General features: G+C 64.1%; 49 protein-coding genes, 2 tRNA genes and 1 riboswitch (2 of these 52 cut by a window edge). Of the genes, 38 read left to right on the forward strand and 13 right to left on the reverse strand.

The features are described from left to right. The 15 genes from rpoC to DVU_RS13830 form a co-directional block, all read left to right on the forward strand. Positions 1-2,616: the 3' portion of a DNA-directed RNA polymerase subunit beta' gene (gene rpoC / locus DVU_RS13760; RefSeq protein ID WP_010940189.1), read on the forward strand. The gene continues 1,542 nt to the left of window position 1, outside the view; 2,616 of the gene's 4,158 nt are visible here — the last part of the coding sequence; its start codon lies beyond the left edge, outside the window; it ends in the stop codon at positions 2,614-2,616. Between the two features lie 543 nt (positions 2,617-3,159). Beyond that, positions 3,160-3,765 (forward strand): DUF4390 domain-containing protein, encoded by a 606-nt coding sequence (locus DVU_RS13765; protein ID WP_011791612.1) that lies wholly within the window; start codon positions 3,160-3,162, stop codon positions 3,763-3,765. Between the two features lie 13 nt (positions 3,766-3,778). Then, positions 3,779-5,980 (forward strand): sensor histidine kinase, encoded by a 2,202-nt coding sequence (locus DVU_RS13770; RefSeq protein WP_010940191.1) that lies wholly within the window; start codon positions 3,779-3,781, stop codon positions 5,978-5,980. A 33-nt stretch (positions 5,981-6,013) separates the two neighbouring features. Continuing rightward, entirely contained in the window at positions 6,014-6,940 is a 927-nt protein-coding gene (locus DVU_RS13775) for a TIGR01777 family oxidoreductase (protein WP_010940192.1), read from the forward strand. Positions 6,941-6,951: 11 nt separating this feature from the next. Continuing rightward, positions 6,952-8,328 carry an HD domain-containing phosphohydrolase gene (locus tag DVU_RS13780; RefSeq protein ID WP_010940193.1) on the forward strand — a complete coding sequence of 459 codons (1,377 nt, stop codon included), beginning with the start codon at positions 6,952-6,954 and terminating at the stop codon, positions 8,326-8,328. A gap of 3 nt (positions 8,329-8,331) precedes the next feature. Next, on the forward strand, positions 8,332-9,750 hold the full coding sequence (locus DVU_RS13785; RefSeq protein ID WP_010940194.1) for a sigma-54-dependent transcriptional regulator: 1,419 nt from the start codon (positions 8,332-8,334) through the stop codon (positions 9,748-9,750). A 157-nt stretch (positions 9,751-9,907) separates the two neighbouring features. Continuing rightward, on the forward strand, positions 9,908-10,660 hold the full coding sequence (gpmA, locus tag DVU_RS13790) for a 2,3-diphosphoglycerate-dependent phosphoglycerate mutase (protein WP_010940195.1): 753 nt from the start codon (positions 9,908-9,910) through the stop codon (positions 10,658-10,660). Between the two features lie 200 nt (positions 10,661-10,860). Continuing rightward, positions 10,861-12,216: a response regulator gene (locus DVU_RS13795; RefSeq protein WP_010940197.1), complete on the forward strand. Its 1,356-nt coding sequence runs from the start codon at positions 10,861-10,863 to the stop codon at positions 12,214-12,216. Positions 12,217-12,461: 245 nt separating this feature from the next. Continuing rightward, positions 12,462-13,634, forward strand: a complete 1,173-nt coding sequence (locus DVU_RS13800) for a homocysteine biosynthesis protein (RefSeq protein WP_010940198.1) — start codon at positions 12,462-12,464, stop codon at positions 13,632-13,634. A 25-nt stretch (positions 13,635-13,659) separates the two neighbouring features. Further along, entirely contained in the window at positions 13,660-14,547 is an 888-nt protein-coding gene (locus tag DVU_RS13805) for an adenine nucleotide alpha-hydrolase family protein (RefSeq protein WP_010940199.1), read from the forward strand. Positions 14,548-15,075: 528 nt separating this feature from the next. After that, positions 15,076-15,375: an FmdB family zinc ribbon protein gene (locus DVU_RS13810; RefSeq protein WP_010940201.1), complete on the forward strand. Its 300-nt coding sequence runs from the start codon at positions 15,076-15,078 to the stop codon at positions 15,373-15,375. Positions 15,376-15,474: 99 nt separating this feature from the next. Next, positions 15,475-16,767 carry an adenylosuccinate lyase gene (gene purB, locus DVU_RS13815; protein ID WP_010940202.1) on the forward strand — a complete coding sequence of 431 codons (1,293 nt, stop codon included), beginning with the start codon at positions 15,475-15,477 and terminating at the stop codon, positions 16,765-16,767. Positions 16,768-16,778: 11 nt separating this feature from the next. Continuing rightward, positions 16,779-17,339: an orotate phosphoribosyltransferase gene (gene pyrE / locus DVU_RS13820; RefSeq protein WP_010940203.1), complete on the forward strand. Its 561-nt coding sequence runs from the start codon at positions 16,779-16,781 to the stop codon at positions 17,337-17,339. 59 nt (positions 17,340-17,398) lie between these two features. Beyond that, on the forward strand, positions 17,399-18,688 hold the full coding sequence (locus tag DVU_RS13825) for a L,D-transpeptidase family protein (protein ID WP_010940204.1): 1,290 nt from the start codon (positions 17,399-17,401) through the stop codon (positions 18,686-18,688). Then, positions 18,685-19,584 (forward strand): hypothetical protein, encoded by a 900-nt coding sequence (locus tag DVU_RS13830; protein ID WP_014524588.1) that lies wholly within the window; start codon positions 18,685-18,687, stop codon positions 19,582-19,584. Before DVU_RS13825 ends, DVU_RS13830 begins: the two co-directional genes overlap by 4 nt. Positions 19,585-19,974: 390 nt before the next feature. Here the strand turns inward: DVU_RS13830 and DVU_RS13835 are convergent, their stop codons facing one another. Both DVU_RS13835 and DVU_RS13840 read right to left on the reverse strand, forming a co-directional pair. Further along, on the reverse strand, positions 19,975-20,217 hold the full coding sequence (locus tag DVU_RS13835; RefSeq protein ID WP_010940206.1) for a hypothetical protein: 243 nt from the start codon (positions 20,215-20,217) through the stop codon (positions 19,975-19,977). 83 nt (positions 20,218-20,300) lie between these two features. Further along, the gene (locus tag DVU_RS13840; RefSeq protein ID WP_010940207.1) at positions 20,301-22,370 is read right to left on the reverse strand and encodes a ribonucleoside triphosphate reductase; all 2,070 of its coding nucleotides are present in this window, start codon (positions 22,368-22,370) and stop codon (positions 20,301-20,303) included. Positions 22,371-22,524: 154 nt separating this feature from the next. Continuing rightward, positions 22,525-22,698, reverse strand: a riboswitch (cobalamin riboswitch). Positions 22,699-23,039: 341 nt separating this feature from the next. Between DVU_RS13840 and DVU_RS13845 the strand changes: the two genes are divergently transcribed. Beyond that, a complete protein-coding gene (locus DVU_RS13845) occupies positions 23,040-23,888 on the forward strand; it encodes a flagellin (RefSeq protein WP_010940208.1) in 849 nt (282 codons plus the stop codon). A gap of 203 nt (positions 23,889-24,091) precedes the next feature. Beyond that, the gene (locus DVU_RS13850; protein WP_010940209.1) at positions 24,092-24,445 is read left to right on the forward strand and encodes a DMT family protein; all 354 of its coding nucleotides are present in this window, start codon (positions 24,092-24,094) and stop codon (positions 24,443-24,445) included. Here the strand turns inward: DVU_RS13850 and DVU_RS13855 are convergent. After that, entirely contained in the window at positions 24,432-25,733 is a 1,302-nt protein-coding gene (locus tag DVU_RS13855) for a sensor domain-containing diguanylate cyclase (protein WP_226987311.1), read from the reverse strand. The genes DVU_RS13850 and DVU_RS13855 overlap by 14 nt on opposite strands. Further along, the gene (locus DVU_RS16895; protein ID WP_226987312.1) at positions 25,628-26,149 is read right to left on the reverse strand and encodes a PAS domain-containing protein; all 522 of its coding nucleotides are present in this window, start codon (positions 26,147-26,149) and stop codon (positions 25,628-25,630) included. Before DVU_RS16895 ends, DVU_RS13855 begins: the two co-directional genes overlap by 106 nt. A gap of 176 nt (positions 26,150-26,325) precedes the next feature. Here DVU_RS16895 and DVU_RS13860 point away from each other — a divergent pair, with 176 nt between their 5' ends. Next, on the forward strand, positions 26,326-28,038 hold the full coding sequence (locus tag DVU_RS13860) for a glutamine--tRNA ligase/YqeY domain fusion protein (protein WP_010940210.1): 1,713 nt from the start codon (positions 26,326-26,328) through the stop codon (positions 28,036-28,038). Positions 28,039-28,297: 259 nt separating this feature from the next. On the opposite strand, the gene DVU_RS13865 is transcribed toward DVU_RS13860, so the two are convergent. After that, positions 28,298-29,335 (reverse strand): DMT family transporter, encoded by a 1,038-nt coding sequence (locus tag DVU_RS13865; protein WP_010940211.1) that lies wholly within the window; start codon positions 29,333-29,335, stop codon positions 28,298-28,300. A 325-nt stretch (positions 29,336-29,660) separates the two neighbouring features. Here DVU_RS13865 and pdxR point away from each other — a divergent pair, with 325 nt between their 5' ends. The 4 genes from pdxR (at position 29,661) to DVU_RS13885 (ending at position 33,296) form a co-directional block, all read left to right on the forward strand. Further along, entirely contained in the window at positions 29,661-31,223 is a 1,563-nt protein-coding gene (pdxR, locus tag DVU_RS13870) for a MocR-like pyridoxine biosynthesis transcription factor PdxR (protein ID WP_010940212.1), read from the forward strand. An 84-nt stretch (positions 31,224-31,307) separates the two neighbouring features. Then, positions 31,308-31,382, forward strand: a tRNA-Gln gene (locus DVU_RS13875). Positions 31,383-31,399: 17 nt separating this feature from the next. After that, a tRNA-Glu gene (locus DVU_RS13880) sits at positions 31,400-31,477 on the forward strand. 139 nt (positions 31,478-31,616) lie between these two features. Beyond that, positions 31,617-33,296 carry a GGDEF domain-containing protein gene (locus tag DVU_RS13885; RefSeq protein WP_010940213.1) on the forward strand — a complete coding sequence of 560 codons (1,680 nt, stop codon included), beginning with the start codon at positions 31,617-31,619 and terminating at the stop codon, positions 33,294-33,296. 419 nt (positions 33,297-33,715) lie between these two features. Here the strand turns inward: DVU_RS13885 and DVU_RS13890 are convergent, their stop codons facing one another. Further along, on the reverse strand, positions 33,716-34,753 hold the full coding sequence (locus DVU_RS13890) for a sigma-54 interaction domain-containing protein (protein ID WP_010940215.1): 1,038 nt from the start codon (positions 34,751-34,753) through the stop codon (positions 33,716-33,718). A 246-nt stretch (positions 34,754-34,999) separates the two neighbouring features. Here DVU_RS13890 and DVU_RS13895 point away from each other — a divergent pair, with 246 nt between their 5' ends. The 10 genes from DVU_RS13895 to DVU_RS13940 all read left to right on the forward strand — a co-directional run bounded on the left by DVU_RS13895 (position 35,000) and on the right by DVU_RS13940 (position 43,279). After that, positions 35,000-35,998, forward strand: a complete 999-nt coding sequence (locus tag DVU_RS13895) for a sulfite exporter TauE/SafE family protein (RefSeq protein ID WP_010940217.1) — start codon at positions 35,000-35,002, stop codon at positions 35,996-35,998. A gap of 12 nt (positions 35,999-36,010) precedes the next feature. After that, positions 36,011-36,427: a hypothetical protein gene (locus tag DVU_RS13900; RefSeq protein WP_010940218.1), complete on the forward strand. Its 417-nt coding sequence runs from the start codon at positions 36,011-36,013 to the stop codon at positions 36,425-36,427. 84 nt (positions 36,428-36,511) lie between these two features. After that, positions 36,512-37,936 carry a sigma-54 interaction domain-containing protein gene (locus DVU_RS13905; RefSeq protein WP_010940219.1) on the forward strand — a complete coding sequence of 475 codons (1,425 nt, stop codon included), beginning with the start codon at positions 36,512-36,514 and terminating at the stop codon, positions 37,934-37,936. A 3-nt stretch (positions 37,937-37,939) separates the two neighbouring features. Continuing rightward, a complete protein-coding gene (locus DVU_RS13910) occupies positions 37,940-38,287 on the forward strand; it encodes a NifB/NifX family molybdenum-iron cluster-binding protein (RefSeq protein WP_010940220.1) in 348 nt (115 codons plus the stop codon). After that, positions 38,284-40,017, forward strand: a complete 1,734-nt coding sequence (locus DVU_RS13915; protein WP_010940221.1) for an ATP-binding protein — start codon at positions 38,284-38,286, stop codon at positions 40,015-40,017. The genes DVU_RS13910 and DVU_RS13915 overlap by 4 nt, the downstream gene beginning before the upstream one ends. 3 nt (positions 40,018-40,020) lie before the next feature. Next, positions 40,021-40,407, forward strand: coding sequence for a response regulator (locus DVU_RS13920; RefSeq protein ID WP_010940222.1), 387 nt, complete (start codon positions 40,021-40,023; stop codon positions 40,405-40,407). A 1-nt stretch (position 40,408) separates the two neighbouring features. Beyond that, positions 40,409-41,068 (forward strand): sensor histidine kinase, encoded by a 660-nt coding sequence (locus DVU_RS13925; protein WP_010940223.1) that lies wholly within the window; start codon positions 40,409-40,411, stop codon positions 41,066-41,068. A 119-nt stretch (positions 41,069-41,187) separates the two neighbouring features. Next, entirely contained in the window at positions 41,188-41,487 is a 300-nt protein-coding gene (locus tag DVU_RS13930) for a hypothetical protein (protein ID WP_010940224.1), read from the forward strand. Between the two features lie 198 nt (positions 41,488-41,685). Beyond that, a complete protein-coding gene (locus DVU_RS13935) occupies positions 41,686-42,141 on the forward strand; it encodes a response regulator (protein ID WP_010940225.1) in 456 nt (151 codons plus the stop codon). Positions 42,142-42,154: 13 nt separating this feature from the next. Continuing rightward, a complete protein-coding gene (locus tag DVU_RS13940; RefSeq protein ID WP_010940226.1) occupies positions 42,155-43,279 on the forward strand; it encodes a sensor histidine kinase in 1,125 nt (374 codons plus the stop codon). 95 nt (positions 43,280-43,374) lie between these two features. Here DVU_RS13940 and DVU_RS13945 read toward each other — a convergent pair whose 3' ends face one another. Next, positions 43,375-44,571 (reverse strand): sensor histidine kinase, encoded by a 1,197-nt coding sequence (locus DVU_RS13945; RefSeq protein WP_010940227.1) that lies wholly within the window; start codon positions 44,569-44,571, stop codon positions 43,375-43,377. Between the two features lie 248 nt (positions 44,572-44,819). Next, positions 44,820-46,805 (reverse strand): acetate--CoA ligase, encoded by a 1,986-nt coding sequence (acs, locus tag DVU_RS13950; protein ID WP_010940228.1) that lies wholly within the window; start codon positions 46,803-46,805, stop codon positions 44,820-44,822. A gap of 224 nt (positions 46,806-47,029) precedes the next feature. On the opposite strand from acs, the gene DVU_RS13955 reads away from it, so the two are divergent. Further along, positions 47,030-49,726 carry a bifunctional acetate--CoA ligase family protein/GNAT family N-acetyltransferase gene (locus tag DVU_RS13955; protein ID WP_010940229.1) on the forward strand — a complete coding sequence of 899 codons (2,697 nt, stop codon included), beginning with the start codon at positions 47,030-47,032 and terminating at the stop codon, positions 49,724-49,726. Positions 49,727-50,067: 341 nt separating this feature from the next. Here DVU_RS13955 and DVU_RS13960 read toward each other — a convergent pair whose 3' ends face one another. The 5 genes from DVU_RS13960 to DVU_RS13985 form a co-directional block, all read right to left on the reverse strand. Continuing rightward, positions 50,068-50,907 carry a glycosyltransferase family 8 protein gene (locus tag DVU_RS13960; protein WP_014524591.1) on the reverse strand — a complete coding sequence of 280 codons (840 nt, stop codon included), beginning with the start codon at positions 50,905-50,907 and terminating at the stop codon, positions 50,068-50,070. A gap of 225 nt (positions 50,908-51,132) precedes the next feature. Next, a complete protein-coding gene (locus DVU_RS13965) occupies positions 51,133-51,684 on the reverse strand; it encodes a chemotaxis protein CheD (protein ID WP_014524592.1) in 552 nt (183 codons plus the stop codon). Between the two features lie 81 nt (positions 51,685-51,765). Then, positions 51,766-52,041 (reverse strand): HU family DNA-binding protein, encoded by a 276-nt coding sequence (locus DVU_RS13970; protein WP_010940232.1) that lies wholly within the window; start codon positions 52,039-52,041, stop codon positions 51,766-51,768. 265 nt (positions 52,042-52,306) lie between these two features. Next, positions 52,307-53,347 (reverse strand): metal-dependent hydrolase, encoded by a 1,041-nt coding sequence (locus DVU_RS13980; protein WP_010940234.1) that lies wholly within the window; start codon positions 53,345-53,347, stop codon positions 52,307-52,309. Positions 53,348-53,560: 213 nt separating this feature from the next. Further along, complete coding sequence (locus tag DVU_RS13985) at positions 53,561-54,673, reverse strand: YbgA family protein (RefSeq protein ID WP_010940235.1); 1,113 nt, start codon at positions 54,671-54,673, stop codon at positions 53,561-53,563. A gap of 31 nt (positions 54,674-54,704) precedes the next feature. Between DVU_RS13985 and DVU_RS13990 the strand changes: the two genes are divergently transcribed. The 5 genes from DVU_RS13990 to DVU_RS14010 form a co-directional block, all read left to right on the forward strand. Beyond that, the gene (locus tag DVU_RS13990; RefSeq protein WP_164928139.1) at positions 54,705-54,842 is read left to right on the forward strand and encodes a hypothetical protein; all 138 of its coding nucleotides are present in this window, start codon (positions 54,705-54,707) and stop codon (positions 54,840-54,842) included. 168 nt (positions 54,843-55,010) lie between these two features. Continuing rightward, positions 55,011-55,643, forward strand: coding sequence for an HAD family hydrolase (locus DVU_RS13995; protein WP_010940237.1), 633 nt, complete (start codon positions 55,011-55,013; stop codon positions 55,641-55,643). A 109-nt stretch (positions 55,644-55,752) separates the two neighbouring features. Further along, a complete protein-coding gene (locus tag DVU_RS14000) occupies positions 55,753-56,406 on the forward strand; it encodes a phosphatidylserine decarboxylase family protein (RefSeq protein WP_010940238.1) in 654 nt (217 codons plus the stop codon). Positions 56,407-56,468: 62 nt separating this feature from the next. After that, on the forward strand, positions 56,469-57,218 hold the full coding sequence (pssA, locus tag DVU_RS14005) for a CDP-diacylglycerol--serine O-phosphatidyltransferase (RefSeq protein WP_010940239.1): 750 nt from the start codon (positions 56,469-56,471) through the stop codon (positions 57,216-57,218). Positions 57,219-57,394: 176 nt separating this feature from the next. Further along, a protein-coding gene (locus tag DVU_RS14010) for a 2-isopropylmalate synthase (protein ID WP_010940240.1) crosses the window boundary here: on the forward strand, positions 57,395-57,671 show its start. It continues 1,253 nt past the right edge of the window; the window shows 277 of its 1,530 coding nt (coding positions 1-277); its start codon is at positions 57,395-57,397; its stop codon lies beyond the right edge, outside the window.

The following is a 57,671-nucleotide window of genomic DNA, read 5'->3' on the forward strand; positions in this document are numbered from 1 at the left end:
GGTCTGTACTACATGACCGTCGACCGTTCCTTCGAAAAGGGCGAGAACATGTCGTTCTGCGCCCCGTGGGAAGTGGTCGCCGCCTACGACGCCGGCGTGGTCGCCCTGCATGCCCGTATCAACGTGCGCATGGAGGACGGCAAGGTCGTCCGCACCACCGTGGGCCGCATCCTCGTGTGGGAGCTTCTGCCCCACTGCGTGCCCTTCAGCATGGTCAACACCACGCTGACCAAGAAGAACATCGCCCGCCTCGTGAGCACCGCCTACCGTGACGCCGGCACCAAGGCCACCGTCATCCTGTGCGACCGCCTCAAGGACGTGGGTTACGAATACGCCACCCGCGCCGGTGTCACCATCGCCGTGAAGGACCTCACCATCCCCTCCACCAAGAAGGGGCTGATCGAGACCGCACAGAACGAGGTGGACGACATCGAACGCCAGTACCGCGACGGTATCATCACCCGTACGGAAAAGTACAACAAGGTCGTCGACGTGTGGACGAAGGCCACGCAGGACGTCTCCAACGAGATGATCCGCGAGATCTCCTCCGACATCGTCGAAGACCCGCGCACCGGAGCGAAGGAAGCCAACAGCAGCTTCAACTCCATCTACATGATGTCCACCTCCGGCGCGCGAGGCAACCAGGACCAGATGCGCCAGCTTGCAGGCATGCGCGGTCTGATGGCCAAGCCCTCGGGCGAGATCATCGAGACCCCGATCACCTCGAGCTTCCGCGAAGGTCTCTCGGTGCTCCAGTACTTCACCTCGACACACGGTGCACGTAAGGGTCTCGCCGACACCGCACTCAAGACGGCGAACTCCGGTTACCTCACCCGTCGACTCGTCGACGTCGTGCAGGACGTGATCGTCAGCGAACACGACTGCGGCACCGTCGACGGCATCGAACTGACGCACATCAAGGAAGGCGGCGAGATCAAGATCCCGCTGGCCGACCGTGCCCTTGGTCGCGTGCTGCTGTACCCCGTGTACGACCCCGAGACCCGCGACCTGCTCTTCCCCGAGAACACCCTCGTCGACGAGAACGTCGCCAAGGTGCTCGTGGAACGTGAAGTCAGCTCGGTGATGATCCGCTCGGCCCTCACCTGCCAGAGCGACCGCGGCATCTGCACCCTGTGCTACGGCCGCGACCTCGCCCGCGGACACATCGTCAACATCGGCGAAACGGTCGGCATCATCGCCGCCCAGTCCATCGGCGAACCCGGCACGCAGCTCACCATGCGTACGTTCCACATCGGTGGTACGGCGTCCCGCGAGATCGAACGTTCGAGCTTCGAGGCGCAGCACCCCGGTCGCGTCATCCTGTCCCGCGTGAAGGCTGTCCGCAACCGTGACGGGCAGTACATGGTCATGGGCAAGAGCGGCCAGCTCGCCATCGTCGACGATCAGGGCCGTGAGCGTGAGAAGTACACGCTGCCCAACGGCTCGCGCCTGCTCGTGACGGAGGGTGAAGAGATTCGCAAGGGCCAGATTCTGGCCGAATGGGACCCCTTCAACGAACCCTTCGTCTCGGAAGTGGACGGTGTGATCAGGTTCTCGGACATCGTGGAAGGCAAGACCTTCCAGGAGAAGATGGACGAAGCCACACGCATGACCACGCAGACCATCATCGAGTACCGTACCACCAACTTCCGGCCCTCGATATCCATCTGCGACGAACACGGCGAAGTGAAGATGCGCGGCAACAACATCCCCGCCACGTACTCTCTGCCTGTCGGCGCCATCATCATGGTCAAGAACGGGCAGGACTTGCAGGCCGGTGACATCATCGCCCGTAAGCCCCGCGAGACCTCGAAGACCAAGGACATCGTCGGCGGTCTGCCGCGCGTCGCCGAACTCTTCGAAGTCCGCAAGCCCAAGGACATGGCCGTGGTCTCCGAAATCGCAGGTATCGTCACCTACGCCGGAGAGACCAAGGGCAAGCGCAAGCTCGTGGTCACCCCCGAAATCGGTGAGGCCAAGGAATACCTCGTGCCCAAGGGCAAGCACATCACCGTCACCGACGGCGACTTCGTGGAAGCGGGCGACCTGCTGACCGAAGGGCATCCCGAACTGCACGACATCCTGCGCACCCGCGGCGAGAAGTACCTCGCCCGCTACCTGACCGATGAAATCCAGGAAGTGTACCGCTTCCAGGGCGTTGCCATCGACGACAAGCACATCGAAGTCATCGTGCGCCAGATGCTGAAGAAGGTCACCGTCCTTGATCCGGGCGGAACGACCTTCCTCGTGGGCGAGCAGGTCGACAAGGGCGAATTCCGCGTCGAGAACACCCGCGCCATGGGCGAGGGACGCACCCCGGCTACGGCCGAACCGCTGGTTCTCGGTATCACGCAGGCATCGCTGACCACCTCGTCGTTCATCTCGGCAGCCTCCTTCCAGGAGACCACCAAGGTGCTCACCGAAGCCTCGCTGCGTGGCAAGATGGACTACCTGCGCGGTCTCAAGGAGAACGTCATCGTGGGTCGCCTCATCCCCGCCGGTACGGGTTACCGCGAGTATGTCAACACCGACATCCTCGTGCCCGAACAGCGTGAACGCCCCGACAAGTTCCTCGAAGACCTCGAAGAGAACCCCCTGCTGGTGGACATCTACTAGCAGCCTCATGGAGAACAGAACCCCCGCCGCAAGGCGGGGGTTCTTGCTGGCGACACCGTCGGCAGCACCGGCCTCGCGAGCAGGCAGGGTTCACGCCTGCCGACCAGCGAGCACAGGCCGCATCTTCCGCCCCGCGCCCGCGTACCCGCTTCATGCTACCGCAACACGCGGCGGCATCCTGTGGGCATCCCGCCGCAAGGCGGGGGGTCTTGCTGGCGACACCGTCGGCAGCACCGGCCTCGCGAGCAGGCAGGGTTCACCCCTGCCGACCAGCGAGCACAGGCCGTATCTTCAACCCCGCGCCCGCGTACCCGCTTCATGCTACCGCAACACGGGGCGGCGTCCTGTGGGCACCCCGCCGCAAGGCGGGGGTTCTTGCTGGCGACACCGTCGGCAGCACCGGCCTCGCGAACACGGGGGGTCACCCCGGCCGACCAGCGAGAAGCCCTTCCATACGGAAGACGCCCCACAGGGCTTCGCCTTGCTTTGCGAGACGCTCTATGCGAGAACCAGCTACGCACGAAATCGTAACAGGATGCACGCATGTCCCCTTCATGGTTCACCATACGTCAAAGGGCCTCTCTCTGCACGGCCCTGCCGCTGTTTCTTCTGGCCTTCATGTGCCTTATCGCGCCACTGCATGCCATCGCGGCCCAGCCTGAACGCCTGATACTGCGCGCCTTCTCTGTCGCCACCGAAGGGGAAACCATGGTTCTGCGGGTCGCGGTCGATATCGATGACCGTGAAGCGCTGCGAAACCTTCTGCGTGACGGGGCACAACTCAAGCTCACGCTCGCAGCGACCTTGAAACGCAGCCGCACACTGATGCCCGCCGAAGAAGTGGGGGTCGTCGTGGCGGAAATCCTGATGCGCCACGACCCGCTGACACGTGAATTCGAATTCTCCACATCACCCGACCTGCCCCACCGGCGCGACCGCAACTTCAATCGCCTGATGGATGCGACCCTCGAACGGTTGCGACTCCCCCTCGCCCCGGCTGCAAGCCTTGCACAGGGAGAAAGCTACACCGTCTCCCTCACGTGCGGCCTGCGTCACACGCAAGTTCCGCCATGGCTCGAGAAGACGCTCTTCTTCTGGTCATGGGATGTCGTCCCGGAATCCACCTACACGCAGTCGTTCACGTTCTGACAAGGCAATCTGCATGCCCACCGGCACCGAAGACGCCCAGCGAAGGCATGAGGAACTGACGCGCGAGCGCCGTCGCCGTCAGCGAGAACTCATCGCGGCGGGTGTCCTCGTCCTTGTGGTGCTGGTCGCCACATGGGTGGAACTGACCTTCTTCGGGGTCGACTCGTGGATGTTCCTCGCCCTGTTCAACGTGAACCTTCTGCTTTCGCTGGTGGTTCTCTTTCTCGTCGTCCGCAACAGCATCAAGCTGCTGGTCGAACGCAGGCGCAACGTGCCGGGGGCCAAGCTCCGTACACGGCTTGTGCTCATGTTCATGCTGCTCTCGCTGGCACCCACCGTCATCATGTTCCTCGCCTCGAACAGGGTCGTCGCCACGTCTGTCGACTACTGGTTCAAGAATCAGGCCGAGAACGCCATGGATGCGGCCCTTGATGTGGGCCAGAGCTTCTATACCGCCTCGGCATCACGCCTTCGCGCAAGGGCGGAACTCATCAGCCGCGAAGTGGCCGAACGCCGCACCCCGTGGGGCAGCCCCGCCGCCGATGCGCTTCTCGACCGCAGGGCGAGAGAGTATGGTCTCATCGCCGTGGGTTTCGTCACCCCCGCGCACGCAGAGCGCAACTGGCATGCGCCTTCAGAGTTCGCGCCCGTGTGGGATGAGGCGCGCAAGCGCATCGCGTGGGACCATGTGGCGGCACAGCGTTTCGGCTCGCTCCTGTGGGCTGGCGACACGGCGGACTATGTCATCGGTGCCCTCGCCATCGATGCCGGACGCACAGGCTACCTCGTCGTGGCCGAGAGCATCGGCCAGGGGCTCATGCTCAAACTCGACCGCATCTCCAAGGGGTTCGAGGAGTACAAGTCGCTCAAGAACCTCAAGCGGCCGCTCAAGGTCTCGTTCACGCTCATCCTCGGCATCCTCAGCCTGCTGGTCGTACTGGGCGCACTCTGGCTCGGATTGCGCCTGTCCCGCGAGTTGACGGCTCCCATTCTCGCTCTTGCGGACGGGGCCGACCGCATCGCGAAGGGCGACCTCGACGTGCGGCTTGAAGACTCGGCACAGGATGAAATCGGGCAACTGGTGCGCGCCTTCAACAAGATGGCGGGCGACCTTGCACACAACCGCCAGAGTCTGACCGAAGCCAACCGCCTGCTGGCCCAGAGCAACGCCGAGATAGCAGGGCGCAACGCCTACATCGAAGCCGTTCTCGACAACATCGCCGCGGGCGTCATCTCCCTTGATGCGTCGGGCCGCATACAGACCGTGAACAAGGCTGCGGCGTCCATTCTCGGCACGCCCTCGGAAAGGCTGAAAGGGAGGCGCCCTGCCGCGTTCCTCGACGGCCCCTACCTCGACATCATCGACGACATGCTCACCCAGTTGCACAGACGTCCCGAAATGCACTGGGAACGCCAGATGGACCTGTCGGGCAGCGACAGGGCACTGAAGCTGCTGGTCCATGCCGTGGCCCTGCGCGGGGTGGACGGCAGTGTGGATGGCATCGTCGCCGTGTTCGAGGACATCTCGGAACTGGAGCGGATGCAGCGCATGGCGGCATGGCGCGAGGTGGCACGGCGCATCGCCCACGAGATCAAGAATCCGCTGACCCCCATCAAGCTTTCGGCACAACGCCTCGAACGCAAGTTCGGCCCGCGCGTGGACGACCCCGTGTTCGGCCAGTGCACTGCGCTCATCGTCAAGCAGGTGGAGCACCTCCAGCAAATGGTGCAAGAGTTCTCGACATTCGCGAAGCTTCCGGAGGTAACGCCCCGTGCGGGTGACATCACTCCCCTGCTGGAGGAGGTAACCGGTCTTTTCAGGCATGGACATTCACGCATCGCGTGGCAAGTGGATATCGCCCCCGCGCTGCCCCCCGTGCGGATGGATGGTGAAGCCCTGCACCGGGCCTTCATCAACATCCTCACCAACGCCATCGAAGCCCTCGAGGGAACGGCGACACCGTCCATCAACGTACAGGCCTCGCATGACGCGGAAAGGGCGCGCGTACGCGTCGAGATTGCCGACAACGGGCCGGGGCTCACACCTGAAGAACGCTCGCGCATGTTCGAACCCTACTTCACCAGCAAGAAGGGGGGCACAGGTCTCGGCCTCTCCATCGTGCGCTCCATCGTCAACGACCATGGGGGGCATGTCAGGGCTGCCGGTGCCCCCGGCGGCGGTACCGTTGTCACAGTGGAACTGCCTGTGGCATAATGGTGGTTGGCCCAACACGTACGGAGACAGACCATGCGCATCGTCATAGCAGGCGGTTCAGGTTTTATCGGGAGAGCACTTGCCGACGCTCTCGTGGCACGCGGAGACGAAGTGACCGTGCCGACACGCAGCCCCGACCGGGCAGGGCGTGTCCTGCCGCCTGCCGTGACGGCAGCGGCATGGGACGGCCTCGACCCTGATGCGCTGGCCACCATCATCGACGGGGCCGACGCTGTCGTGAACCTCGTCGGTGCCAACATCGCCGAGGGACGCTGGACCCCCGCCGTCAAGAGGAGCATCGTCGAAAGCCGCGTTCAGGCAGGCAGGGCACTGGCCGAGGCGACACACCGCGCGACCACTGCGCCACATGTCGTCGTCCAGGGGTCTGCCGTCGGCTACTATGGCGGCTGGTCCGACATGCTGACTGCCCCCGTCAGCGCCGAAGACGCCCCGTGCGGTGCCGGATTCCTTGCCGAGACATGCCAGCAATGGGAGGCATCTTCGTCCGACGTGGCCGAAGGCGTCCGGCATTGCGTCTTCCGGACGGGTGTCGTCCTTGGCAAGGGAGGTGCGCTTGCCAAGATGCTGCCCCCCTTCCGCCTCTTTGCAGGGGGGCCACCCGGCACAGGACGCCAGCCCTTTGCATGGATACATCTTTCCGACGAGGTGCGTGCCATCGTGCACCTCATCGACCACGCCACCCTTTCAGGGCCCTTCAACCTCACTGCACCGGGGTGCATCTCCATGGCCGACTTCTGCCATGCGCTGGGCAAGGTGCTGCACAGGCCCTCTTTCACGCGCGTACCGGCCCCACTGCTACGACTGATGCTCGGTGAAATGGCCGAAGAGGTTCTCCTGCGCGGGCAGGTTGCCCCTCCCGAACGCCTGCTGGCCAGCGGCTTCTCCTTCACGCACACGGCCCCCATCCCGGCACTCGAAGACATCCTTCGCCGACGCTGACCGGAGTCTCCATGCGGTATGACATCCTGCTTGTGGAAGACGAGGCCGTCGTGGCCTGCGACGTGCGCCACAGGCTCGAACGGCTCGGCTACGCGCCCGCCCGGCTTGCCACCAACGGTGCAGAGGCCCTGCGCATGTTCAACGAGAGGACGCCCGATGTCGTTCTCATGGACATCGTTCTCGACGGCCCCATGGACGGCATCGAACTGGCCGGACACATCCGGGCCGAGGCCCACACCCCCATCATCTACCTGACCGGTCACGCCGCCCCGGACATCCTGCACCGGGCCAAGATCACAGAACCTTTCGGCTACATCCTCAAGCCGTTCGAAGACAGGGAACTGCACATCTGCATCGAGATGGCCATCTACAAGAGCAGGGTCGACAACGACCTGCGCGCCAAGGAACGCTGGTTCGCCAGCACCCTGCGCTCCATCCCGGACGCCGTGGTGACCGTCGACGGCGCAGGGCGCATCACCTACTGCAACGATTCGGCCGAACGGCTCACCCACCAGCCCCGCGCAGAACTCCTGGGCGCCAGATTCGGCCAGTCGATACCCCTTTGTGACGCCCTGCGCACGGACTATACCGACCCTGCAGCGCTGGTGGCGCCGGGTTACGGCCCGCTGCACTTCTCGGACGCGGCAACGCTCGGTACGCCTTCCGGAAGTGTTCCCGTTGAAATACGCATCTCCCCGCTGCATGACGCCAATGGAACCGATGCCGGGGCCGTGCTCGTCATGCGGGACGTGACGGAACGCCGACGAGCGGAAGAGACTCTGCACGCGACACTTGACGACCTGCAACGGGCCTTCCGCCAGACGGTATCCGCACTGGCTGCCACCTCGGAGAAGCGCGACCCCTATACCGCGGGGCATCAGGCACGAGTGGCGCAGCTGGCCTGTGCGCTGGCTTCACGGCTCGACCTCGGCGCACACGCCATCGAAGGCGTGCGTGTGGCCGCCATGCTCCATGACATCGGCAAAATCCATATCCCGTCAGAGATTCTGGCCAAACCGACGCGCCTTTCAGACCTCGAGATGAGCATCATGCGCATGCACAGCGAGGTGGGACACGACATCCTGCGCGAAATATCCTTTCCGTGGCCCGTGGCCGACATCGTGCTGCAACACCACGAACGGCTCGACGGTTCCGGCTACCCGCACGGGCTCGCAGGCGACGCCATCCTTCCGGCCGCCCGCATCATCGCCGTCGCGGACGTGGTCGAGGCCATGTCGTCGCACCGCCCCTACCGCCCCGCGCGCGGGTTGGGGCTCGCCTTCGACGAAATCATGTCCGGTCGCGGCGCGCGTTACGATGCCGCCGTGGTCGACGCCTGCCAGTCCCTCTTCGCCGAGGGCTTCACCTTCGACCAGCCCAACGGATAGACCATGCCCGCCCGCATCCTCATCATCGACGACGAAGACGACATCCGCTTCTCCCTGCGCGGCATCCTCGAAGACGAGGGGCACGAGGTGACGGAAGCCCCCGACGGAGAGGCCGGACTGCGCACCCTCGCCTCCGACACCCCCGACGTGGTCTTCCTCGACATCTGGATGCCCGGCATGGACGGCCTCACCGTGCTGGAGCACATACATGCCGCGGCCCCTTCGCTTCCGGTCATCATGATATCAGGGCACGGAACCATCGAAACCGCCGTCGCCGCCATCAAGAAGGGTGCGCACGACTTCATCGAGAAACCCCTCTCACTGGAGAAGGTGGTCATCGCCGCCGAACGCGCCCTCGAAATGCGCGAGTTGCGGCGCGAGAATCAGGCACTGCGCAGTTCACTGGGCGCAGGCAGCAAGGCGGACGAACTCATCGGCGAATCGGCCCCCATGCGACGCATCCGCGAACAGATTGCCCGCGTCGCCCCCACGGATGCGTGGGTGCTCATCACCGGTGAGAACGGCACAGGCAAGGAACTTGCCGCCCGCGCCGTACACGCCGGCAGTCAACGCGCCACGAGACCGCTGGTGGCGGTGAATTGCGCCGCCATTCCCGAAGAACTCATCGAGAGTGAACTGTTCGGCCATGAGAAAGGGGCCTTCACCGGTGCGGAAAGCGCCCGCACCGGCAAATTCGAGATGGCCCACAGGGGAACGCTGTTCCTCGACGAAATCGGCGACATGAGCCTCAAGACACAGGCCAAGATTCTGCGCATCCTGCAGGAACAGAGCTTCGAGAAGGTCGGGGGCACGCGCACCATCCGTGTCGATGTCCGGGTCGTGGCAGCCACCAACAAGAATCTCGAAGAGCAGATAGCGCAGGGTACGTTCCGCGAAGACCTCTACTACCGCCTGCGTGTCTTTCCACTTTCGCTGCCCGCCCTCCGCGAACGGGGCGACGACATCCTCCGGCTTCTGGACGCCTTCATGCTTCGCCTGTGCCGTGACCACGCCTTCGCCCCCCTGACCTTCACGGACGATGCGCAGGACGTGCTGCTACGATACCGCTGGCCCGGCAACGTGCGCGAACTGCGCAATTTCGTGGAGCGGATGCTCATCCTGCACGCCGGGGAATCGGTGGATGTGGAAGACCTGCCCCCCGAATGCCTGCGCGACCTGTCACCCTCGTCAGACAGCGCGACGGGCACGGCAGCGCAATCGGCTACCGCGACCTGCGGCACGGGTGTCGACGGCATCCTCGACTTCAAGGCCGCCCGCAACGCCTTCGAGACACGCTTCCTTGCCGAGCAGTTACAGGAGTGCGGCGGTAACGTGAGCCGCCTTGCCGAACGCATCGGCTTGGAACGCAGCCACCTCCACCGCAAGCTCAAGGGATACGGCATCATAGCCGGCGACCAGTAGCGTCTCCATGGCCCACCCGCCAGCTTCGGCGACACGGGCTAGCCGCCAACCTGCGTTTGGCGGTTCCACGTACCTACGAAATGCGCTATGCTTGCCGTAGCGCCGCAGACGGATGTCCCTTGCGGTGCCATCACACCATCGGCAGCACGGAGGCGGCATGGCGCGGCTCATCCTTCTCAGACACGGGCAGAGTGCATGGAACCTTGAAAACCGCTTCACCGGGTGGACGGACGTAGACCTCTCCCCGGCAGGCGAAGCCGAGGCACTGGCCGCGGCACGGCTCATCCGGGATGAAGGGCTCGACTTCTCCGTGTGCCACACCTCCATGCTGACCCGTGCCATACGCACGCTGCATCTTGTACAGCAAGAACTGGACAGGCTCTGGACGCCCGTACGCAAGCACTGGCGTCTCAATGAACGGCACTACGGGGCCCTGCAGGGGCTGGACAAACGCGAGACCGCGGCACGACACGGCGAAGACCAGGTCTTCGTCTGGCGGCGCAGCTACGATGTGCCGCCGCCCGTCATCGCCCCCGACGACCCGAAGCACCCCGTCCACGACCCCCGCTACGCCGATGTGCCCCCTGATGTCCTTCCCTGTGGCGAAAGCCTTGAAGCGACCGTGGCGCGGGTACTCCCCTACTGGTACGACGCCATCGCCCCCGACCTCATGGCGGGGCGCGATGTGCTGGTGGCGGCCCACGGCAACAGCCTGCGCGCCCTTGTCATGCATCTTGACGGGCTTGACCGCGAGGATGTTTCACGCCTCGACATCCCCACCGGGCTGCCCCGCCTGTACGAACTGGATGCCGCACTGCGCCCCGTGTCGTACCGCTATCTGGGAGACCCGGCAGAGGCTGAGGAACGGGCACGCGCCGTAGCCGCGCAGGGGCGGCTCGAAAAGAACTGACGGAACCGGGTTACGATCGCCCTCGGCCTTCACACAGGCCCGGCGTCTCCGAGCGACGCGCCCCGGAACGCCGCACCATTCAAGCCACGAATGGTGAGCATCCACTTCCATTGACTTGCGTCGGAAAGGCCTCATACTGATTGCGGCGCATCTGCAACGGCATGACGAAGCGCCGCCACAGACGACACACCGGGAGAACCATGGCATCGGATATCAACGCCAAGCTGCGGCAGAAGCAGTATGAGGCCGCCGTGCTCGAATTTGCGGGCGACAGGAAGGGCTATTTCGTAGTCGCCAGCGACGACCCGCAATTCGCCAGCCTGCTGCGTCAGACACTGACCAAGCATCTGGCCATCCCCGGTGACGCCATGAGCACCGTCGCCAACCCAGACCACATCCTGCGCGAACTCAAGAACGTGACCATGCGCCGCAAGACGGTGCTGCTGTTCCTCGAACGCATCCTCGAAGGGCGCGACACCAATCTTCTGGTACGACAGCTGAAGAGCGCCTACCCCGACCTCAAGATCATCGTCATCACCGGAGAGACCGAGAGAAACCGGCTTGTGCTGCTGCATGAGGTGGGGGCCGACAATTTCATCACCAAGCCGGTCTCGATGAACACCCTCATCGAGAAGATGGCCTTCACCATAAAGCCCCTCGGCAAACTGGGGCAGCTCATCGACCAGGCGCGCGAGTTCGTGCACCAGAACCTCCCCGAACAGGGCATCAAGCTGTGCCGTCAGATACTCGAACTCAAGCCGGGCAGTGCGGCGGGATATCTGGTCATGGGCGAGGCGTACCAGCACCTCGGCAAACTGGACAAGGCACGCGAATGCTACGAAGAGGCCAGCCGCAATGCCGAGTTGTATCTCGAACCGCTTCGCCGGCTGGCAGACATCCATGGCGAGATGGGCGAACCCACCGAACAGTTGCGCTACCTTGAACGACTCGACCAGCTTTCTCCGCTCAACGTGGAGCGCAAAGTAGACATGGGCGCCATCCACCTTGAACTGGGCAATCAGGAGAAGGCCGACGAACTGTTCGACACGGCCGTGCAGCAGGCCACCCGTGAGGCCCTGAGTTACATAGCGGACATATCCGGACGCATCGCAGGCATCTACAACGGGCGCGACCCGCAACGGGCCGAGCATTTCCTGCGCCGTGCCCTCGACGCCAAGGGCGACATGCTCGACGCCTCCGACCTCGACACCTTCAACCGTCTCGGCATCGCCCTGCGGCGGCAGGGGAAGTGGCAGGAGGCCCTCACCGAATACCACAAGGCCCTGCGCGTGGCACCGGAGGACGAGAACCTCTTCTACAACATGGGCATGGCCTGTGCCGAAGGACGCGACTTCCGCGAAGCACGCGCCAACATGCTGAAAGCACTCACCATCAATCCAGAGCTACCCCGCCGCGACCCGGTCATGGCCTACAACATCGGTCTCGTCTTCATGCGGGCAGGGGGGCGTGAGTATGCCGAACGCTGCCTGAACATCGCCCTTGAACTCGACCCGGGCTTCACCAAGGCCCGAGAGGCCCTCGAACGACTCGGGTAGGCTGAGGGCTGTCTCCATCCCGACGACGCTACGGGCATGGCCTTCGCGCTTCTCGCATCTTGCATCGGGAATACAGGATGTTGCAGGCTCGAGTGCTCATTTCCAGCCCCCCGGCACACCTCGAGTCCCCTCTCTACGACCTCACGCCGACGGCCGCGTCGCCCCGGTGTTGTGGGACGTTGCATCTTGTCCTATAGTCCCGGTTCATCCTGCGGCAACGCGCCGCGAAGACATACGGAGGCACCGTGGCACACTTCAAGGTCAACAAGACCATCGCCGAGATCAACGAGCGGATCAAACAAGGCAAGGCCGTCGTCCTCAACGCAGAGGAGATGACCGAGGCCGTCCGCCGCATGGGTAAGGAAAAGGCAGCCCGTGAGGTGGACGTCGTCACCACAGGGACCTTCTCCCCCATGTGCTCCTCGGGCCTTCTCTTCAACATCGGCCAGCAGGAACCGCCCACCATCAAGACGTCGAAGGTATGGCTCAACAATGTGCCGGCCTATGCGGGTCTGGCTGCCGTCGACGCTTACATCGGAGCCACTGAACCGACCGAGGACGACCCCCTGAACAAGGTCTACCCCGGACGCTTCAAGTACGGCGGCGGGCACGTCATCGAAGACCTCGTGCGCGGCAAGTCCGTGCACCTTCGCGCCGAGGCCTACGGCACGGACTGCTACCCCAGAAGGTCGCTCGACAAGCAGATAACGCTGGCGGAGATGCCCTTCGCCCAGTTGTGGAACCCCCGCAACTGCTACCAGAACTACAATGCGGCGGTGAACCTCACCAGTCGCATCATCTACACGTACATGGGCCCGCTCAAGCCCAACATGCGTAACATCAACTTCGCCACGGCGGGCAGGCTCTCCCCGCTGTTCAACGACCCCTATTTCCGCACCATCGGCCTGGGCACGCGCATCTTCCTCGGCGGCAGCACGGGCTATGTCACCGGGGCAGGTACACAGCACGTCGCCGCGCCCAAGCGCACCGACAGGGGGCTTCCCCTCACCGGGGCGGGCACGCTCATGGTGCAGGGCGACCTGAAGGGCATGGACGCCCGCTACCTGCGAGGCCTCTCCTTCCTCGGCTACGGCTGCACGCTGGCGGTGGGCATCGGCATCCCCATTCCGGTGCTCAACGAGGAAATCGCGTGGTTCACCGGTGTCGACGATTCCGACATCCTGATGCCGGTTCGCGACTACGGGCACGACTACCCCAACTGCCTGCCCCGCATCATCCAGCACGTCAGCTACGAAGACCTCAAGAGCGGCGAGGTGGAGGTGATGGGCAAGAAGGTTGAGAGCGTACCGCTCACCAGCTACTCCATCTCTCTGGAGATTGCCGACAAGCTCAAGTCGTGGATCGAGAAGGGCACGTTCACCCTCACCCAGCCCGTCGAGCTTCTGCCGTCCGCCTAGGGCGAAGCGAAGCCGCACGGCGACCATGACCGCAACGACGCACCACAAGGCCCTCGAGGACATCCTCGGGGGCCTTCCTGTTCTGGCTGTCGCCCTTTCCGGCGGCGTGGACAGTCGCTTCCTCGTCCATATGGCGCTCCGGGCGGGGTGCCGGGTCGTGGCGCTGCATGCCACCGGGCCGCATGTGGCCCCGAGAGAGACCCTGTGGGCCAGAGACTGGGCACAGCGGACGGAGGTTCGCCTCATGCTGGTCGAGTTCGACCCGCTGCCCATTCCCGCCGTGACATCGGGTTCACCCGACAGGTGCTACCACTGCAAACGCGCCCTCATGCAGGCCTTGCGCCGGGCGCTGCCGGAAGACGCAGCCTGTGCGCCCCTCTGCGACGGAACCAACGCCGACGACCTCGCCGCGCACCGTCCGGGACTGCGTGCGCTCCATGAATGCGGGGTGCGCTCGCCCCTCGCCGAAGCGGGAATCCACAAGGCCCACATCCGCACTCTAGGGGCCGCCACGGGGCTTGCTGCGCCGGAACAGGCGGCGCGCCCCTGCCTGCTGACGAGGCTGCCCTACGGCATGCGCCCCTCCGCCCCCCTGCTACGCCGCCTGTCCCGCGCCGAGGCTGCGCTCGAAGACATGGGACTGCGCGACTTCAGGCTGCGCGTCCGGCCCGGCGCTCCGGTACTGTTGCAGCTGGGGCCAAGCGAAGCGGTGGCCGAATCAGGCGGTACGTCCCCACATCCCGGCGATATGCTCCTGACGGGTACTGCAGGACACCTGCGCCGGGGTATCGATGCGGCAGTGCTGCGCGCTGCGCTCAACGACGCGGGATTCCCGGATGCGGACATCGCCAGCACGGATGGTGTCAGCGGCTATTTCGACAGGACCACAGGCGGGACTCCGGTGACAACGTGACCCGCTCGCATGAAAAGCGATGGCCGTAGACGGGCGAGAGTCATGCCCGAGGGACTTCCCGGCTACTCTGACGACAGGACGCATCCCCAGGATGCCCCCACGTGGTGACGAGGCGTGGTGACGAGGCGTGGCGCCCGATGCGATGGACAAGGTGAAGCCTCGCCATGACCAGATATCCGGCCTGATACGGACAGGCGGTCATGGCGCGGGCTGTGCGGCTGGACAAACGCCTTTTTTCGGTATACGCACTTTTTTTGCCCAGACGCAATTTCAGAGGAGATACCCCATGGCTCACAAGAAGATCGAACGCAAGAAGGAAATCGACCGTCGTCGTCAGCGCCGCGAACAGCGCCTCAAGCAGCGCATCCGCGAAGCCAAGGCTGCCGCCAAGGCATAGAACGGTTTTCCGGTCGTCCGTCCCTCGCGCCGGGGCGGAACGTCTGCATTTTTCCAAGCAGCGGTTTCGTGTTTGACAACGCGAAATCCGCTGTTTACTTTCGCGCATCATTCCGTTCCAAGGAGGATGGCATGCCCATCTACGAGTATCGTTGCAACGACTGTGAGCAGGTCTTCGAGGAGTGGCTCAGGACGTTCGACGAGACCGAGCACACCTGCCCGGTGTGCGGTGGCCACGCCGAACGCATCATGTCCAACACCACCTTCGTCCTGAAGGGCGGTGGCTGGTATGTGTCCGAATACGGAAAGCAGTCCGCCTCCACGGCGGGTGCATCCTCCGACGTCGGCAAGCCTGCCGCATCCACCACCGATGCGGGCACTGCCTCCGCGTCGGCGGGGTCTGGTACCGCGTCAGCTGGCGCTTCCTCGTAGCACTCCCCAAGGGCGGCCCTCGGCTGCCCTTTTTTTCGTTTCCGGCCACCACGGGCGCACGCCCTCCCCAAGCAATCGCAAGCCTGCCAAGGATTTTCCATGATCGACCGCTATACCCGCCCCGAGATGGGCAACATCTGGACACTGGACAACCGGTTCCGCGCCTGGCTCGAGGTGGAGATCGCCGTCTGTGAGGCGTGGCATCGCCTCGGCGTCATCGATGCAGAGAGCATGCAGACCATCCGCGACAAGGCCGACTTCGAGACCGACCGTATCCTTGAGATTGAGCAGGTCACGCGACACGACGTCATCGCCTTCCTGACCGCCGTCGAAGAGAAGGTCGGCCCCGCCGCCCGCTTCATCCACCTCGGCTGCACGTCATCGGACATCGTCGACACCGCCAACGGCCTGCTCCTCGTCAGGGCCGGCGAGCTCATCGTCAAGGGCTTCGAGCGGCTGCTCGACGTCATCGGCAAGGTCGCCCACGCCAACAAGGGCCGCCTGTGCATGGGCCGCACCCACGGCATCCACGCCGAACCCACGAGCTTCGGCCTCAAGATGGCCTGCTTCCATGCCGAGTTCCAGCGCCACCTCGCCCGCTTCAAGGACGCCCTCGAAGGCATCCGCGTTGGCAAGATATCCGGCGCGGTGGGCACCTATGCCTTCCTTTCCCCCGAGATGGAAGCCATCGCCCTCGACCTCATCGGCCTCAAGGTCGACCCCGTCTCGACGCAGATCATCCAGCGCGACCGCCACGCCCACTACTTCACCTCGCTGGCGCTGGCCGCAGGCGGCGTCGAAAGGCTGTGCGTCGAACTGCGCCACCTGCAACGCACCGAAGTGCTTGAAGCCGAAGAAGGGTTCGCCAAGGGGCAGAAGGGTTCGTCCGCCATGCCCCACAAGAAGAACCCCATCTCCGCCGAGAACATGACGGGCCTTGCGCGGCTCATCCGCACCAACGCCCTCGCGTCCATGGAGAACATGGCGCTGTGGCACGAACGCGACATCAGCCATTCGTCCGTCGAGCGCGTCATCATGCCCGACTCGACCATCCTCATGGACTACGTGCTGCATCGCCTCGCCAACCTCGTCGAGAACCTGCGCATCATCCCCGAGAACATGGACCGCAACCTCGCCATGTCGTACGGGCTGTTCTACTCGCAGCGCGTGCTGCTGACCCTCGTGGAAAGCGGCATGGCACGGCAGGAGGCCTATGTCATGGTGCAGCGCTGCGCCATGCAAAGCTGGGAGACGCACCGCCCCTTCCCCGACATCGTGCGGGCAGACGCGGACATCTCGTCGCGCATCGACGCCGCGACCCTCGATGCCCTGTTCGACCCCTCGTACTATCTGCGCCACGAAGACACCATCTTCCGTCGCGTCTTCGCCTAAAGGAGCCCCTCATGCAGGAACTCAAGAAACGCCTCGCCCGTCTGCTGGTCGAGAAATCGTACCGTGAAGGCGACTTCACCCTCACTTCGGGCCGCAAGAGCACCTACTACTTCGACTGCAAGCAGACTGCCCTGCACGCCGAAGGCTCGTGGCTCATCGGCACCCTGTTCAACGAACTGCTCAAGGATGTGGACATCGTGGGCGTGGGCGGCATGACGCTGGGTGCAGACCCGCTCATCTCCGCCACCACGGTCATCTCCCACGAGAAGGGACGCCCGCTGGCCGGGTTCATCGTCCGCAAGCAGCCCAAGGGCCATGGCACCGACCAGTACGTGGAGGGACTCGCCAACTTCAAGCCCGGCGACAAGGTTGCCATGCTCGAAGACGTTGTCACCACCGGGGGTTCCCTGTTAAAAGCATGTGAGAGGGTCAAGGCCGCCGGACTCGATATCGTGGCGGTATGCACCGTCCTCGATCGTGAAGAAGGGGGCAGGCAGGCGATACTGGACGCCGGGTACGAACTCATCTCCGTGTTCACCCGCGACGAACTCGTCGCCGCAGCCCGCTCGTAGAACATAACGACACCGCGCCCCCGCCCGCCGGGGGCGCGACAAAAAAACTTGCGGACCTGATGCACCCAGCCCTCATCCGACGTATCCCCATCCTCGCGCTGCTCTTCGTCCTTTTCGCAGCAGCCACCTCGTCAGCCTCGGACAAGGGCTGGAACACCGCCATCGCAGACAGCGACCTCACCCCGCGCCGTATTCTCGCTGTCGACAAGAACCACCAGCGCTTTCTCATCTTCGAACGGCACAGCCCGCTTGCGCTGCGTGGCACCTTTCCCTGCACCACAGGGCAGGCCGATGGCGACAAGGTCGCCGAAGGCGACCTGCGCACCCCCGAGGGCATCTATTTCATCGAAGGCAAGCGTACCAGCGGCCTCGACTACGGGCTGTACGGCGGCATAGCCTACACGCTGAACTACCCCAACCCCGTGGACAGGCTGCGCCACAAGAGCGGTTACGGCATCTGGATACATAGCAAGGGGCGCGACATCACGCCGCGCGAGACACGCGGGTGCATCGCCCTCAATCGTGGCGACATCGACGCACTTGCGGGCACACTCGCCCCCGGGACCCCCGTCGCGGTGGCGGATTCCGTCGCCTCTGACGCCTCGTTCAGCAAGCAGGACATAGAGACCGCCCGCAACCTGCGCGACCGTGTGTACGCATGGGCGCGCGCATGGTCGGCGCGGTCGCAGGAGATGTTCTCCTTCTACGACCCCGACGCCTACAGCCTCGCGCAAGACGCCCCTTTCCATGCCTTCAAGGGCCAGAAGGAACGTCTCTTCAAGACCCTGCCGTGGATACACACGACCGTGCACGACGTTAAGGTGTTGCAGGGCCCCGGCTACTGGGTGACATGGTTCGACCAGTACTACCGCGCCCCCAACCACACCAGCGAAGGGGTGCGCCGCCTCTACTGGCAGCCCGGAAAGGATGGCGTGATGCGCATCGTGGGCATGGAGTGGGTTCCGGCAGACCTTGGCATGGAAGACGACTATCTTGAGGATGTGAGCCCCCGCGTCGCCGAACTCATCGAACAGTGGCGCAAGGCGTGGGAGACCTGCGATGTGGAAGGCTACGCCTCGTGGTATGCCGAAGACGCCCGACAGGGCGACCGCGTCGGCGTTGCCGCCATCGCCGAACACAAGCGCACCTTGTGGGCGACCATCCGCCCTGTGAAGGTCGCCCTCGAAGGCGTACGCGTCGCCATCACCCCCGATGGCGTCACCGCCGACATGACACAAGACTACAAGGACACGCGCGGTTACCGGGACAAGGGCGTCAAGACCATCTACCTCAAGCCGTACGGTGCCTCTTGGCGCATCGTCCGCGAAGACTGGGCACCGCTGCCGTGAGTGCGCCCCGCCCTGCGAAGCACTACAGCCTGCTGCTCATGCGGGACGATGGCAATGTCCGCAGGCTGCGCGTCTCACCGCTGGCACTCCGCCTGCTGGTGACCACGCTCTTCATCGTGCCCGCCCTTGCCGTCCTCGGCATATGGGCTGCCGCGACCTTCTGGAAAGGCAATACGGCACTTGTGGATGCCAACCGCGACCTTACGCGTGAAATCAAGGAGATGCGCGTCGAACTAGAACGCCTCTCCAACCTGGAAATCCTTCTCGAACGCGAAGACCCCGTGCGATTGCACGCACTGGTGGCCCCTCGCAAGACACCAGCCCCCACAGCCTCCGCCCCGGGCGAGAGTGCGTCACCCCTCTCTGCACACGGTGACGGGGCGACGGCGACGCCTGATGCGACGTCATCCGGTGCCCCCGCCGGAGATACCCCCCCCGGCCTCACGACGGACCAGCCGGACGACGCAACCACCGGGACACCTTCCGATGCTTCGGAGGCCGCAACCGTTGCCCCCCTCTTTCAGGATGCACCAGCGTCCGCCCCGAAACGCGACATCTCGCCCATCAACAACGGGCAGGCACGCGTCGACGATGTGCAGGTGCAGATTTCGCCGCAAGGGAAAATCCGTGTGACGTTCAGCCTCTCCAACGGTGACACGTCCCGGCAACTGGCAGGGCATGTGGTCTTCGTGGCCATCGACGGCAAAGGAACGGGACACGACCTTGCCATCCCGGCAGAGGCTGCCGACTTCCGCATCTCGCGCTTCAAGAAGATTGTCGCTTCGGCGCGCCTGCCGCAGGGCCTTTCCAGCGGCGACATCGCCCTCGTCGCCATCGAGATACGTAGCGGGGACACCATCGTCTTCCGCGACGCCTTCCCCTTCCGGCGCAACTAGGGCCCTCTCTGTCCATTGTCGCGTCGCGGCGTCACAACCACGGGGCATCCTTCACCGGCACCGTGCCACGGCCGCCCGAGACAGTGAAGGCGACGCCCGTCATAGTCCGAAGCCCCTCTTCCGCTGTATCGAACGGTACCAGACCTGATGACCCGCCTGACCTTCCGACCTGATGCCCCGCCCGACCTGCCCGACCTCCCGACCTGCCCGGCCTGATGGCCCGCCAGCCTTTCAATCCCGGTGCACAAGAAGCAGGAACACCCATACGCGAAATGCCCGGCGGTACCAGACCTTCCGGGCATTGCTGTATGCTGATGCAGGCGGTGAACGTAGCGACGCATCGGGGGAGATGGTCATACACCGTCCCCCCTTCGCGCAGGGACAGAGGGCCTATTCGCTGCCGTCACCGGGGAGATGCACACGCGACACCACCGCACGCACGGCTTCAAGCGCCTGCCCGCGTTCCTGCGCCGTGCGCTGCCACTTCTTCTTCTCCTTCTTCAGTGCCTCGATGGTCTGGAGAAGGTCGCGGATGGTTCCCGCCGGATAGCCCGGCGTTCCCTGCCCGTTACGGTGCAACTCCTCGTCGTTGCGCTGGCGAAGGGCCTCAAGCTGGCTGGAATTGAGTATCACGGAGCCTCCGGGCGTCTGATGCGCGAACGGGGCGGCGGCAAAGACCGTCCGCCCCGTGTGACCATGCTGTCCGACGCGGCGCGCTAGCCGTTGCCGCAGCCGCAGAAGCTGTTGGCGCTGTATTCCTTGCGTTCCTTGTACTCCTGCTGCTTGCCGAGGTTCCAGCGGTTGACGGGCCTGTAGTAGCCCACCACGCGGGTGTAGACCTCGGCCTCGTCACCGCACTGCGGGCAGTTGAAATGCTCGCCGTGCAGATAGCCGTGATTCTGGCAGATGGAGAACGTGGGCGTGACCGAGATGTAGGGGATGCGCGTCTTGCTCATGGCCTTCATGAGGTAGTTGCGCACAGAGTCCTCATCCGGTGCCGCTTCGCCGAGGAACGAGTGGAACACCGTGCCCCCGTTGTACAGGGTCTGGAGTTCGTTCTGATGCTCCAGCGCGGAGAACACGTCATCGGTGATGCCCACGGGCAGAAGCGTCGAGTTCGTATAGTAGGGCACGTCACCACCGGAGACGGCGATGTCCTCGTACAATTCGCGGTCGACCTTGGCAAGGCGGTAGCAGGTGCCTTCGCCGGGGGTCGCCTCAAGGTTGTACATGTGGCCCGTCTCTTCCTGGAAACGCACCGTGAGGTCGCGCAGGTGGTTCAGGGTGCGCTTCATGAGCCGCAGCCCCGCCTCGCTCTCGATGCCCTTGCCAAGCAGGTTGAGGCACGCCTCGTGCCCGCCGATGAGACCGATGGTGGAGAAGTGCCCGTTGTAGCCGTTCTTGAGGTAGCGGCGCGAGAACGGGAACATGCCCGCCTCGAGCAGCTTGGTGCACAGCTTGCGCTTGTATTCGAGGGCGTCGCGCGCCATCTCGGCATACTCCGTCACCATGTCGAGGAAGTCTTCCTCTCCCTGTGCGAGGTAGGCGAGTTTGGGCAGGTTGAGCGTGACCACGCCGATGGAACCGGTGAGGTCGCCCGAACCGAAGAGACCGCCCGTGCGCTTGCGAATCTCGCGCAGGTCCATCTGCAGACGGCAGCACATGGAGCGTACGTCTTCGGGGTTGAGGTCGGAGTTGATGAAGTTCTGGAAGTACGGCACCCCGTAGCGCGCCGTGAGCTTCAGCAGCAGCCTGCCCGCCTCGGAATCCCACGGGAAGTCGGGGGTGACGTTGTAGGTGGGGATGGGGAAGGAGAAGATGCGCTTGTCGGCGTCGCCTTCGAGCATGACCTCGATGAACGCTCGGTTGATCATCTCCATCTCCACCCCGTACTCGCCGTAGGTCGAGTCCTTGAACTCGCCACCGATGATGACAGGCTCGTTGGCGATGTGCTTTGGCGGTGCGAGGTCGAAGGTGAAGTTGGTGAACGGGCTTTGCCCGCCCCACCGCGACGTGGTGTTGAGGTTGTAGACCAGCTTCTGCATGGTCTGCTTCACCTCGTCGTAGGTCAGCCCGTCATGGCGCACGAAGGGGGCGAGATAGGTATCGACGTTGTTGAACGCCTGCGCACCGGCCCACTCGTTCTGCAACGTTCCGAGGAAGTTGACGATCTGCCCGCAGGCCGCATCGAAGTGGTTGGCGGGTGCGGCGCAGCAGCGGCCCTTGAGGTTGAAGCCCTCGAGCAGCAGGTCGCGCAGACTCCAGCCCGCGCAGTAGCCAGCAAGACCGAACGAAAGGTCATGGATGTGGAAATAGCCGTGCGTATGGGCGAGGCGAACCTCTTCAGGGTACTTCTCAAGCACATACCGTGCTTGCACAGACCCCGCCATATGCAGGATGAGGCCCTGATACGAATGCCCCATGTTGGAGTTTTCGTTGACCCGCCAGTCGCTACGGTCGAGGTAGCTTTCGATCATGCGGGCGATGTCGAGATAGGCCTGATTCTGGTTGCGCATCTCGCGCCGCTTCTCGCGGTAGATGATGTACCGTTCGGCGACTGCGTAGAGACGGGCTTCCATGAGCACGCGCTGCACCATGTCCTGCACGTGCTCCTGTTCCGGGGCGTCCACGTCTTCAAGCTTGGCTTCGACGCGTGAGGCAAGGCGCTTGCCGAGCAACGGGTCTTTGATACCGCTGGCCTTCAGGGCCTTGTTGATGGCGTGCGCCACCCTGTCGACCGACCAGGTTTCCACCCGGCCGTCGCGCTTGAGAATCTTCTTGGGCATAGGATGCTTGGCTCCGGGCACGCACAAGACCGGCGGACCCCGTCATGGCAACGGGCGGCACTGCGTGCGGAGGCACGGGTCGACGTCGGAAACGTCGCCACCCGCACCGCGAATGGTGAATGGCTGAACCCCCGGTACATCCGCGTGCAACGAGGGATCGAGACTGCTCCGGCCCGGTATTCTGGCTCTCCCCACTCACAACCGCCTTCCCGCCCGCAGGGGGCAGTGGCTTCATGGCTGTGGCGTGGCGCCCGAGGCGCAGGGATGACAGCGGCGGGACCGCTCCGGACTCGCACCGGATTCCCGAAACCGGAGAAGAACGACGGTGCACGAATAGCAGACGGGGAAGGACGCGGCAACCCTTTCACGTGGTGCACAGGCAGCCCGCAAACCGTTGACGGGCAAGGCATCGCCCTCGTAACGACATGAAATAAAACACTTAAAATTTCACCTTCACACACGTGTCCGACAAGGCTCGCCACACGGCAGAAGGCTCGTCATACCGCACGGCTAGCGGATGGCTGCGCCATGCCCACTCGGCCCGACACAAAAAAACAACCGCCTCGCCGCTGTCATGGCGGTGCCTTCCCTTTTTCAGGTCAGCCCTAAAGTTCCCTCCCCTCCGTCCGATACGACTATCGTTAGGGTTTATCAGGCAAGGAGCACGCCATGGCAGACCGGAACCTGCAAAGCTTCATCGTCGACTACTCGCTGCAACTTCTCCAGCAGGACATGCTCACCAACAGCCTGTTCATGGGGAGTGCAACCGGCAAGACGCTGCGCGACCTTGTCCTGAAAGAGGCGAGCGTTCCGCTGCGCACCGACCCCACCGCCAAGGCTCTTTCCGGCACACTACGCGCCGACGCCGGCATGTTGCGACAGGCGTCGAAGAATGTGGCCGAAGCACAGAGCATCATGGACACCGGTGCCAGCGCCATGAACTCCATCAAAGACATCCTCGCCGACATGAAGGACATCGCAGACGAGGTCGCAGCGGGCACCATGACCACGGCCAACGCCAAGCCACTCTACAAGTCGCTACGGGACGAGATGCGGGGTATCATCTCCTCCACATCCTACAACGGCATCTCCCTGCTGGACGGCACGAACTGGGGTACAGACAGCCGCATGACGACGTCGGGCAGCGGCACCACCCTTTCCGGTTCGCTACGTATCCAGTCCGGCAGCGACGGCTTCGACCTCGCACTGCTGGACATGAAGAGCGACCTTTACAACGCCTACGACGATGGCACGGCGGACCTCGCCAACGCTGCGGCGGCAGCCGCCACCGCCACAAGGCTCAGCACCGATTCGACCACGGTGACAACCATCGCCGACCTGTACGCAGGGCGCTCGTCCAGCATCGCGGGCCACAGCGCCGCGCTGGCGAAACAGGCGGACATCATGGACGCAGCAGCCATCGTCCGCGAAAGAGGCAATGACGGTCGCACTACCGAGGAGTTGCTGCTCGACCTCATCCTGCGCGCATCAGGGACACTGGTGGACGAGAACGGCTGAGCACTCTCGGAATGCATGACAGAGGTGCGAAGGCGGGCGGAATGGCGTGAGACGACGCAGTACATGGCAGACGGGGCATGATTCCAGACGGCATGGCGCTTGCGATGCGGCAATGCAAGGCCTGACGCTTGACCAAGCCTGCGCTTCGCGGCACAGCAAGGCACGGCGCGCACGCGTCAACCGATACGCCTTGAGGAGCCTCCATGTTCGCATCCCTCCCCGTTCCGGTGGTCACCATCGGCCTGCTCTTTCTCTCCAACGTGTTCATGACCTTCGCATGGTACGGGCATCTGCGGTTCAAGGCCATGCCGCTCACGCTTGCCATCGCCGCAAGCTGGGGCATCGCCTTCTTCGAATACTGCCTTCAGGTACCCGCGAACAGGGCGGGCTACGGCTACTACAACGCCGTCGAACTGAAGACCATTCAGGAGATCATATCCCTTTCGGTGTTCGTGGTGTTCTCCGCCCTCTATCTCGGCGAACCTGTACGCTGGAATCATCTTGTCGGCTTCGGTCTCATCGTGGCCGCGGCCTTCTTCATCTTCAAGGAATGGTAGGCGACTCGGGGCATGACATCTCGAGAAGGGCCACCGGGCCGCACACCACACGGTCACGTCCCGAGGCCTTGGCGCGGTAGAGGGCCTTGTCGGCGGCGCGCAGCACCTCGGTCACCGAATGATAGGGAGGACACGACGCGACCCCCACACTGACCGTGACCCGCAAGGCCTCACCCCGTCCGTCGTCGCACGGCACCTCCATGGCTGCGATGGCTGCCCGCAACCGTTCCGCCACACAGCACGCCGCCTCGGGCCCCACGCCCGGCAAGAGTACGCCGAACTCCTCTCCCCCCAGACGACCCACGGTGTCGACGGTGCGCAACAGGGGCACCATCGCACGGCCAAGCCGCCGCAGCACCTCGTCTCCGACGGCGTGCCCCCACGTGTCATTGACCAGTTTGAAGTTGTCCACATCCATGACAAGGACAGAAGCCACCGCCCTGTCGTGGCAGCAACGCTGCATCATGTCGGCCAGGGTCTCCATGAATGTCGCCCTGTTCGAGACGCCTGTGAGCGCATCCATCGAGGCCATCCGCCGCAGTTCGACCTCCTGCCGCTTCTGGTGCGTGACGTCGCGCACCACCGCGTAGATGCGTCTCTGTTCGACCTCGGGCCGCGCACTCCACGACAGCCACCTCCATGTGCCATCGCTGCATCTCAACCGCACCTCAAGCCCCCGGACCCTTTCACCTGCTGCGAGTTGGTCAAGAGCCTGCGCCACGGCAGTGGCATCAGCCTCATGGGTGAGCCCTCCCAGCGACGTCTCCAGCATCTCGGACACCGTCCAGCCAAGGGTGCTGTTCCACGCCGGATTGACCTCGTGGAATCGCCCCTCGAAGTCGAGGATGCACAGCATGTCGAGAGACAGTTCGAAAAGCCGCGCCCGCGACTCCTCTGCATAACGCCGCGCAGTCACGTCCATGAACAGACCGATGACCCGCGCCGGAACGCCGACGGCATCACGCCGCACTACCCGCCCCTGATCATGCACCCAGCGCAGGGCATCGCCCCCGTCATGGATGCGGTACTCTGCCTCGTACCTGTCCGTGCGCCCCTCAAGGTGGGCGTTGAGCGCCGTGAGCACGCGATTGCGGTCGGCGTGGTGGATGCGTTCCATCCAGTCGTCGATGCCCCGCTGCGTCCAGCCCGCCGGGAAACCGAGCAACGCCACCCACCCCGGATTCACGGAAAGCCGCCCTGTGCGCACATCCCAGTCCCAGAGGCCCAGCGTCGCTGAACTCGCCACCAGTTCGAGACGTTCTTCGCGGCTGCGCAACGCCTCGCCCATGCGTGAACATTCGGTGACGTCGTGCACCACGGAAACAGCAACTGCCTTTCGCCCACCATGACGGGGTGCGAATGCACCAGCATCTCGCGCACCTCACCGGTCGCAAGGCGATGCGGCATGGAGAACCTGTTCGCCAGTCCCGTCGCGGCGGCCCTGCGACGGGCCAGTATCTCATCCCGTTGCAGCATGTTGATGTCGTCGATGAACATCGTGCAAAGACATTCGAACGGGTGCCCATAGAAGGCGCACGCGGCACGGTTGGCCTCGACGATGCCGCCCGACTCCGGTTCGATGAAGAGCATGGGCGCCGGATGATGTGACAGGGACCCTCCATCCAGCAGTACGCCGGACGGAAGACGCGCCGCACACTCGGGGTCGGCGGCCGAAAGACCGTACAACTCCATCAGCCCTCTCATAGTTGCCTCCACATATCATAATCCCCGACCGCCTATGATATGGCAAGCACTTTGCGCTTCGGCCACGAGTGCCGGACGTCAGAGCACCATTGACCACCCACGGCCCATCCCGTAATCTGGCGTGTCCGGCGTGAGGACGCCAATCCAGCCCCAGCCCACACAAAAGGGACCATACCATGAGCGAACAGAACCCGAACGTTTCCGAACGAACCACCGAGGCGACTCCCGGCCTCGACTTCGTGCGCAGCCGCGTTGTCGCCGACAACAGAACGGGCCGTTTCGACGGTCGCGTACACACGCGCTTTCCCCCGGAACCCAACGGCTATCTGCATATCGGGCACGCCAAGTCCATCTGCCTCAATTTCGGCATAGCGAACGAATACGGCGGCAAGTGCAACCTGCGTTTCGACGACACCAACCCTGTCAAGGAAAGCCGGGAATACGTCGACTCCATCCGCACCGACGTGGCATGGATGGGCTTTTCGTGGGACGACCGTGAATTCTACGCCTCGAACTACTTCGAACAACTCTACCAGTTCGCCGAACAGCTCATCATGGCTGGCAAAGCCTACGTGGACAGCCTCTCCGCCGAGGAGATACGCGCCCACCGGGGTACGCTCACGCAGCCCGGCACCGAAAGCCCCTACCGCAACCGTAGCGTTGAAGAGAACCTCGACCTCTTCCGCCGCATGAGAGCTGGCGAATTCGCCGACGGCACCCACGTGCTGCGTGCCAAGATAGACATGGCTTCGCCCAACGTGGTCATGCGCGACCCTACGCTGTACCGCATCCGCCATGCCCACCACCATCGTACCGGCGACGCATGGTGCATCTATCCCATGTACGACTTCACGCACTGCATCTCCGACTCGCTTGAGGGCATCACGCATTCCATCTGCACCCTCGAATTCGAGAACAACCGCGAACTGTACGACTGGACGCTCGATGCCCTCGGCGTCTACCACCCGCAGCAGATAGAGTTCGCCCGGCTCAACCTCACCTACACGGTGCTGTCCAAGCGCAAGCTCATCCAGCTTGTGGAAGGCGGCTTCGTGAAGGGATGGGACGACCCGCGCATGCCCACCATCAGCGGCTTGCGCCGTCGCGGCGTGCCCCCCGAGGCGCTACGCGAATTCTGCGCCCGCATCGGCGTCGCCAAGGCGGACAGCACGGTCGACTACGGGCTGTTCGAGTTCTGCATCCGCGAGCGCCTCAACGCCACCACCCCCCGCGTCATGGGCGTTCTCGACCCCATTCGCGTGGTCATCGAGAACTATCCTGAAGGGCAGGTCGAAGAGTTCGACATGCCCTACCACCCCGAAGACGCGTCTTTCGGTTCGCGCATAGTGCCCTTCTCGCGCGTGCTGTACATCGAACGTGACGACTTCAGGGAAGACCCGCCCAAGAAGTTCTTCCGACTCGCCCCCGGTGCCGAAGTGCGCCTGCGCTACGCCTACTACATCACCTGCCGCGAGGTGGTGAAGGACGAGGCGGGCAACATCGTCGAACTTCGCTGCACCTACGACCCCGAATCGCGCGGCGGTTCGTCGCCCGACGGTCGCAAGGTCAAGGGGACGCTGCACTGGGTCTCCGCTGCCCATGCCGTTGAGTCGGAAGTGCGCCTCTACGAGCAACTCTTCGCCGTATCCGACCCCGATGACGTGCCCGAAGGCGGTGTCTTCACCGACAATCTCAATCCCGACTCGCTCAAGGTCGTCCGCGCCATGCTCGAACCTTCGCTGGGCGGCATCGAACCCGGCACCAAGGTGCAATTCGAGCGCATGGGCTACTTCTGCGCCGACCCGGACTCCGTGCCCGGTGCGCCCGTGTTCAACCGCACCGTGACCCTCAAGGACACGTGGGCGAAACTCGAGAAGAAGATGGGCTAGAAAGGCGACAGTCGCACGAAGCTGACACGGAACGCCCCGCATTCGCGGGGCGTTCTACGTTGGCACAGTGGAAGGGGCATCAGCCACCTGCCATGGCAGTAACCGGCGATTCCGCTAACAGCCGTCGGCCCTCGCCACGTGCCTGCATGCCATCGTCGCCGGACAGCAGGCCGCCCATGCAGACGGAAGAGGGCGGCAAGCGAAGGCATGTCCGTACCTTCGCCTCCCGCCCGTCAGGTGGGGGACAAGCCACACGGCCTCACGCTTGACCGTGCGATGGGGCCTCCCTTTCCTGCATTGTAGAGGGCACGGCATCAGCAGCCTTGGCCTGCGGCGGCACCTTCACCCTGGAGGGGATGAGGCGCAGCAGGCCTACACCGCTTACGATGAGCAGCGCACCGGCCCATTGCATGGTTGTCAGCTTCTCGCCAAGCCATGCGTCGGCGATGACCGCCGTGAGCACTGGTTCCAGTAGAAGAATGGTATTGGCCACCACCACGGGCAACAGGCCCAGTGAGACGTTGTACAGCCCGAAGCCGAGCAATGTCGGCCCTGCGGCAAGGATGAAGAGCGCAAGCCAGCAACCGGGGGCCATGCCAGACCCTACAAATCCGGCCGCACCAAGTCCCAGTCCCGGCGCATAGGCCGCCAGCAGAAGGTTGGCAACAGCCTGAAACACCGCCGCATAGGCGAAGATGTGCAGCAGTGTCACCCACGCATCGATACCGCGCCGTGCAGCCACGCGCCCCAGCATGCTGTAGGCCGCATACAATAGGCCCGAGGCGATGCCCGTCACGAGGCCCAGCGTACTCATGTTCCACGCGCCGGGGTCGGCAACGCCGCAGACCATGGCGCACCCCACGAGGCAACCCGCCACCGTGAGCATGAGGGGCAGTGTAAGGGCCTCTCCCAGCAGAAGCCAGCCGAAGATGCCCGTATACGCCGCTGAACAGTAGACCAGCACCGTCGCCACGGCGGCACCCGTCTCCACGATGGCAATGGTCCAGTCCATGTTGAACACGGCAAGCAGCAGACCGTAGCCCGCAAGCAGCCATCTGTCGCGCCATGACCTCAGGCCGATGGGTATCCCCCTCCATAGCAGCACCGGCAACAGCGTAGCCACCACGAAGAAGTTGCGCCAGAAGGCCAACTGCACCGGAGGCAGCGCGTATTCGACGCTGATGAACCGTATGAGTATGCCCGTGAAGGACATGATGACCGCACTGACCAGCGCGATGACGTAGCCACGGGCACCACTTTGTGCCGTGTTCGCCCCACATTCGATGCCATAACCCATGATCGTCTCCTATTGCCTAGCCTGTCCTGCTTGGGTAGGCTTGAAACGACCCGGCGAAAAGGGGCACTTTTGACATATTCGATGGGGTCACTCATGTGTACCTGCCACCAGACCCCGGCAGCGCGTCTGCATCCCGGAACTCCGCAGACAAACCACCATGAGAACCCGCCCAGTGCGGAAGACACGCCACAGGGGCATCCTGATGCCGAATCGGATGTGCAGGAACGCGAAACGGGATATCCAGCCACGAGAAGGCGCGCCCCCGATGGAACGCGGGCAATCGGCACACACTCCCAGACAGACCTGAACCCTTTGAAGGCCCGCCATGAACATCCCGCTGGACAGAAGCCTCAGCCTACCTCTCTATGCACAGGTCGCCGCCTTCATTCGCGCGCAGATAGAACGCGGTGCGCTCGAACCGGGCATGAGGCTGCCTTCCATACGCCGCCTCTCACAAGACCTCGGCGTAAACCGCGTGACCATCGAGACGGCCTACGGTGAACTTGAGGCCGATGGCCTCGTGACCGCACGCGGGGGCAGCGGAACGTTCGTGCTTCCGCCCTTTCCCGCATGTGCCCTGCCCTCTCTCGACGGTAGGGCGGTCCCCGCCGCCCCCCCCGCTGCGACAGGCAGGAAAAGGGGCACGGCGTCTTCGGCTTCTGATGCCGCCACCGTCGAACTTCCGCGCTGGCAGCAGGCCCTTTGCGACAGACGACCCGACCTGTCCTGCGACCTGATGATTCCCTTGCAGGTTCCCGGTCCCGATGAAGGCCCCATCGCCCTCGCCAGCGGCAACAGCGACGCACGCCTCTTCCCCCTCGCCTCGTTCAGACGCACTCTGCGCACCGTTCTCGCCCGCGACGGCATCAAGGCCCTTGAGTATGAAGACCCGGCGGGCTACGCGCCCTTGCGGCGCACCATCGCGCGCATCCTCGCCGACCAGGGTGTTCCGGCGACACCCGACACGGTGCTCGTCACAGCAGGCTCACAGCAGGCACTCCATCTTGTGGCGCAGGTCGTCCTGAAACCGGGAGACCCCGTGTATGTCGAAACGCCATCCTACGCCGACGGCATGGCGCTCTTCCGCACACTGGGGTTACGCATCGTACCCGTCTTCACAGACAGCGAAGGCATGTCCGCCGAGGGACTGCGCGAAGCCATCGCCCGCCACGGACACGGGCTCGTCTTCACCATGCCCAATTTCCAGAACCCCACGGGCATCTGCATGAGCGGCCAGCGCAGACGACGGATTGCGGCCATCGCCGTGGCGCACGGTGTTCCAATCCTCGAAGACGACTATGTGGGTGACATCAGATACGAAGGGTATTCACAGCCTTCGCTACACAGCCTCACTCCGCCCGGACACACCTTTTACGCAGGGACGTTCTCCAAGATGCTGGTCCCCGGCCTTCGCATGGGGTACCTCGTGGCCGAAGGGCCGGTGCTGCGGATGCTGGCACGGGTGAAACGCATGTACGACCTCTCCACCTCCAGCGTCGTACAGCGCACACTGGAACGCTTCGTCGACCTCGGCAGCTACCGTGCCCACCTCACCCGCGCGTGCCGTATCTACAAGGTGCGTCGTGATGCCCTTCTCGACAGCGCAGTGCGCCACCTGCCGGACGATGTGACCATCGCCCCCGTGCGGGGCGGGTTGTTCGCATGGATGACGCTGCCGGAGGGGGTCGGTGCCACTGTGCTGGCCCACGAAGCGGCGCGGCATGGCGTGACCGTGACTCCGGGTACCCCCTTCTTCGCAGAAGGGCTGGAAGGTGAACGACACCTGCGCATCAACTTCACCCAGCACGACCCCGAGATTCTCGAAGAGGGAATGCGCCGCCTTGCACGCGCCATCGCCCGCTGCCGCAAGGGAAAGCACTGTGCCTGACGCCGGATATCGGATAAAAATCCGAAAAGTGACGTTGGCACATTGACAAGCGTGCCGACTCTCTATACAACGGCTCCTCGCTGATGGGCTGTCGTTCAATTGGCAGGACGACGGATTCTGGCTCCGTTAATCTAGGTTCGAGTCCTAGCAGCCCAGCCAAGCACCCCCCTTATTGCGTCCCTATCGTCTAGCCCGGCCCAGGACAACGGCCTTTCACGCCGTCGACAGGGGTTCAAATCCCCTTGGGGACGCCACTGAAGTCATGCCCTCATGTTCCCACATGAGGGCTTTTCCTTTTCTGCGCGACGCATAGCTTCTAGAGATATAATGCGTTGTCCGGGCAAGGCCTCCGTGTCATACTGCATGGTTACCACGCCTCCATAAGGAGCCGCCATGCAGCACCAGCCCCCTGCCCCCCCTCCACGGCACGCTCTCGACGCGCTTGTGGATGTCACCACGCGCCGCCCCCGACTGTCGCGGCTGCTTTCGCTCGTCGCCGTACTGGTGCTCGGTGCCGCCTGTATCGTGGTGTTCTCCATATATGCCCGCACGATGGATGAAATCCGCAGGGACCACAGACACATCGCGGAACGGCACGCCCGCGAGGTCGAATACTTCATGGAGTCACGTCTTGATACGGCCCAGGCCATCGCCGACATGGGCAGCAGCCTCCTGAACGAAGGTAGCCCCCCCCTGCCCTGGGTCGCCGATGCCCTTGCCCCCGTCCCCGAACGTTACGGCTATGCGCTGAATCATGACAGCGCACCGCCGTTCACAGCCGGAAGCTCACTCACGGGACTCGGCCCTGTGCCCCTGACGCATGATACCCTGCGAGAGATGACCATGTCGCTACGGCTGCTCATCCTCTTGCGCGAGGTCTTCCAGCGCGACAACACCACCCCGTGGGTCTATTACACCTCGGAACGAAGGTTCATGCTCATTCACCCGGCGGCGCCCCCTTCATCCTTCTTTTTCGAGGACATCGTACTGGAACTGCCCTTTCATACGCTGGCGCGCCCGGACGCCAACCCGGCACGCGCCCATTATCTTACCCCGCCCTACCTCGATACGGCGGGAAAGGGCTGGATGGTGACAGCCGGTGGCCCCGTCTATGAACGTGACATCTTCAGGGGCAGCCTGTGCATCGACATCTCGTTGCGGCAACTTCAGGGCATCGCAAGCCACCACCTCAAGCACGATGTACGCATCGTCATCACCACGCCCAAGGGGGAGTTGCTCGCTGACAGCGCCATGGAAGGCGACATGTCGACGCACGACAGCCTGCTGGCATTGCCGCAGCACCTCTCTCAAGCGATGGCCGACATCAGGTCGCAACGCGAGGTGGGCGTGATGCATGCCGGGTACACAGTGTTCCATGTCCCGCTGAACGACCTCGGGTGGCATCTGCTCCTTACCATGCCGACACGCAACATCGCCAACGACGCGCTCTTCGCGGCCCTGCCTGTCGGGGGCATCCTCGTACTGCTGGCCGTCAGCATCTGGCTGCTCTACATCCTTGCCGTGGCCTTGCGCACGAATCGTGAACTCTCCATCCGTGACAGTCTCACCGGGCTGCACAACAGGCGCTTCTTCGACGAGGTGCTGGCCATGGAACTGGCACGGGCGGCACGGGGGGAACGGGGATTCGGGCTGCTCATCGTGGATGTCGACCGCTTCAAGGAGTTCAACGACACCTACGGACACGCCGAAGGCGACCTCGCCTTGCAACATCTGGCGCGCGTTCTCGTGTCATCTTCGCGCGAACTTGTGGACATGGCGTACCGTCTTGGCGGCGAGGAATTCGCCATCATCGCCCATGTGGACGACGCGCTTCAGCTGGATGACGTGGCACGCCGGGTATGCGCAGAGTTGCGAAGCCTTTCGCTGCCCCACACCGCAAGTCGAAGCGGTATCCTTTCGGTCTCCATCGGCGGGGCCATGCTACAGTCGGGCGAGGTCTCCACGGCGGACACACTCTACCGCAGGGCCGACACGGCACTCTACCGCGCCAAACAGGCCGGACGTGACACGCACTGGATAGACGGGCTTACACACCCCGCCCCTTCACTCTGACACGCTACAGAAGCTGGACCGCGCTGCAACCCGACAAGCCGCGACGCCCCAGACGCAAGCGGACATGCCGACCCGTTATGGCGACTCAGGTATGACCGCCTGCCATGACGACCAGTCACGGCGGCCAGTCACGGCGGCCCGGTATGACCGGATGTTTCATGACACTGGCAGGATGACACCGCCATTCCGGCCTCCCCGCCACTAGCCCCCAGGAGAGACGGCGAAGAAACCGGCAACACGGTCTTTCATGGCCCGCGCGACACTGAAGGGGAAGCACCATGCAAGAGGGGCGGCAATCTTTTGCCGCCCCTCTTGCATGGTCGCCACAACACGACAAACAACCAACTAATATATATGACATTCATGCCACGACTTTTTCGGGCATGAACTCAACGGGCCGACTTCATGTCGTGTGCGTTTCAGAATCGCAACGCATACTCCGCAAACTTGTAGCGCAGGGTACGCGGGCTCACTCCCAGCAGGCGGGCCGCCTCGCCCTTGTTGCCGCCAGTGGCGCGCATGGCCTTGAGGATGACGCGCACCTCGGCCTCTCGTCTGGCCCGGTCGAGGCTCAGGTCTTCCGGCACCTCGTGGGGCACCCCCACCTCCACCGCAGCGGCTGAACGCAACTCAAGCGGCAGATGTTCAGGCCCGAGAACGCCTTCCGGCGCGAGCAACGCGATGCGTTCCACAAGATTCTTGAGCTCGCGCACGTTCCCCGGCCACTGGTACGCCGCCAGCGCCTGTTCCGTCTCCGGGGCGAAACGGACACCGGGCCGATGGTACTTGTCGCCATAATGGGTCAGGAAATGCCGTGCCAGCGGCACGACCTCCTCCTTGCGGGCACGCAAGGGCGGAAGGACCACGGGAATGACATTGAGCCTGTAGAAGAGGTCGGCCCTGAACTGCCCCTGCCCCACCATCTCCTGCAAATCACGGTTCGAGGCGGCGACGATACGCGCCTGAAACGGGATGTCACGCTGCCCGCCGATGCGCCTGAAACGCTTCTCTTCCAGCACCCGCAGGAAATCCGCCTGATTGGCACCGGGTATCTCGCCCACTTCGTCAAGGAAGAGCGTCCCCTCCGAAGCGAGCTCGAAACATCCCTGACTCATTCTGTGCGCCCCGGTGAACGCCCCCTGCTCATGGCCGAAGAACTTGTCGGCGAAGAGCTCACCCTCGTGGACTCCGCAATTGACTGCCACAAAAGGCTTTTTGGCTCGAATGCCCATATCGTGGATGAGACGGGCGAAGAGTTCCTTGCCCGTTCCCGTCTCACCATGAATGAGCACTGGCGCATCGGAGGAGGCGACTTGCGACGCAAGCACCCGCAACCTTTGCATGACGCCTGACAGAAGCAGGAAGTCCGTTCCGTTCTGAAGCGTTTCGCGCTGGGGCGATACCGTCCCCTCAATGGGAAGAGAATTGCCGCTATGCGGTAATTTTTTGCCGCTCATGGAGTCTTGATAGCTTGTAATCCGTGGAACGGCAAGCGCTCACCGCTGGCACGGAACTTGTTATACATGTCACAAGTCCACGACAAAAAGCATTGCACAACTCGCAACCATGCTTTTTTACGGACTTCTATCGCTACAATGCGGCAGACCAGTCCACGGAGAAGAAATAACCGGAGGAATGGGAACCGCGTCACCGTGTTGGTTGTTTCATTTGTGTTTCAATGTTTCAAAAGAGGACAACACCGTATGAAAACCCGCAACGCGACGAGGCTCCTCTGCCTGCTCACCTGCGTAGCCCTGGCCGGGGTGGCCCTGCTTCTCATGGCCATGCCCGCGACAGCCACCAGTGCCGCACAAGACGTGGCCCAGTCGGTCACCCAGTCCGCAGCGGCCCTACCCGGCAACCATCCGTGGTGGTTCTGGCCCACCACACTGCTGTTCTTCTGTTTCATTCTCGGCATCATCGCCGTTCTCGCCGGTGTGGGCGGCGGCGTGCTCTTCGTTCCGCTGGTCAGCGGCTTCTTCCCCTTCCACCTCGACTTCGTCCGCGGCGCGGGTCTTCTGGTGGCCCTCGCCGGTGCCCTCGCCGCCGGCCCGGGCCTTCTCAAGCGCAACCTCGCCAGTCTCCGCCTCGCACTTCCGGTGGCCCTCATCGCCTCCAGCTGCGCCATCGTGGGCGCCATGCTGGGCCTCGCCCTGCCCACCAACATCGTGCAGATATTCCTCGGTGCCACCATCCTCTTCATCGCGTGCCTGCTCCTGTTCTCCAAGAACTCGGTACGCCCCGAAGTGAAACAGCAGGACGCCATCGGCCTCGCCCTCGGCCTTCAGGGCGCCTTCATCGAACCCACCACCGGTGAGACCGTGGAATGGAAGACCCACCGCACGCTTCCCGGTCTGCTGCTGTTCATCATCATCGGCATCATGGCGGGCATGTTCGGCCTTGGCGCAGGCTGGGCCAACGTTCCGGTGCTCAACCTGCTGATGGGCGTTCCGCTGAAGGTCGCCGTGGGAACCTCCAAGTTCCTGCTCTCCATCACCGACACCTCGGCAGCGTGGGTCTACCTGAATCAGGGCTGTGTCATCCCGCTGATGGCCATTCCCTCGATCGTCGGCCTGATGCTCGGTTCAGTGGTCGGCGTGCGTCTGCTCGCCGTGGCCAAGCCCAAGTTCATCCGCTACATGGTCATCGGCGTTCTGATATTCGCCGGAGCCAAAGCCCTGCTCAAGGGCCTCGGCATCTAAGGAGGTCGCACAATGTCGCTTTCCACCAAGGCTTCTCCGGCGCAGCTGCGCTACGCCAACATGCTCTTCTACGGCTGCTGGTCTTCGCTGGCACTCATGGTCATCACCTACGTGCTGTATGTCAGTGGCATCATCACCCCCCACGTGCCACTCGAGCAGGTCACACAGCTGTGGGGACAGCGCGTGGACGTCTACCTCGCACAGGGCAACATCCCCACAGGCTGGGGCTGGCTCGCGCTCATCGGGCAGGGCGACTTCATGAACTTCATCGGCATCGTGCTGCTGGCGGGCATGACCATCATCTGCTACGTGCCGCTGGTCTTCGCCTTCATCCGCAGCAAGGAGCCCATCATGTTCTGGGTGGCCGTTGGCGAAATCGTCGTGCTGTGCGTGGCGGCATCGGGCATCTTCGGTTCCGGCGGACACTAGGCAACCTGTAGGCAACGCCGTATGGTGTGTCGTGCGGGGGCGTTAGCCGCCGCACACACGACACCCCAAAGGCGGTACAGCGTGATGAAGCAAGCATCCCTGCCAGCAGGTGCCCGGATAGCCGGGCTCGTCGGGCGCGAACTCGCGCTCGGCCCGGTCTTCGACGCCATCCCCACCGGGTTGGCGGTGCTCGATGCCGACCTGCGCATATGCCTGATGAACCGCGCCCTTGAGACCATGACGGGGTTCACCACCGCCGAGGTGGCGGGCATCCCCTGCCGGCATGTCCTTCGGGCCAGCGTATGCCTGCACCGCTGCCCTACCCGCACCGCTGTCTGCGATGCCACCGGCGGCAACGCGCCATGCCATGCACAAGAAGGCGACCTGCTCAACCGCCATCGCCGCCGCATTCCCGTGCGCCTGACCCTCGCCCCTCTCCATGATGCGCAGGGGCAGCTGTGCGGCTGGCTGCATACCGCCGAAGACCTTTCGCTCGTCCGTGAGCTTGAAGAACGGTGCAGCAAGGGGCAGGCATCCGGGCCACTGGTGGGGCGCAGCGTGGTGATGGAGGAACTCTTCCGTACCGTGCAGGCCCTTGCCCAGACCGAGACCCCCGTGCTCATCACGGGCGAGACGGGCACAGGCAAGGACGCCGTGGCCGAGACCATCCACAAGGCATCACCGCGCGGTCGCGAACCGTTCGTCAAGGCCAGCCTGTCATCCCTTCCCGATTTTCTGGTGGAGTCCGAACTGTTCGGCCACCGCAAGGGCGCGTTCCCCGGGGCCGAAGAGGACAAGCCCGGCCGTTTCAGGATGGCACAGGGCGGTACGTTGTGCCTGTCCGAGTTGGGCGACCTGCCCCCCGCCATGCAGGGACGGCTCGTGACGTTCCTCGACGAGGGACTGGTCTGGCCCGTGGGCGCCACAGACCCCGTCAGGTGCGACGTGCGCCTGCTCGTTGCCAGCAACCTCGACCTGGAGGCCATGGTCGCTTCCGGAAGGCTGCGCGAAGACCTCTACAGCAGACTGGCAGCCGTGCGCATCCACCTGCCCCCGCTACGCGAACGGGGCGAAGACCTCGAGTTCCTGCTCAGCCACTACCTTGCCCATTTCGCCGCCAGATTGCGCAAGACCATACACGGGTTCTCCGGCAAATCTCTGCGCGTGCTGCTTGCCTACGGCTTTCCGGGCAACGTGCGTGAGCTCAAGAACATCGTCGAGTACGCCGCGACCCTGTGTACGGGCGAGGTCGTCATGCCCTCGCACCTGCCGGCCTACCTCTTCCACACGCGTCCGGCAGCCGCACCCCCGCGTGCCATCGAACGCGACACCCCCAAGGGTGCCGCCGAAGACGAGGCATCAGCCCGCAGCAGCGTCGTCGACCTCGAACGCCGTCTCATCGTGGACGCACTGGCACGCGCCGGAAACCGCAAGGGCGAGGCCGCCCGCATCCTCGGCTGGGGCAGAAGCACCCTGTGGCGCAAGATGAAACAGTTCGGACTGGAGTGACCCATGCCCGCGACACTGCTCATCCCCCTCTACCGCGACGAGGTCGCACCACGCTTCGACCTCGCCGGTGAAGTGCTGCTCGTGACCCTCGACGCCGAAGGGACCGAGACGGAACGCTCCAGCGTCGTGCTTGCCCATGCCTCTTCCGAGGACATCTGCCGCATGGCACTGGAAGAGAAGGTCCGCACCGTCATATGCAGCGGCATTGACGAGGAATTCTGGCAGTACCTGCGCTGGAAGCGTATTGAGGTCATCGACAACGTCATCGGCCCGGTCGAGGAGGCGTTGCGACGTCATGCGGCCGGAATGCTCCGTTCAGGCGACATCCTCTTCCACAGGGAGGGGGCATGAAGAACCCGCTAGGCACCATGCTCTCGCGTCTGCGCTCGGTGTTCGACGTTCCGGATGAGATCGCGCCGGAACGCTACCGCATGCTGCGGCGCAAGATAACGCTGCTCATGACGGCGGTGTCGGTTCTGCCGCTGCTCATCCTCACCGCCGTAAGCTACCACCAGTACCAGAGCACCCTCACCCGCGAAATCGTCACCCCCGTGCGGGCGCTGGTGAACAAGACCCGCCACTCGTTCGAACTGTTCCTTGCCGAACGGTCGTCCACCGTGAGCCTTCTCGCCAAGACCTATTCCATGGCGGAACTTTCCGACGAGAAGAACCTCAACCGCATCTTCCTCGCGCTCAAGGGCGAGTTCCCCGGCTTCGTCGACCTCGGGGTCATCGACGGCAGGGGCGTGCAGGTGGGCTATGTCGGGCCGTACGACGTACGGGGGAAGAACTACTCCGAGGCGGACTGGTACAACCGCACCCGCGTGAAGGGTGTCTACATCAGCGACGTGTTCATGGGTTTCAGGCGCTTTCCGCACATCGCCATCGCCGTGCAGCGCATGAACCCCGACGGCAGTTCGTGGATGCTTCGCGCCACCATCGAGACCACGCAGTTCGACAGGCTCATCGCCTCCATGGGGCTCGACCCGGAGAGTGACGCCTTCCTCATCAACACCGCCGGAGTACTCCAGACCAACTCGCGCTTCTACGGCAATGTGCTCGACGTGATGCCCATGCCGGTGCCCCACCTGAGCTACGAGCCCTCGATCATCGACACGGAAGATCCCGAGGGCAGGCAGATTTTCCTCTCTTCAGCCTTTCTGCAGAATGCCGACTTCGCCATCGTGGCGGTCAAGCCCAAGACCGAGATCCTGCGCCCGTGGACATCGCTGCGCAGCGACCTTCTGATTTTCGTCGCCTTCAGTGTCGCCCTCATCATCTCAGCGGCCTTCGGCTTCACCGACATGCTCGTACGACGCATGCGCGACAGCGACGAACGGCGCATCGCCGCCTTCGTGCAGATAGAGCACACCCAGAAACTCTCCTCCATCGGCAGGCTGGCGGCGGGCGTCGCCCACGAAATCAACAACCCCCTCGCCATCATCAACGAAAAGGCGGGCCTTGCGGCAGACCTCATCGCGCTTTCGCAGGACTTTCCGCAGAAAGAACGCTTCTCGGCCATCGTCGAGGCCATCTCGCGTTCTGTCGACCGTTGCCGGTCCATCACGCACAGGCTTCTCGGCTTCTCGCGCCGCATGGACGCCACCTACGAGCAACTCGACGTCAACGGCATCCTCAAAGAGACCATGAGCTTCCTGGAACAGGAGGCCGTGCACCGTTCCATCACCATCGGCACCAGTCTCGACGCGGGGCTGCCACGCATCACCTCCGACAGGGGGCAGTTGCAGCAGGTCTTCCTCAACATCATCAACAACGCCTTCGCCGCAGTGCAGGACGGTGGTTCCGTGACGCTCACCACGTTCGCAGCGGACGGCGGCATGGTGGGCGTCTCGATACAGGACAACGGAAAGGGCATGTCTGAAGAAGTGCAGCGGCACATCTTCGAACCGTTCTTCACCACCAAGAAGACGGCGGGGACGGGCCTAGGCATGTTCATCACCTACGGCATCATCAAGCGACTGGGCGGAGAGATCGGCATCAACAGCAGGGAGGGCGTTGGCACCACCGTCACCGTCTACCTGCCGCAGGACGCGCCCGCACCGCAATCGCTGGAGAACTAGCCCATGCAGGATCTGAAGGTCTTACTCGTCGACGACGAAGAGGAGTTCGTCACCACCCTTTCCGAACGTCTGGCACTGCGGGGCCTTGCCACACGTGTGGCCATGGACGGCGAACAGGCGTTGCGCGAAGTGCAGAACGACCCTCCCCATGTGGTGGTGCTCGACCTCATGATGCCGGGCATCAAGGGTACCGAGACGCTACGCCGCATCAAGGCGATGCATCCGGGCGTGCAGGTCATCCTGCTCACCGGGCACGGCAGCACACGCGACGGTATCGAAGGCATGCGCCTCGGGGCCTTCGACTACCTCACCAAACCCCTGCGGCTTGAAGACCTGCTGGAGAAGCTGCGCGAGGCCGGAGCACTGGCCCGCACGGCCATGGGAGCCTGACATGCGCGAGAACGCCTGTGTGGGATGTCTCACCGCATCCGCATCGCACGAACTGCAGAACGCCCTCGCGGTCATCCGCGAATCTGCCGGCCTGATGCAAGACCTCATCGCCCTTGGCGGAGAGAACATCCCCCGGCGTGAGCGCATCGTCGAACTGCTCTCTCTCATCCAGCAGCAGGTGGCGCGCGGCGGCGAGTTGGCGGGGGGGCTCAACACCCTTGGTCACGCATGGGAAGAGGATGACGGCGACCTCGCCCGCATCCTCGAAGAGTTCGTCATCCTTGCCGGGCGCATGGGCAGGATGCGTTCCGTCACCGTGGGACTGGCACCGGGCGAAAGCGGCTTGCGCGCGCCGAGTGCGGGGCTTGCCTTGCGAGTGCTGCTGTTCGACCTTTTGCAGACCTGCCTTGAAGAGGCTCCCGGTTGCGCGCTCACCTTCGCCCCGGCAAGGCGCGACGGCATTCCCGGAATACATCTGCGAGTAGGACTGGCACGTTGCGACGCGACTACAGACGTACTGCGCCGACTCGACGCGCAACTTGCCCGTCTCGGAGCCCGTAAGGAGCCCGACAACGGGCACGGAACGCCCGCAAGGGACGAACCGGACGGAGTGTTGTACTATTTCACGGCCTGTCCCTCTGCAACAGGGCACAGGGCATAGCGGTTTTTGCTTCCGTGCGACGCCGGTTTCATATATGATACGTACATGACTGCTCATCTGAAACAATTGAAACATACCGTGACAGTACATTGCCACATATGTTTCGGAGGAGATCAGAAATGAAACGTATCCGCGAAGCACTGGAACGCAGTTTTGCCGGGGCGGCCTTCGCCGAAGCCGGTGCCCACGACGAGGCCCTTGCCATGGCAGGTATCACCCCGCTGGTGGGATGTGCCACAAGCGTGGAGGACATGTTCGCAGCCGTCGCTTTCGCCGAAGCCGGTTGCCGTGAAGAAGCCCTTGAGGTTCTCGGTTGTGTGAGGCCCGTACGCCGGGTCATCCATTCCGACTTCCTCAGCAGCGTGGGACTTGGCGAAGTGCCCGTGTGGTACGGCCTTGCCCCGGCCATGACGAATTAGGCAACGCGAAGCGCCGCAAGGTCTTCCGTCGCGCTGCCTGCACGACGCCACGCCGCAGAGATGCGTGGCACAACGCCGCGCCCCCGCACACAGGAGGCAGGGGCGCGCGGAAGACCGCATACGATCACCACGCCGGGCGACCGGCCCGGCGACGGCGCAACCGCTTGCCGATAACCGAATGAGCCAAGGAGAGCAGTCATGAAGGGTATCAAGGTCATGCTCGTGGACGACGAGGAAAGCTTCGTCCGTACACTTGCCGAACGTATGCAGATGCGCGACGCGGGTACCAAGGTCGCCCTCACCGGCGAAGAGGCACTGCAACTCGTCTCCACCGGCGAAGTGCCCGACGTCATGGTGCTCGACCTGCGCATGCCCGGCGTGGACGGCATGGAAGTGCTGCGCCGCGTGAAGAAGGACTACCCCAAGGTGCAGGTCATCGTCCTCACCGGCCATGGCACGGAGAAGGACGAAGAGGAGGCCCGCAGGCTTGGCGCCTTCGAATATCACAAGAAGCCCGTGGATATCGACATCCTCGTCCGCGACATCCGCCGGGCCTTCCGCGAGACCCTCGAAGACACCATGGTGGCCGCCACCCTTGCACAGGCTGGCGACTACGAGGGGGCCAAGCAGATTCTCGACGAAAGCGACAAGTAGCCCAGTACGGGCCATGCGGGTTCTTCTCGTCGACGACGAAGAGGCGTTCGTCAACCTGTTGGCGGAACGCCTCGAGACACGGGGCATCACGGTGCTTGTCGCCCATGATGTGGCCTCGGCACTCGACCTGCTGGCGGCACATCCTGTCGATGTGGCGGTGCTGGATGTCTGCATGCCCGGACGCGACGGTCTCGACCTGTTGCGGGTCATGCGGGAACGCCACCCTCTCGTGGAGGCGCTCATGCTGACCGGCTCGTCGGATGTCCGCAACGCCGTCGAGGGAATGCGACTCGGGGCCTGCAACTACCTGCTCAAACCCGTCGACATCGAAGAGTTGCTCCGTGAACTGCGTCTCGCCCATGAACGCAAGATACGCCGCGAAGAGAGCGCCCGCATGATCGAGGCGGGCAAGCTCGCCTCGATGGGCCGCATGGCGGAAGGCGTGGCGCACGAGATCAACAACCCCGTCAATATCATCGCCAACGCTGCGGGCTGGATCGAAGACCTGCTCGAAGAGCCGGACATCGCATCCGGCCCGCACGTGGCGGAGATGCGCCGCACGCTCGCCAAGATCAAACAGCAGGGCGTGCGTGTGCGCGAAATCACCCGCAAACTGCTCTGCTTCGGACGCGGTCTCGACCCCCGACCGCAACCTGTGGCCTGTGCCACGCTACTGCGCGAGACACTGCAACTCGTCGCCAGCCGCTGTGAGGCCCTTGCCGTGGACGTGGTGGTAGACCTGCCCGAAGGGCTGCCCGAGATCATGGCCCCGCCCGTGGAATTGCGGCAGGTCTTCCTGCATGTGATCGAGAACGCGCTGGATGCCATGGAAGAGAACGGCGGCACGCTCACGGTCAGACTCAGGCTCATGCACGGGCAGGACGAAGAGCACGACGCCTTGCACGTGGCCATCACCGACACGGGACACGGCATCGCACCGGCCCTGTTGCCGCGCGTCTTCGACCCCTTCTTCTCGACCCGCAGCGTCGGCAGGGGCATGGGCCTCGGACTTTCGGTGAGTTACGGCGTGGTACGTGCCCTTGGCGGTGACATCAACCTCACCAGCGACCCCGGACGCACGGTCTGTTCCATTCGCCTGCCGCTGACCGCGAAACCGCCCTGCGCCCGCGAGGCGTGAAGACCCGCGGGACCAGCCGCCCCGAATCTCCCCATCCCGCGCTGTCGTGGCCGCTGTATCCGGCGACGTATCGAAGCGTGTCCTGTGCCCCCGTGCTACGCGAAGCGACCGTGACCATTGTTGCCCGCCCATGAAGGCAGCAGCACCGAGACGCGTGCGCCACGTCCGAAACCGGCATCCACCTCGATGTCCCAACCGCACTCGCCAGCGATGCGCCGGGCGATGCACAGCCCCATGCCCACCCCGTCAGCCTTGCGCGAGAAGAAGGGGTCGAAGATGAATGCCATGTCTTCGGGGGCGATGCCGGGGCCATTGTCCGCCACCTCGACCCGGCACAGTCCTCCTACGCACAGCAGCCTGCATGAGACCTCACCGCCGTCTTCCCGCGCGAAGTCCGAGGCATTGGCCAGAATCTCGAAGACAAGACGCTGCAAGAGCGAGGCAGCCCCGTGCACCATGTGCCCGTCCGGCACCTCGACCTGCCAGTGCAGGGTACGCCCCTGCTGTGCAGCACGCTGCCGCGCCTGTTCGAGGGCTGCCAGCACCGACTCGCCCACGGGCACCACCGTCCGGATGGCATGGGGAAGCGAGGCGAAATCGGATACGGCACCGACCATGTGCTCCAGCCTTCGCGACTCTTCGATGATGGTATCAAGATAGCCACGTACCGGGTCTTCGGCCGGGGCGCGCCGCACAGCAAGACTGGCGAAGCCCCCTATGGTCATCGTGCGGTTGCGCACCTGATGCGCCACCGACATGGCAAGATGCGCCAGCCTCTCGCGCCCCTCCTCCACAGCGCGCAGGTCGCGGAACGAACGCAACGCAGCCGTCACCGTGGTGTGCAGCCGTTCTGCCGTGAGTTCGGTCTTGTGCCGGTAATCGTTGATGTCCAGTTCAGCGATGACGCGGTGTTCGGGGGCATGTCCCGGTTGTCCGGTACGCAGCACGATGCGCACGAGGTTGTTGCCTAGTTCCTCCCGCACCTTGCGCGCCACCTGCAATCCGGCATCGTTGCTTTCCATGACGACATCCAGCAACAGGACGGCGGTATCGGGGTGCCGACGCAGCATGTCCAGACTCTCGGCACCACTCGTGGCTTCGAGAAGGTGCAGCTTGCGCCCCTCGAATGAAAAATCGGAAAGAACCAGCCGCGTGATGGTCTGCACCTCGGCATCATCGTCGGCCACCAGCACGTACCACGGAGTCGCTGCCGCACGGGGAACGTCCTGCCCGGGCTGTTCCTCCTCCGCGAAGAACAGCAGGTCGTCTTTCTCTTGCCCTGTCTGGGTCATCACTCCTCCACGGATACGGCACGGGATGCCTTCGGAGAATAGACCCATAGTACCCCAAGTACATGCCAACGCAACCCTGCGAGAGGAACCATCGGGCCGGAAAGGCGTCCGGCACCATGCCATCTTCCCGTCAGGCATGGAGAAAGAAAGAGGGGAGCCTCACGCACAGGGGGGGTGGCGTGAGGCTCCCGGCACAGGGGGAATGGGTGCGGCACCTGTCGGGCAGCCGCGTATCGTCTGTTTGTCGGCTACCTTCCGGTAAGTTGCAGGCGACCTTCAATGAGGTCGGAGACGACCCCGGGGTCGGCGAGAGTAGAAGTGTCCCCGAACTCGCTGGTGGCCCCGGCGGCGATCTTGCGCAGGATGCGCCGCATGATCTTGCCGCTACGCGTCTTGGGGAGCCCCTCTGCGAACTGGAGCACATCGGGCGTGGCGATGGGGCCTATCTCCTTGCGCACCCATGCGCGCAGCTCGGCGCGGAGCTCCTCGGTCTCTTCCGCATCGGCGCCGAGAGTCACGTAGGCGTAGATGGCCTCACCCTTCACGGCGTGTGGCATGCCCACGACGGCGGCTTCCGCGACGCTGGGATGGGCGACCAGCGCAGACTCGACCTCGGCCGTGCCCATGCGGTGTCCCGAGACGTTGATGACGTCGTCGAGGCGGCCCATGATCCAGAAATAGCCGTCCGTATCGGTGCGTGCGCCATCGCCGGACTCGTACATGCCGGGAAAGCGTTCGAAGTATGTCGAGCGGTACCGTTCGGGCGAGCCGAAGATGCCGCGCAACATGCCCGGCCACGGCTTGCGGATGACAAGATGCCCGCCTTCGTTGGGCCCTGCGGGGCTGCCGTCGGGCCGGACGATGGCGGCATCGACGCCGGGCAGCGGCTGCGTTGCCGAACCGGGCTTGAGGGTGGTGGCGTAGGGCAGGCCCGAAATCATGATGCCACCCGTCTCTGTCTGCCACCATGTGTCGACGATGGGCAGGCGTCCCTTGCCGATGTGGGTATGGTACCACATCCACGCTTCGGGGTTGATGGGTTCGCCCACCGACCCGAGGACACGCAACGACGAAAGGTCGTGCCGTTCCGTCCAGTCCGTGCCTTCACGCATGAGTGCGCGGACGACGGTGGGGGCGGTGTAGAAGATGTTGACGCGGAACTTCTCGACGATGCGCCAGAAACGGTCGGGCGAGGGCCACGAGGGCACACCCTCGAACATCAGCGAGGTCGCCCCGAGGGCCAGCGGGCCGTAGACGATGTAGCTGTGCCCGGTAATCCAGCCGATGTCGGCGGTGCACCAGTACACGTCGTCGTCCTGCACGTCGAAGACCCACTGCGTGGTGTGCGCGGCATAGGTAAGATAGCCGCCCGTGGTGTGCACCACGCCCTTGGGCTTGCCGGTGCTGCCACTGGTGTAGAGGATGAACAGCATGTCCTCCGCATCCATCTCCTCGCAGGGGCGGTCGACGTCGAGGGTGCGGTCGGCCATGACCTCATGCCACCACAGGTCACGCCCCTCCTCCATGGTCACTTCGAGGCTCCCGCGGTTGACGACGACGACCTTCTCCACGCTGGGACACTGGCGCACGGCCTCGTCGACGTTCACCTTGAGGGGGATGCGCCGTCCGGCACGCAGCACCGCGTCGGCGGTGACCACGACCTTGGCCTCGCAGTCGTGGATGCGATTCTGAAGGCTCACAGCCGAGAATCCGGCAAAGACGATGGAATGGACAGCCCCGATGCGCGCGCAGGCGAGCATGGCGACAGCCAGTTCAGGAATCATGGGCATGTACAGCGAGACGCGGTCGCCCTTGTGCACGCCCATCTTGCGCAGAACGGCGGCGAAACGGCGCACCTCGTCATACAGCATCTGGTAGGTGAGCACCCGCACGTCCTCTTCGGGTTCGCCCTGCCAGATGATGGCGGCCTTGTTGCGCCGGTTTCCTGCCACATGCCTGTCGAGGCAGTTGTGGGCCACGTTGAGCCTTCCGCCCTTGAACCACTCGATGCGCGGTTCGTTCATGTCGGCATCCAGCACGGTATCCCACGGCTTGAACCAGTCGATGAGCTGTGCCGCACGTTCGCCCCAGAAGCCTTCGGGGTCTTCGGCGGCACGCCGCACAAGCGCCTCTCGCGCGGCTTCGCCGGACACATGTGCCCTGCCCCGGCTGTCAGCGGGAGGGGCGAAGTGGCGCTTCTCATCCATCATGCTCTCGATACGTTCCTGGCTCATCGTGGCCTCCGGCGTTGCTTCTTGTGTGGGCGGAAGGGGTTCGACCCTGATGTACACCGCCACGCGGGGCGTGCGAAGGCCCGGAGGCGCCGTTTTCGGTGAGCGGTCGTCCGGGGCCGGTGAAATTGACTTTTTACGCCGCCCCGTGACAAAACGACACGTGAACGGTTGCCGGTCGGCCCTCACCGCCCTCGAAGGCGGCCCCGCCGACGAGAGGAGGCACAGTGAGCCATTCCCCACTCGAACAGATGTTCAAGCCCACATCGGTGGTGGTGGTCGGTGCCACCGCCGACGAGAACACCCCCGGTAACCGCATCATGCGCAACCTGCTGGCGGGGACGTTCCTCGGCCCGGTGCTGCCCGTGAACGACACGGGCGAAGCCGTGGCGGGCATGCCCGGTCATACGGCCATCGACACCCTTCCCCTCACCCCCGACCTCGCCATCATCTGCTCCCCGCCGGAGAGTGTGGCAGAGCACATCGCCGAACTCGGCAAACGCGGCACACGTGCCGTGGTCGTCCTCAGTCAGGGCTTCTACCGCTATGACGGCGAACGGCGCGAGGTGCAGCGCAACGCGGTGCTTCAGGCCGCACGCCGCCACGGGGTGCGGGTGCTCGGTCCCAACTGCCTCGGCTTCGTCTCCCCGGCTGTGGGAATCAATGCCAGCCTCATGCCGCGCAAGGCGCTACCGGGCAAGGTGGCCTTCGTCTCGCAGTCCGACTCGCTGTTCAGCACCGTCCTCGACTGGGCCACGTCCAAGAAGATAGGCTTCTCGCACTGCATCGCCCTTGGCGACCGCTACGACATCCATTTCCACGACATCCTCGACTACCTGAACAGCGACGTGAACACGCGCGCCGTGCTGCTCTATCTTGAGACCATCGACAAGGCACGACGCTTCATGTCGGCTGCCCGTGCGCTGGCCCGCAACAAGCCCGTACTCGTGGTCAAGTCGGGCCGTTCGGCCGAGGGCGCTGCGGCAGCAGCGGCCCACTCGGGCATGCCCCTCGGTGCCGACGACGTGTACGACGCCGCCTTCCGGCGCGCTGGCATGTTGCGCGTGGCCGACATCGACACCCTGTTCAACGCGGTGGAGGCGCTGGCGCTGGCCCGCCCCCTGAAAGGCGAACGACTCGCCATCCTCACCAACGGCGGCAGCCCCGGCTTCATCGCCACCGACGCCCTCATCCGCGGCGGGGGGACGCTGGCCGACCTTTCCGACGCCACATGCCAGCTTCTGGACGACAGCCTCGGCCGTGACTGGTCGTACTGGAATCCGCTCGTGATGCGCAGTTCCGCCGGAGGTGAACTCTACGCCCGGGCGCTCAACCACCTTCTCGAAGACCGGGGCGTGGACGCCGTGCTTGCCATGCATGTGCCCTCGTACGCCGTTCCCAGCGAAGAGGTGGCTGAAGCCGTGACCAAGGTGGCCCGGCGCTCCAAGAAGGTCGTACTCACAAGCTGGCTTGGCATCGACGACGCCGAGGCGGCCCGCAGGCATTTCACGGCACAGGGCGTGCCCACCTTCTTCACCCCCGACAGCGCGGTGCGCGCCTTCCTCAATCTGGTGGAGTTCAGGCGCAACCAGGACCTGCTCATGGAGACGCCCCCCTCGCTGCCCGACGACTTCATGCCCGACGCACTGGCGGCACGGCGGGTGGTCAACGACGCGCTGGAGGCCAAACGGCAGATTCTCGACCCCGCCGAGGCACGTGCCGTGCTCGAGGCCTACGGCATCCCCGTGGCGGAGGCCCTGCATGTGCGTGAACCGCGAGAGGTGGTCGAAGCTGCGGTGAGACTCGGCTACCCGGTCGCCATCAAGGTCGAATCCCCCGACGTGGCAAGGCGCTCGGTGGTGGGGGGTGTGGCCCTCGACGTGAAGACCGACGAAGAGGCGCTCGATGCCGCCCTCGTCACGGCGGAACGGGTCTGCGCGCAGGTTCCCGGTGCCCGCATGACGGGCTTCACCGTACAGCGCATGTGCCACATCGGTGCGGGAAGCGAACTTGCCGTCGAGACCGCCACCGACCCTGTCTTCGGCCCGGTGATACGCTTCGGGCAGGGGGGTGCAGCCAGCGAGACATACCCGGACAGGGCCACGGGGCTGCCACCGCTGAACCTCGGACTCGCACAGGAACTCATGTCGCGCACCCGTGCCGGACGCACCCTGCGCCCTGCCGAGACCGGCGCGGTGAAGCTGCTTCTGGTGAAGGTCTCGCAGCTCATCATCGACATCCCGGAAATCTTCGAACTGGAGATAGACCCGCTCTTCGCCGACGACGACGGCATCGTGGCGCTGGACGCCCACATCCGCATCGCATGGACGACGCGCTCGGGCACAGACCAGCTCGCCATTCGCCCCTACCCGCGCGAACTCGAGGAACATGCCCACCTGCGTGACGGGCGAGAGGTGCTGCTGCGCCCCATCCGCCCCGAAGACGAACCTGACCACTGGGCCTTCGTCGAGCATCTCTCGGCCGAGGACAAGCGGTTCCGCTTCTTCGGCAACGTGGCCCAGCTGCCCCGTAGCGAAATGGTGAAGCTCACGCAGATAGACTACGACCGCGAGATGGCCTTCATCGCCCGCGGCCCCGGTGAAGACGGCGCCACCACCACCCTTGGCGTGGTGCGCGCCATGGCCTCGCCCGACAACAGCGAGGCGGAGTTCGCCGTGGCGGTACGGTCAGACCTCAAGCGGCAGGGCCTTGGCCGTATGCTGATGGAGAAGATCATCCGCTACTGCCGCACCCGTGGGACACGGCGCATCGTGGGTGCGGCACTCGGCGACAACAAGGCCATGGCGGAACTGGCGCGCGCCGTGGGGTTCGTGGTCAGCAAGAACTACGACGAAGACACGTGGCAACTCGACCTGCCCCTTGCAGACCCGCAGGACAAGTCGCCCGACGACGCTCGAAGCTGAACGGGCCTTGTCCCGCCCGTGCAGTGATGAAGACGGGAACCGGGCCGGACATGACGGGCAGGCCGACAACAGTCTGAAGGAGTGGCTTCCCGGGTGATGCTCACCTGCCGGCCTCCCGGCTGACAGCCTCAGGCTCATCGGACATGCTGCCTGCGCGCCTCGCAACGGCTACAGGCCTTGCTGTCTGCCGGTTCCGTGTCAGCAGGCCTCGCTACCTGCCAGCATCGGGCCAGAAGGTCTCTCTTCTGACGGTCTTGCGTGGTGAACGTTTTCACCACCTCCCCGTCTTCCGGACGGCACGTGCACTGCTTCAGAGGCCTTGCCCTTCAGCAACGCTCTTCTCACGCCTCGTGCGTCGACGCCTCCCACACCCTGACACGCGACCGCTCTTCAGACGTCAGCCAGTCCAGCCACTCTTCACGCAACACGCCGTAATGGTTGATACGCAGGTCGCGCCACAGCGCCTGCCCGGTATCCCACGGCTTTGGGCCGTGGAAGTGGATGATGTGCCCCTCCGCCAATGCCGCCTGCCTGTAGGGAGGGCAGTTCCAGCGGGGGTCCAGTTTGGTGATGCGCTTGCCGAAGAAGTAGTTGAGCAACGACTGGTCGAGGTTGCCGATGCGCTGCACATTCCCCGCACAGAAGGCGAGGAAGTTGTGGACATGGTCATGCCGCCTCAACCGTTCAAGATTGAAGAGCACCACGCCGCTGCTGTACGTCCAGATGGGAAAGGGCAACGGCACCACATAGCGCCTGCCGCGCCACATGTAGTCGAGTTCGGCGTGGTCATGGAAGAACGGGGCGGTGTCTTCGCGCGCCATGCCCATGTAGGGCGGACGCAGCGCGAGAAGGTCGTCCAGCGGGCGTCGGAAGAGCACATCACTGTCACAGTAGAGCACATGCGACTCGGCGGCGAGTTCAGGGACGAGCGCCAGTTCGAGCTTGAGAAAACAGCCGATGCACCGGTGGAATGCCGCCGGGATGGTGGTCGCGTCCAGTACCGGGCGATAGCGGGCAAGCAGCACACCTTCCTCTCGGACAGCATCCATGACGCCTGTGTCGTCACCAGCGTAGACGCACACGCATGTGATGTCGGGGTGCAGCAGGCGCAGAGACCGCACCGCAACGCGGAGCATGAGCAGATAGCGGGGGTTGTCGTCGATGCAGAATACGACCTTCATGGTCGGGGCTTTCCTTCGACTGTGCTTGAGTGACAGGTCGTAGCCGCAACAGGGCCTTTGGGCACCGCACACGCCGGGGAATCACGACGACGCAACAGACAACGCCAGATGCACAGCAGATTGTATGTTGTTCAGATGCCCGGTCGACACATAAGGCGCACGCCGGAATGCGATGGTCGACGGCAAACGCCCCATCAACGATGGCGCCATGATCGAAGGTCTTTCCTACGTCAAATCATCGCGGCACACCAGTGCCGACGGCAAAGGCGGTTCCGTCCGACGCAAAAGTCGCACCCAGACCTCGCCCGTGCCGGAATGGAAGAAGAGCTTGCGCCCCCGGTCGCCGAGAATATGCTCCGACTGCGGTTCGATGCCGAAGCGTTGCAACGTGGCGCGCGCCACCTCGACGTTGCGCCCCCCCACGTCCACGATGCACCGCAGGCGCTGCTTCTCTTCGGGGTTCATGGTGAACGCCCCGCCAAAGAGCTTCACGACGAGATCGTTCGCGGCAATGCCCCGGCGGGCGAATTGCCCCAGCAGTGTTTCGATGGCGGCGTCCACGTACTTGCATGGAGTGCGCGCACCGTCTGCCGCACCAAGCACGGTGGGAAGCATGGCGTGAAAGATGCCACCCGTCTCCGTCGACGGATGATGGAACGTCACCGAGACACATGACCCCAGTACCGTTGCGATGAGCGCCGGACGTGCGGCAAGAATCCCCTCACCGATGCGAAGATGCAGGTGCCTGAGGTCGAGGTCCATCAATTCGGCGGGCATGCCCGCCACGGACCTTCTGTTCGTCTTGGCCCGGACTGCGTCTCGCATGGGTGTGGGTGCGACGCCTTGCCTCCCTGTCGCCTAGGGATTGATGATTTCCTTGAGTTCCTTCCCGGCACGGAACACGGGGAGTCGCTTGGGCGGAACCTCGACGTTATCGCCCGTCTTGGGGTTGCGGCCCTTATAGCCCCTGTAGCCCTTGACCTTGAACGACCCGAAACCGCGAATCTCGACACGGTCGCCCTGCAGCAGTGCGTCGCGCACCGAGTCGAAGAAGAGGTTGACAATCACGCTCGATTCCTCGGCGGGAATCTCATGGTTCTCCGCAAGCATCTTGACGAGTTCGCTCTTGTTCACCGTGATACCTCCGTATGGCGTGGCCCAGGCTAGGTAGGACAATTACTTCATCCTATTGAAGTAATACCGTGAGAGGAACGTCATGACAAGAGGGTGGCGTGAAAAGCCTCTGGTCGTCGATACGGTCGACAACCCCCGTCAAGGGGAACGTTCATGGCCCCGGACGTAAGCGGCAGAATGCCGCACCTTTTGCCCGGCCCCCCCGCCGCCACGCCGATGGTGGCGCAAAAAACGTCACGCGGGCCATTGCACCTCTCCATTGAGCCTACTTCACTCGGGGTAGCGGGGACACCCCGCCAGCAGGCGGACGGAACCCGTCCCCTCCCTTTGCATCGCGACTCGACGACCCGCCCCTGAACCGCACGCCCTCCAGCCTGCCGTCCGTCCCGAGGCGTGCCAGCAACAGGAAAGCCGTCCCCGTCCCGCGTCCAAGCCGTTCACGCAGGAAGGGCACCAGCGTGGTGAAGCGCAGGTCGCGAAAGGCCACCAGCGAACCATCGGGCGAAGCCGTCTCCTGCGTGAGGAACATCGCGAACCATCCATAGACCCGGAAGAGTTCGTCCTGTTCCTCGAGGCGATTCCACAAACCGGGGTTGGCCTTGGCATATGTCTCGAAGGCAGGCGGGGCGTCGTCGAACAGGGTAAGCCGTGCCATGCGCCAGCTGTCGCCCGCGTCATGCACCAGCTTCCAGTAGTACGGGGTGAATCCGTCGGGGATGACGTGCACCACGGCGGGTCGCCCCTCGCTGGCGAGACGCTGCGACCACACGCCTTCAAGTGCCTTCGCCGTCCCGACGTTGGCGAGGGGGTAGGCGAACATCCACAGCACGGCGGCGACGGCGAGCCCGCGCCGACCCCACATGGCCGCCCCGGCAACAGCCGCCAGAAGCGGCAGGGTCAGCAGCGGGTCGATGATGTACACCCCGGGCAACGCCGCCCTCCAGTCGGAGAAGGGCTGCAATATCTGGGTTCCGTAGGTGGTGATGGCATCAAGCCATATATGGACGAGGACGAGGGCGTACGAGACTCCCCACACCTTGGCGAATCCCCACCCCTGCGGTGCACGGCGCAACGGCAGGGCAAAGAGCAACGCCAGCAACAGGGCAAGCAACGCCCCCCCTGCGAAGGAATGGGTGATACCCCGGTGGATGGTGAGGTAGTCGATGGCGGAGGAACCGAAGAAGATGTCCACGTCGGGCGAAGCGGCCGCAACCATGCCGAAGGGCAAGGCCCAAGCTGTGCGGGGCCTTTCACGCAAGGCGTACATGGCTACTGCGCCGCTGGCTACGTGGGTTATCGGGTCCATGGCTGATTCCTCCTCACAACCATATCACCACTGCCAGCGCACTCGGCAAGGGGGCAATCCCCGATGCGCGCAAGAACGCCCGGGGGCTCACCACGGACCTGCGTGAACCCCCTGAGAATGCAGGACCGTCCAGTCGCCTGCCACAGCCCCGACCATGCCTCCCGCCTCCGGAAACCGCCTGCGGTAGAGGTCTACGGAAGGCCCCGAACATGCTCACACATGGTTGCGCAGCTTGAGTTCGACCGGATGCGGGTTGAGGTAGAACTGGCCTGCCAGATACTTCTCGCCATACTTGCGGACATAGTGATTGAGCAGTGTCACGGGAACCACCAGCGGCACGAGGGCGCGGCGATAGAGGTCTATCTGTTCCAGCATCTCCTGCTTCTCGTCGGGGGTCAGTTGCTTGCGGAAATACCCCATGATGTGCTGCAGCACGTTGACGTGCTTGGCGGGGGTCGCGCGAAGCCGCAGACCTTCCATGAGCAGGCGCTGGTAAGCCTCGCGCAGTTCGTCACGGGGATAGGTCGCCGCCTGTGCCACCAGCTTTCCCATGGTGCGATAGTGCTGCGGCGAATGGGCCAGCATGAGGAGTTTGTGCCGGGTATGGAAGGCCACAAGCCCGCCCGTGTCGAGTCCGTCGTCGAGAAGCTGACGCCAGCGACGCATGACGAAGAGACGTTCGATGAAGTTCTCGCGCAGGTCGGGGTCGTTGAGCCTGCCCTCCTCCTCCACCGGCAGCAGCGGGAAACGCTCGATGAAAGCACGCGCGAACATGCCCACGCCCTTCTGCACAGGCACGCCGCCGCTCTTGCCCGTGGCGGGGTCGAATTCGGGGTAGACCTTCACGCGCTCCATGCCGCTGGACGGTGACGCGCGCTTGAAGATGTAGCCGCACAGCCCCTCGCCTTCGAGTTCGGCCACGCGGCGCTCCGCCCACGCCCTCATCCTGTCCGTCCAGTCCTCGCCATGCTTCACGGTGACAAGGCGCGGCGCGGAAGGGTCGCCCACGAGGCGCAGCGCCTCGCGCGGGATACCCATGCCGCACTCCACCTCGGGACAGACGGGCACGAAATCGAGGTAGGCTCCAAGCACGTTGACCACCCACGGGTCGAACTTGTGTCCGCCATCGAACCGCACCGGATTGCCCAGCAGGCACGAGCTTATCCCGATGCGGATGCGCCCGCCGGGCAGATGCGCCGCATCGGGCAGATTCGCGGTGGAGGGGGCAGGCTCGCCGCCTCCCTTCGCGGCGGTCTCGAGACGGGGCTGACGGTTCGCGTCGTCGATGCCAGCGGGGTGACAGTCGTCACAACGGTTTGAACTCATGGTTGCCTCCTCTTCGTCGGTGCTTACCTGTATGCTTCACGCCGGGACGACCTCACTGCCTACGCGGGTACTCCGCCTGTGCCAGCTTGCCACCGTTGCCAGCATGCTGACCGGCTGGCTGGACGCCCTGCATCACCTTGTGGCAGAAGGCAGGGCTTCCGCCCCGTAGCGGTGGAGGACAGACTTCCAGTCACATGGCCCCGTCGTGCAGCGGAAGAGGGCCGGACCGAGTCCCGTCCCCGGGCTTCCGCCCGGAATCTGCCACACACGACTAGCCACACTGGAACAGGCCCCTGTCCCTTTCGCCCGTTCCGGACACTTCAGGAGACCATACGCCATGACACAGCATCCAGCCAGCCCCGCGCGGGCAGTACTCTACGATTTCAGCGGCGTACTCGCCGAAGAGGGGTTCATTTCGGGCCTGCGGGCCATCGCCGCGGAAAACGGCCTCGACCCGCAAGCCTTCGTGCGCGCCGCCACGGATGTCTGCTACACATCCGGCTACGCCGACGGGCTTGCCCCGGCATCCGCCTTCTGGCAGGGCGTGCGCCAAGTCACGGGCATCACCCACGACGACGCCACCCTTCAGGAGGCCGTGCTTTCGCGCTTCGTCATCCGGCCGGACATGTTCGCCGACGTGGACGCCTTGCGCGAACAGGGCCTCACCGTGGCCCTCGTCTCCGACCATACCGACTGGCTTGAGACCCTCGACGACCGCCATGGCGTCTTCCACCACTTCGACCACGCCTTCTCGTCATTCCGTGAGAAACGCAACAAGCGCACCGGAGAACTCTTCGACCGTGCCCTCGACGTGCTCGGACTCGCCCCGGAACAGACCATGTTCTTCGACGACAACGCAGGGAACGTCGAGCGCGCCATCCTGCGAGGCATCGACGCCCGCCTGTTCACCGACAAGCCGGCCTACCGCGCCGACCTCGCCTCGCGGCTGCCGCACCTCCGCATGCCCTGACCGGCGACAACCGGCCCGGTGGCCAGTGCCCCCGTTGCCAACGGGCTACGTTTTGCCTACAGTGCCCCATCACGAAACGACGACCGGCGGGCCGTTCCCGCGGAGCATCATGCGAAACCCCTCCATCAGCATCACCCCCGAAGGCCTACCCGCCATCGGTCTTTGCACCCTCGCAACCCTCACCTTCGCGCTCATCGGCTGCTGGGTGATGGCTGTCATCTTTCTGCTGCTCACGTGGTTCTGCTGCCACTTCTTCCGCGACCCTGAACGCGTCACGCCCACAGGGGCAGGTCTCGCGGTCAGCCCCGCGGACGGCCGGGTCATCCGCGTCGAACCGGTCACCGACCCCATCACGGGTGAGAAGCGCACCTGCGTGTGCATCTTCATGAACGTGTTCAACGTCCATGTGAACCGCATGCCCGTGGCGGGCACCATCCGCAACATCGTCTATCATCCCGGCAAGTTCTTCAACGCCGCGTGGGACAAGGCTGCCACCGACAACGAACGGTGCGACTACCTCATCGAGGATGCCGAAGGCGGCAAGTGGACCATGGTGCAGATAGCCGGACTCATCGCGCGGCGCATCGTCTGCCGCGTGGACGAGGGCGACACGCTGACCCGCGGCGAACGCTATGGCATGATACGCTTCGGTTCGCGGGTTGACCTTTACCTGCCGGACGGCTATTGTCCGACCGTGTCCGTCGGGGAACATGTCTTCGCGGGGCAGACCATCGTCGCCCGCAAGTCCCCTGAAGGGGCCTAGCCCGCGCAGCAGGGCACGGCGCAACGCACCATTCCGGTGTGCGCCATACAGGAACCAAGGCAATGGAACAGAAGACCGGACCAGTACATAAGGGAGTCTACATCCTCCCCAACCTCTTCACCACGGCGAGCCTCTTCTCGGGCTTTCTGGGGCTGTTGTGGGCTGCGTCCGGTGAATACGAAGCCTGTGCCATGGCCATCCTGTTCAGCGCCCTCATGGACGGTCTCGACGGCAAGGTGGCGCGTCTCACCAACACCGCCAGCGAATTCGGCGTACAGTACGACTCGCTGTGCGACCTCGTCGCCTTCGGTGTGGCCCCCGCCTTCCTCGTCTGGAACTGGCAGCTCAAGCAATTCGGCCGCCTCGGCATCGCCGTGGCCTTTCTGCTCGCCGTGTGCGGTGCGCTTCGACTGGCGCGCTTCAACATCTCCACGGCTGTCACGTCCAAGAAGTTCTTCACGGGGCTGCCCATCCCCGCCGCAGGCTGCACGCTTGCCGCGATGGTGTTCTTCCAGCCCTACGTCCCCGAACAGCTGATGCACGCCTTCCCGGCGTTCACACTCGGCGTCACGTTCGTGCTCTCCTTCCTCATGGTGAGCCGTGTACGCTATGCCTCCTTCAAGGAATACGGGCTGATCAAGGCCCACCCGTTCAGCTCGATGGTCACCGCCATCCTGTTGTTCGTCCTTGTCTCCTCTGAACCCAAGCTCTTGGGGTTCATGGTGTTTGCGGGTTACCTGATTTCGGGCCCCGTATACACCTTCATCATTCTTCCGCGTCGCTCCCACAAGCTACTACGCAGCCTAGCATAGGTTGACGTAGCCGGCGCCCCCGTACTCAACCGTCTCAGGAACGCGAGCCGTTCCGGGCGGGCGTGTACCCCCCAGCAAAGATATCTCAGGCGTCCGTCCGGCCGGCCCGCATACGTGCAACCAGCGGCAGACACCAGACGACCTGTCATGTCGCGCAAGGCCAGAGGAGCATCATCATGGCGGAACGTATCCGTATCTTCGACACTACCCTGCGTGACGGCGAGCAGTCTCCCGGCGCGACCATGAACATCAAGGAAAAGCTGCGCCTCGCCCACCAGTTGCAGACACTGGGCGTGGACATCATCGAGGCAGGTTTTCCCGCCGCCAGCCCCGGCGACTTCGAGTCGGTCCGTGCCATCGCCAAGACCGTGAAGGGCATGACCGTGGCAGGCCTCTGCCGCGCCCTCCCCGCCGACATCGACAGGGCGTGGGACGCCGTGTGCGTCGCCGAAT

Origin of the sequence: Nitratidesulfovibrio vulgaris str. Hildenborough (genome assembly GCF_000195755.1) — a bacterium.
Classification (GTDB): domain Bacteria; phylum Desulfobacterota; class Desulfovibrionia; order Desulfovibrionales; family Desulfovibrionaceae; genus Nitratidesulfovibrio; species Nitratidesulfovibrio vulgaris.

Bases quoted from the DNA above. Each gene is read 5' to 3' on its own strand.
- DVU_RS13765 (WP_011791612.1), top strand. From the start codon at position 3,160: ATGTCCCCTTCATGGTTCACCATACGTCAAAGGGCCTCTCTCTGCACG.
- DVU_RS13770 (WP_010940191.1), top strand. From the start codon at position 3,779: ATGCCCACCGGCACCGAAGACGCCCAGCGAAGGCATGAGGAACTGACG.
- DVU_RS13775 (WP_010940192.1), top strand. From the start codon at position 6,014: ATGCGCATCGTCATAGCAGGCGGTTCAGGTTTTATCGGGAGAGCACTT.
- DVU_RS13780 (WP_010940193.1), top strand. From the start codon at position 6,952: ATGCGGTATGACATCCTGCTTGTGGAAGACGAGGCCGTCGTGGCCTGC.
- DVU_RS13785 (WP_010940194.1), top strand. From the start codon at position 8,332: ATGCCCGCCCGCATCCTCATCATCGACGACGAAGACGACATCCGCTTC.
- gpmA (WP_010940195.1), top strand. From the start codon at position 9,908: ATGGCGCGGCTCATCCTTCTCAGACACGGGCAGAGTGCATGGAACCTT.
- DVU_RS13795 (WP_010940197.1), top strand. From the start codon at position 10,861: ATGGCATCGGATATCAACGCCAAGCTGCGGCAGAAGCAGTATGAGGCC.
- DVU_RS13805 (WP_010940199.1), top strand. From the start codon at position 13,660: ATGACCGCAACGACGCACCACAAGGCCCTCGAGGACATCCTCGGGGGC.
- DVU_RS13810 (WP_010940201.1), top strand. From the start codon at position 15,076: ATGCCCATCTACGAGTATCGTTGCAACGACTGTGAGCAGGTCTTCGAG.
- purB (WP_010940202.1), top strand. From the start codon at position 15,475: ATGATCGACCGCTATACCCGCCCCGAGATGGGCAACATCTGGACACTG.
- pyrE (WP_010940203.1), top strand. From the start codon at position 16,779: ATGCAGGAACTCAAGAAACGCCTCGCCCGTCTGCTGGTCGAGAAATCG.
- DVU_RS13825 (WP_010940204.1), top strand. From the start codon at position 17,399: ATGCACCCAGCCCTCATCCGACGTATCCCCATCCTCGCGCTGCTCTTC.
- DVU_RS13840 (WP_010940207.1), bottom strand. From the start codon at position 22,370: ATGCCCAAGAAGATTCTCAAGCGCGACGGCCGGGTGGAAACCTGGTCG.
- DVU_RS13845 (WP_010940208.1), top strand. From the start codon at position 23,040: ATGGCAGACCGGAACCTGCAAAGCTTCATCGTCGACTACTCGCTGCAA.
- DVU_RS13850 (WP_010940209.1), top strand. From the start codon at position 24,092: ATGTTCGCATCCCTCCCCGTTCCGGTGGTCACCATCGGCCTGCTCTTT.
- DVU_RS13855 (WP_226987311.1), bottom strand. From the start codon at position 25,733: ATGGGCGAGGCGTTGCGCAGCCGCGAAGAACGTCTCGAACTGGTGGCG.
- DVU_RS16895 (WP_226987312.1), bottom strand. From the start codon at position 26,149: ATGAGAGGGCTGATGGAGTTGTACGGTCTTTCGGCCGCCGACCCCGAG.
- DVU_RS13860 (WP_010940210.1), top strand. From the start codon at position 26,326: ATGAGCGAACAGAACCCGAACGTTTCCGAACGAACCACCGAGGCGACT.
- DVU_RS13865 (WP_010940211.1), bottom strand. From the start codon at position 29,335: ATGGGTTATGGCATCGAATGTGGGGCGAACACGGCACAAAGTGGTGCC.
- pdxR (WP_010940212.1), top strand. From the start codon at position 29,661: ATGAACATCCCGCTGGACAGAAGCCTCAGCCTACCTCTCTATGCACAG.
- DVU_RS13885 (WP_010940213.1), top strand. From the start codon at position 31,617: ATGCAGCACCAGCCCCCTGCCCCCCCTCCACGGCACGCTCTCGACGCG.
- DVU_RS13890 (WP_010940215.1), bottom strand. From the start codon at position 34,753: ATGAGCGGCAAAAAATTACCGCATAGCGGCAATTCTCTTCCCATTGAG.
- DVU_RS13895 (WP_010940217.1), top strand. From the start codon at position 35,000: ATGAAAACCCGCAACGCGACGAGGCTCCTCTGCCTGCTCACCTGCGTA.
- DVU_RS13900 (WP_010940218.1), top strand. From the start codon at position 36,011: ATGTCGCTTTCCACCAAGGCTTCTCCGGCGCAGCTGCGCTACGCCAAC.
- DVU_RS13905 (WP_010940219.1), top strand. From the start codon at position 36,512: ATGAAGCAAGCATCCCTGCCAGCAGGTGCCCGGATAGCCGGGCTCGTC.
- DVU_RS13910 (WP_010940220.1), top strand. From the start codon at position 37,940: ATGCCCGCGACACTGCTCATCCCCCTCTACCGCGACGAGGTCGCACCA.
- DVU_RS13915 (WP_010940221.1), top strand. From the start codon at position 38,284: ATGAAGAACCCGCTAGGCACCATGCTCTCGCGTCTGCGCTCGGTGTTC.
- DVU_RS13920 (WP_010940222.1), top strand. From the start codon at position 40,021: ATGCAGGATCTGAAGGTCTTACTCGTCGACGACGAAGAGGAGTTCGTC.
- DVU_RS13925 (WP_010940223.1), top strand. From the start codon at position 40,409: ATGCGCGAGAACGCCTGTGTGGGATGTCTCACCGCATCCGCATCGCAC.
- DVU_RS13930 (WP_010940224.1), top strand. From the start codon at position 41,188: ATGAAACGTATCCGCGAAGCACTGGAACGCAGTTTTGCCGGGGCGGCC.
- DVU_RS13935 (WP_010940225.1), top strand. From the start codon at position 41,686: ATGAAGGGTATCAAGGTCATGCTCGTGGACGACGAGGAAAGCTTCGTC.
- DVU_RS13940 (WP_010940226.1), top strand. From the start codon at position 42,155: ATGCGGGTTCTTCTCGTCGACGACGAAGAGGCGTTCGTCAACCTGTTG.
- DVU_RS13945 (WP_010940227.1), bottom strand. From the start codon at position 44,571: ATGACCCAGACAGGGCAAGAGAAAGACGACCTGCTGTTCTTCGCGGAG.
- acs (WP_010940228.1), bottom strand. From the start codon at position 46,805: ATGAGCCAGGAACGTATCGAGAGCATGATGGATGAGAAGCGCCACTTC.
- DVU_RS13960 (WP_014524591.1), bottom strand. From the start codon at position 50,907: ATGAAGGTCGTATTCTGCATCGACGACAACCCCCGCTATCTGCTCATG.
- DVU_RS13965 (WP_014524592.1), bottom strand. From the start codon at position 51,684: ATGCCCGCCGAATTGATGGACCTCGACCTCAGGCACCTGCATCTTCGC.
- DVU_RS13980 (WP_010940234.1), bottom strand. From the start codon at position 53,347: ATGGACCCGATAACCCACGTAGCCAGCGGCGCAGTAGCCATGTACGCC.
- DVU_RS13985 (WP_010940235.1), bottom strand. From the start codon at position 54,673: ATGAGTTCAAACCGTTGTGACGACTGTCACCCCGCTGGCATCGACGAC.
- DVU_RS13990 (WP_164928139.1), top strand. From the start codon at position 54,705: ATGCTTCACGCCGGGACGACCTCACTGCCTACGCGGGTACTCCGCCTG.
- DVU_RS13995 (WP_010940237.1), top strand. From the start codon at position 55,011: ATGACACAGCATCCAGCCAGCCCCGCGCGGGCAGTACTCTACGATTTC.
- DVU_RS14000 (WP_010940238.1), top strand. From the start codon at position 55,753: ATGCGAAACCCCTCCATCAGCATCACCCCCGAAGGCCTACCCGCCATC.
- pssA (WP_010940239.1), top strand. From the start codon at position 56,469: ATGGAACAGAAGACCGGACCAGTACATAAGGGAGTCTACATCCTCCCC.